Source organism: Chitinophaga filiformis, from assembly GCF_900102545.1.
GTDB lineage: Bacteria > Bacteroidota > Bacteroidia > Chitinophagales > Chitinophagaceae > Chitinophaga > Chitinophaga filiformis.
Map to the genome: position 1 here is coordinate 1,070,221 of NZ_FNBN01000001.1, position 57,671 is coordinate 1,127,891.

42 protein-coding genes (1 of these 42 running past the window's edge) are annotated in these 57,671 nt (G+C 45.8%); 14 read left to right on the plus strand and 28 right to left on the minus strand.

Translation table 11 applies throughout. The features are described 5' to 3' along the window. Positions 1–205 precede the first annotated feature (205 nt). Genes BLR32_RS04385 through BLR32_RS04400 form a run of 4 tightly spaced genes read right to left on the minus strand, consistent with a single transcriptional unit; the run spans position 206 to position 4,183 of the window. The gene (locus BLR32_RS04385) at positions 206–1,216 is read right to left on the minus strand and encodes a vWA domain-containing protein (protein ID WP_089829009.1); all 1,011 of its coding nucleotides are present in this window, start codon (positions 1,214–1,216) and stop codon (positions 206–208) included. Positions 1,217–1,258: 42 nt separating this feature from the next. Continuing rightward, the gene (locus tag BLR32_RS04390; protein ID WP_089829010.1) at positions 1,259–2,248 is read right to left on the minus strand and encodes a hypothetical protein; all 990 of its coding nucleotides are present in this window, start codon (positions 2,246–2,248) and stop codon (positions 1,259–1,261) included. 26 nt (positions 2,249–2,274) lie between these two features. Further along, positions 2,275–3,138, minus strand: a complete 864-nt coding sequence (locus BLR32_RS04395; RefSeq protein WP_089829011.1) for a DUF58 domain-containing protein — start codon at positions 3,136–3,138, stop codon at positions 2,275–2,277. 46 nt (positions 3,139–3,184) lie between these two features. Further along, the gene (locus BLR32_RS04400; protein ID WP_089829012.1) at positions 3,185–4,183 is read right to left on the minus strand and encodes an AAA family ATPase; all 999 of its coding nucleotides are present in this window, start codon (positions 4,181–4,183) and stop codon (positions 3,185–3,187) included. A gap of 312 nt (positions 4,184–4,495) precedes the next feature. Between BLR32_RS04400 and BLR32_RS04405 the strand changes: the two genes are divergently transcribed. The 4 genes from BLR32_RS04405 (at position 4,496) to BLR32_RS04420 (ending at position 6,529) form a co-directional block, all read left to right on the plus strand. Next, a complete protein-coding gene (locus BLR32_RS04405) occupies positions 4,496–4,837 on the plus strand; it encodes a hypothetical protein (RefSeq protein ID WP_089829013.1) in 342 nt (113 codons plus the stop codon). Between the two features lie 81 nt (positions 4,838–4,918). Further along, entirely contained in the window at positions 4,919–5,578 is a 660-nt protein-coding gene (locus tag BLR32_RS04410; protein ID WP_089829014.1) for a peptidylprolyl isomerase, read from the plus strand. A gap of 56 nt (positions 5,579–5,634) precedes the next feature. Continuing rightward, entirely contained in the window at positions 5,635–6,015 is a 381-nt protein-coding gene (gcvH, locus tag BLR32_RS04415) for a glycine cleavage system protein GcvH (RefSeq protein ID WP_089829015.1), read from the plus strand. Between the two features lie 124 nt (positions 6,016–6,139). Next, the gene (locus BLR32_RS04420) at positions 6,140–6,529 is read left to right on the plus strand and encodes a VanZ family protein (RefSeq protein WP_143011360.1); all 390 of its coding nucleotides are present in this window, start codon (positions 6,140–6,142) and stop codon (positions 6,527–6,529) included. A gap of 1 nt (position 6,530) precedes the next feature. Here the strand turns inward: BLR32_RS04420 and BLR32_RS04425 are convergent, their stop codons facing one another. From BLR32_RS04425 to prfA, 3 genes are all read right to left on the minus strand, one after another. Beyond that, complete coding sequence (locus BLR32_RS04425; RefSeq protein WP_089829017.1) at positions 6,531–7,436, minus strand: cation diffusion facilitator family transporter; 906 nt, start codon at positions 7,434–7,436, stop codon at positions 6,531–6,533. 93 nt (positions 7,437–7,529) lie between these two features. Then, positions 7,530–8,210: a YiaD family glycine zipper/OmpA-like lipoprotein gene (locus BLR32_RS04430; protein ID WP_089829018.1), complete on the minus strand. Its 681-nt coding sequence runs from the start codon at positions 8,208–8,210 to the stop codon at positions 7,530–7,532. A gap of 138 nt (positions 8,211–8,348) precedes the next feature. Further along, positions 8,349–9,413: a peptide chain release factor 1 gene (gene prfA / locus BLR32_RS04435; RefSeq protein WP_089829932.1), complete on the minus strand. Its 1,065-nt coding sequence runs from the start codon at positions 9,411–9,413 to the stop codon at positions 8,349–8,351. Positions 9,414–9,495: 82 nt separating this feature from the next. Between prfA and BLR32_RS04440 the strand changes: the two genes are divergently transcribed. Continuing rightward, a complete protein-coding gene (locus tag BLR32_RS04440) occupies positions 9,496–10,650 on the plus strand; it encodes an amidohydrolase family protein (RefSeq protein ID WP_089829019.1) in 1,155 nt (384 codons plus the stop codon). A gap of 31 nt (positions 10,651–10,681) precedes the next feature. Next, a complete protein-coding gene (locus tag BLR32_RS04445) occupies positions 10,682–11,773 on the plus strand; it encodes a mechanosensitive ion channel family protein (protein WP_089829020.1) in 1,092 nt (363 codons plus the stop codon). Between the two features lie 104 nt (positions 11,774–11,877). Here BLR32_RS04445 and BLR32_RS04450 read toward each other — a convergent pair whose 3' ends face one another. Genes BLR32_RS04450 through BLR32_RS04460 form a run of 3 tightly spaced genes read right to left on the minus strand, consistent with a single transcriptional unit; the run spans position 11,878 to position 14,041 of the window. Then, a complete protein-coding gene (locus tag BLR32_RS04450) occupies positions 11,878–12,390 on the minus strand; it encodes a thioredoxin family protein (protein WP_176842162.1) in 513 nt (170 codons plus the stop codon). A 15-nt stretch (positions 12,391–12,405) separates the two neighbouring features. Next, complete coding sequence (locus BLR32_RS34315) at positions 12,406–13,017, minus strand: MerR family transcriptional regulator (RefSeq protein ID WP_245705351.1); 612 nt, start codon at positions 13,015–13,017, stop codon at positions 12,406–12,408. A gap of 52 nt (positions 13,018–13,069) precedes the next feature. After that, positions 13,070–14,041, minus strand: a complete 972-nt coding sequence (locus tag BLR32_RS04460; RefSeq protein ID WP_089829022.1) for a M23 family metallopeptidase — start codon at positions 14,039–14,041, stop codon at positions 13,070–13,072. A 284-nt stretch (positions 14,042–14,325) separates the two neighbouring features. Here BLR32_RS04460 and alaS point away from each other — a divergent pair, with 284 nt between their 5' ends. Continuing rightward, on the plus strand, positions 14,326–16,941 hold the full coding sequence (gene alaS, locus BLR32_RS04465; protein ID WP_089829023.1) for an alanine--tRNA ligase: 2,616 nt from the start codon (positions 14,326–14,328) through the stop codon (positions 16,939–16,941). A gap of 80 nt (positions 16,942–17,021) precedes the next feature. On the opposite strand, the gene BLR32_RS04470 is transcribed toward alaS, so the two are convergent. Next, positions 17,022–17,681: a hypothetical protein gene (locus tag BLR32_RS04470; protein ID WP_143011361.1), complete on the minus strand. Its 660-nt coding sequence runs from the start codon at positions 17,679–17,681 to the stop codon at positions 17,022–17,024. A gap of 167 nt (positions 17,682–17,848) precedes the next feature. Here BLR32_RS04470 and BLR32_RS04475 point away from each other — a divergent pair, with 167 nt between their 5' ends. Next, a complete protein-coding gene (locus BLR32_RS04475; protein ID WP_089829025.1) occupies positions 17,849–18,877 on the plus strand; it encodes a PDZ domain-containing protein in 1,029 nt (342 codons plus the stop codon). A gap of 737 nt (positions 18,878–19,614) precedes the next feature. On the opposite strand, the gene BLR32_RS04480 is transcribed toward BLR32_RS04475, so the two are convergent. After that, positions 19,615–20,985 (minus strand): aldehyde dehydrogenase, encoded by a 1,371-nt coding sequence (locus BLR32_RS04480; RefSeq protein WP_089829026.1) that lies wholly within the window; start codon positions 20,983–20,985, stop codon positions 19,615–19,617. Positions 20,986–21,183: 198 nt separating this feature from the next. Between BLR32_RS04480 and gatB the strand changes: the two genes are divergently transcribed. After that, positions 21,184–22,638, plus strand: a complete 1,455-nt coding sequence (gene gatB / locus BLR32_RS04485) for an Asp-tRNA(Asn)/Glu-tRNA(Gln) amidotransferase subunit GatB (protein WP_089829027.1) — start codon at positions 21,184–21,186, stop codon at positions 22,636–22,638. 15 nt (positions 22,639–22,653) lie between these two features. After that, the gene (locus tag BLR32_RS04490) at positions 22,654–23,817 is read left to right on the plus strand and encodes a TlpA disulfide reductase family protein (RefSeq protein ID WP_089829028.1); all 1,164 of its coding nucleotides are present in this window, start codon (positions 22,654–22,656) and stop codon (positions 23,815–23,817) included. Positions 23,818–23,889: 72 nt separating this feature from the next. Here the strand turns inward: BLR32_RS04490 and BLR32_RS04495 are convergent, their stop codons facing one another. From BLR32_RS04495 to BLR32_RS04510, 4 genes are all read right to left on the minus strand, one after another. Next, on the minus strand, positions 23,890–25,299 hold the full coding sequence (locus tag BLR32_RS04495; protein ID WP_089829029.1) for a RagB/SusD family nutrient uptake outer membrane protein: 1,410 nt from the start codon (positions 25,297–25,299) through the stop codon (positions 23,890–23,892). Between the two features lie 18 nt (positions 25,300–25,317). Further along, entirely contained in the window at positions 25,318–28,326 is a 3,009-nt protein-coding gene (locus BLR32_RS04500) for a SusC/RagA family TonB-linked outer membrane protein (RefSeq protein WP_176842163.1), read from the minus strand. 539 nt (positions 28,327–28,865) lie between these two features. Next, positions 28,866–30,299 carry a RagB/SusD family nutrient uptake outer membrane protein gene (locus BLR32_RS04505; protein WP_089829031.1) on the minus strand — a complete coding sequence of 478 codons (1,434 nt, stop codon included), beginning with the start codon at positions 30,297–30,299 and terminating at the stop codon, positions 28,866–28,868. Positions 30,300–30,302: 3 nt separating this feature from the next. Then, complete coding sequence (locus BLR32_RS04510) at positions 30,303–33,317, minus strand: SusC/RagA family TonB-linked outer membrane protein (RefSeq protein WP_089829032.1); 3,015 nt, start codon at positions 33,315–33,317, stop codon at positions 30,303–30,305. 381 nt (positions 33,318–33,698) lie between these two features. On the opposite strand from BLR32_RS04510, the gene BLR32_RS04515 reads away from it, so the two are divergent. Beyond that, positions 33,699–35,183 (plus strand): T9SS type A sorting domain-containing protein, encoded by a 1,485-nt coding sequence (locus BLR32_RS04515; RefSeq protein WP_143011362.1) that lies wholly within the window; start codon positions 33,699–33,701, stop codon positions 35,181–35,183. A 119-nt stretch (positions 35,184–35,302) separates the two neighbouring features. Here the strand turns inward: BLR32_RS04515 and BLR32_RS04520 are convergent, their stop codons facing one another. The 6 genes from BLR32_RS04520 to BLR32_RS04545 form a co-directional block, all read right to left on the minus strand. Next, positions 35,303–36,748: a SusD/RagB family nutrient-binding outer membrane lipoprotein gene (locus BLR32_RS04520; protein WP_089829034.1), complete on the minus strand. Its 1,446-nt coding sequence runs from the start codon at positions 36,746–36,748 to the stop codon at positions 35,303–35,305. 21 nt (positions 36,749–36,769) lie between these two features. Then, positions 36,770–39,976 (minus strand): SusC/RagA family TonB-linked outer membrane protein, encoded by a 3,207-nt coding sequence (locus tag BLR32_RS04525; RefSeq protein ID WP_089829035.1) that lies wholly within the window; start codon positions 39,974–39,976, stop codon positions 36,770–36,772. A 312-nt stretch (positions 39,977–40,288) separates the two neighbouring features. Next, entirely contained in the window at positions 40,289–41,755 is a 1,467-nt protein-coding gene (locus BLR32_RS04530; RefSeq protein ID WP_089829036.1) for a SusD/RagB family nutrient-binding outer membrane lipoprotein, read from the minus strand. Between the two features lie 19 nt (positions 41,756–41,774). Continuing rightward, positions 41,775–44,993 (minus strand): SusC/RagA family TonB-linked outer membrane protein, encoded by a 3,219-nt coding sequence (locus BLR32_RS04535; RefSeq protein WP_089829037.1) that lies wholly within the window; start codon positions 44,991–44,993, stop codon positions 41,775–41,777. Between the two features lie 576 nt (positions 44,994–45,569). Then, on the minus strand, positions 45,570–46,265 hold the full coding sequence (locus tag BLR32_RS04540) for a LuxR C-terminal-related transcriptional regulator (protein WP_089829038.1): 696 nt from the start codon (positions 46,263–46,265) through the stop codon (positions 45,570–45,572). Between the two features lie 188 nt (positions 46,266–46,453). Further along, complete coding sequence (locus tag BLR32_RS04545) at positions 46,454–48,877, minus strand: efflux RND transporter permease subunit (RefSeq protein ID WP_089829039.1); 2,424 nt, start codon at positions 48,875–48,877, stop codon at positions 46,454–46,456. Positions 48,878–48,992: 115 nt separating this feature from the next. Here BLR32_RS04545 and porZ point away from each other — a divergent pair, with 115 nt between their 5' ends. Together porZ and recO are read left to right on the plus strand one after the other, a co-directional pair. Further along, positions 48,993–51,293, plus strand: a complete 2,301-nt coding sequence (gene porZ / locus BLR32_RS04550; RefSeq protein WP_089829040.1) for a type IX secretion system anionic LPS delivery protein PorZ — start codon at positions 48,993–48,995, stop codon at positions 51,291–51,293. A 42-nt stretch (positions 51,294–51,335) separates the two neighbouring features. Continuing rightward, positions 51,336–52,067, plus strand: coding sequence for a DNA repair protein RecO (recO, locus tag BLR32_RS04555; protein WP_089829041.1), 732 nt, complete (start codon positions 51,336–51,338; stop codon positions 52,065–52,067). A 4-nt stretch (positions 52,068–52,071) separates the two neighbouring features. Here the strand turns inward: recO and BLR32_RS04560 are convergent, their stop codons facing one another. The 5 genes from BLR32_RS04560 to rsfS all read right to left on the minus strand — a co-directional run bounded on the left by BLR32_RS04560 (position 52,072) and on the right by rsfS (position 56,579). Further along, complete coding sequence (locus BLR32_RS04560; RefSeq protein WP_089829042.1) at positions 52,072–52,860, minus strand: UDP-2,3-diacylglucosamine diphosphatase; 789 nt, start codon at positions 52,858–52,860, stop codon at positions 52,072–52,074. Between the two features lie 117 nt (positions 52,861–52,977). Beyond that, positions 52,978–53,424 carry a hypothetical protein gene (locus BLR32_RS04565; RefSeq protein WP_089829043.1) on the minus strand — a complete coding sequence of 149 codons (447 nt, stop codon included), beginning with the start codon at positions 53,422–53,424 and terminating at the stop codon, positions 52,978–52,980. Between the two features lie 85 nt (positions 53,425–53,509). After that, positions 53,510–54,145, minus strand: a complete 636-nt coding sequence (locus BLR32_RS04570; protein WP_089829044.1) for a LutC/YkgG family protein — start codon at positions 54,143–54,145, stop codon at positions 53,510–53,512. A gap of 6 nt (positions 54,146–54,151) precedes the next feature. Next, positions 54,152–56,173 (minus strand): ATP-dependent zinc metalloprotease FtsH, encoded by a 2,022-nt coding sequence (ftsH, locus tag BLR32_RS04575; protein ID WP_089829045.1) that lies wholly within the window; start codon positions 56,171–56,173, stop codon positions 54,152–54,154. A gap of 46 nt (positions 56,174–56,219) precedes the next feature. Further along, positions 56,220–56,579: a ribosome silencing factor gene (gene rsfS, locus BLR32_RS04580; protein ID WP_245705352.1), complete on the minus strand. Its 360-nt coding sequence runs from the start codon at positions 56,577–56,579 to the stop codon at positions 56,220–56,222. Positions 56,580–56,833: 254 nt separating this feature from the next. Between rsfS and BLR32_RS04585 the strand changes: the two genes are divergently transcribed. Further along, a complete protein-coding gene (locus BLR32_RS04585) occupies positions 56,834–57,613 on the plus strand; it encodes a biotin--[acetyl-CoA-carboxylase] ligase (protein WP_245705353.1) in 780 nt (259 codons plus the stop codon). 2 nt (positions 57,614–57,615) lie between these two features. Here BLR32_RS04585 and BLR32_RS04590 read toward each other — a convergent pair whose 3' ends face one another. Beyond that, on the minus strand, positions 57,616–57,671 hold the 3' portion of the coding sequence (locus tag BLR32_RS04590; protein ID WP_089829047.1) for a glycosyltransferase family 39 protein. Its footprint extends 1,483 nt past the window's final position; the window shows 56 of its 1,539 coding nt (coding positions 1,484–1,539); its start codon lies off the right edge, out of view — the gene reads right to left on this strand; the stop codon is at positions 57,616–57,618.

A 57,671-nucleotide genomic window follows, 5' to 3' on the forward strand; every position in this document is an offset into this window, starting at 1 on the left:
AGGACTCCGTCAGGAGTCCCAGTGTTTGTAGCGCGGGGTTTCAACCCCGGGTTGAATGTAATCCCCGATGGGGTGTACCCCCGGTTAAATGATAAATTCCATTCCGTGATAACCCGTTTTTCAATTTGAAATCACGAACAGGGCTAAAAAAATCGGGGCCGGAGAATAAAGTTCCCCGGCCCCGATTTATATGTAGTTATGTATGTTACGGTAAGCTTCTGAACGCAGTATACCTCAGCACTACCTCCAGCAGCATACATGCCAGTGCCAGCATAGCCAGCGGGAAGAAATGTTCTGCAAAACGTCTGTAAGAAGTGATCTCTACTTTTGTTTTCTCCATTTTATCAATCTCACCGTACACATTCTCCAGCTCTTTGTTGTTGGTAGCCCTGAAGTATTTACCACCTGTTTCGGCAGAGATCTTTTTCATCAGTGGTTCATCCAGCTGTACATCCTGCATTTGCATCTGTATAGAACCGTCAGGCATTGTCATAGGGAAAGGCGCTTTACCTACAGTACCCACACCGATCGTATATACGCGGATCTTGAATGCCTTGCTGATCTCCAGTGCTGTAAGCGGATCTATCAGGCCGGTATTGTTCACACCATCCGTCAGGAGGATGATCACTTTACTCTTCGCCTTGCTGGTGCGTAAGCGGTCTACAGAAGTAGCCAGTCCCATACCGATGGCAGTACCATCCTGCAGCATACCACTTTTTACCAGTGCGATCTGATTTTTCAGTACGCCATGATCTGTTGTGATAGGGCATTGTGTAAAGCTCTCTCCTGAGAAGATCACAAGACCGATACGGTCACTGATACGGCTGTCCACAAAGTTCGTTGCCACTTTCTTGGCTGCTTCCAACCTGTCTGGCTGCAGGTCCTGCGCCAGCATACTACCTGAAATGTCGATTGCCAGCACGATGTCTATACCTTCACTATCGATGCTTTCGGAGGTATTGCTTGTTTGCGGTCTGGCCAACGCTACTACCAGTGCGGTAAAAGCCAGGATACGCAGTACCAGTAATACGGGACGCATGGTCACCTTCCAGGAAACAGGCAATCCTTTCAATCCCTGCAGGGAAGACATTTCCATGGCTGCCTGCCGCTTCTGCTGCCGGGCAATATACCAGTAGATCATCACCGGTATCAGTGCCAGCAAGCCAAAGAAGGCGGGGTGGGCAAATTCAATACTTTTCCAGATCGAAAAATCCATTTATTAATAATAATTTCTCTTTTTGAAGGAGGAGCGACCTGCTTACGCAGGATGCTTTGTTTCTTCTTTTCCGGCTTCGGCTGCTGCCGCTTTTTCTGCTGCAGGCTTCGTCCATTCCACTATTTCCTGCGCATGCTGCATAGCGCCTTCATGCTCTTCCGGAGACGGTGTCAGTTTTGCAAACTTCGCCAGATCGGCCAGACTTAACAGGCTGCGCAATTTATCACGCTGCTGGTTCAGAATAGTGACAGGCTTGATATGTTGCAGCAACTCTTCTGATGTCTGTTCGAGCGCCGGGATATTAAACTGCTGCTCAAAATACGTACGCAGAATATCTGTAAGCCGGGTATAATACTGTTTGATATCTCCCGACTGCCAAACCTTTTCTGATTTCAGCTGCTCGAGTTGTTTCAGTGCTACTTCGTAAGGTGGCACCACTGCTACTACAGGAGGAGGAACTACCTTTTTCGGTCTGCTGCGGAAATACACGAACAATCCTACGCCCACCAGCGCTACTGTGATACCAATGGCGAAATACAGCCAGTAATCCCAGAAGCTCCAACCGACAGTACGTACACCTTTGATAGGTTTAAAGGCTTTTGTGGTATCTACCTGAATGGTATTCACATCGATACTGAGTGGTCCGGAGAAAGCAGAATCCGTAATATTTCCACCGCTCACCAGGTCGAAACGCAGCGCCGGAATATCCCAGCGGCCGGAGTCAAAACTGGTCAGCACAATGGTCTGGCCCAACAGCTTCGTGTTACCCTGCGCGGTGGTATCCAGCGGGGAACGGCGTACTACTTCAAAATGTCCGAAGGAATCAGGGATCTGTGGGAACACCACATTCATACCTTGTGGAGGCATGCTGGCAGACAGGCGCAATTTTACCTGTTCCCCGAGACGAATCCTGTCAGTATCTGCCTGTGCGCTTACCTCCACCTGCTGTTGTGCAGAAGAGATGAAAGGCGCCAGTACGAACCCAAGCAGGAAAAAGAAAATAAGACGTTTAACTATAATCGGTTTAACCATGTTAGTACTTGCTCAGCTTTAAACTATCACCTGTTTACGAAAAAGGATTGTAAGGCTTTTACATAATCTTCATCCGTACGTATGCTGATAAGCTCTGCTCCACTTTTCTTGAAAGAGTTACGGCAATATTGCACATGCTGATGGAACTGCTGTGTATAATACTGCTGCACTTTCTTATCAGAAGAATCCACCCACTGACGCTCACCTGTTTCCAGGTCATTCATCTGGATCAGGCCAACGGAAGGCAATTCCTTATCACGCTGATCGTAGATATGAAGGCCTACCATATCATGCCGTTTGGAAGCAATGTTCAGTGCATCCTGGTAACTACCGGTCAGGAAGTCACTCATCAGGAACACAATGCTCCTCTTCTTGGCGGCATTATTGAAGAAACGAAGTGTTTCCTTAAGATTAGTGCCCTTACGTTTAGGTTCGAAAGAGATCAGTTCACGGATGATGAACAGGATATGTGATTTACCTTTCTTAGGCGGGATGTATTTTTCTACGCCATCACTGAAGAAGATAACACCTACTTTATCGTTGTTGTTAATAGCGGAAAACGCCAGTACGGCACACAATTCCGTCATCATGTTCCGCTTGTTCTGCTTGGAGGTACCAAACACGGAACTTTCACTCACATCTACCATTAACATCACGGTGAGCTCACGTTCCTCTTCGAATACTTTTACGAACGGGTGATTGAAGCGTGCAGTCACGTTCCAGTCGATAGACCGGATATCATCCCCGAACTGGTATTCCCTTACTTCACTGAAAGACATACCACGGCCTTTGAAAGCACTGTGATATTCCCCTGAGAATATATGATTGGAGAGGCCCCTGGTCTTTATTTCCAGTCGCCTTACCCTTTTTAGTATTTCTGCAGTATCCACCGGTAATGATTAAAATGAATAATGATTCGCTACTCTACAGCACCTATCAAGGCACTTCTACTGCATTCAGGATCTCGCTGAGGATGTTCTCGCTGGTTACATTTTCAGCTTCTGCTTCGTAGGTCAGACCCACACGGTGACGCATTACATCAAAGCAGATGCTGCGTACATCCTCAGGGATGACATAACCTCTGCGTTTAGTGAATGCATAGGCTTTAGCGGCCATCGCGAGACTGATACTTGCCCTTGGTGAACCACCATAAGAGATCAGTGGTTTCAGTTTCTGCAGTTTGTAGTCTTCAGGATTACGGGTAGCAAAAACGATATCGATAATATAGCGTTCTATCTTCTCATCCATGTATACTTCACGTACCAGTTTACGTGCTGCAATGATATCTGAAGGCTGTACTACCGGATTGATAGGAGCAGTAGCCGTAGGATTCAGGTTCTGACGGATGATGTGACGCTCTTCTTCTTTTGTAGGATAACCGATCGTTACTTTCAGCATAAAACGGTCTACCTGCGCTTCAGGCAACATGTAGGTACCTTCCTGCTCGATCGGGTTCTGGGTAGCCAGTACAAGGAACGGATCATCCAGTTTGAAGGTAGTATCACCGATGGTGATCTGTCTTTCCTGCATTGCTTCCAGCAGGGCACTCTGTACTTTTGCCGGGGCACGGTTGATCTCATCCGCCAGGATAAAGTTGGCGAAGATCGGACCACGACGTACTACAAACTCGTTCTTTTGCTGATTATATATCATCGTACCGATCACGTCGGCCGGTAACAGGTCCGGCGTAAACTGGATACGGCTGAATTTCGCGTTGATAGCAGATGACAGGGATTTAATGGACAATGTTTTTGCCAGACCGGGCACCCCTTCCAGCAATACGTGGCCACCTGCCAGCAGGCCGATAAGCAACCTTTCTACCATGTAACGCTGACCAACGATCACCTTACCGAGTTCCAGGTTCAACAGGTCCACAAATGCGCTGGCCTGATGGATCTTTTCGTTCAATTGACGGATATCCGATGTATTCTCCATGCTTATATATTATTTACAAGTTTGCTAAAGTAAACATTCCGGCGGTAAAACCTTACGCCCAGCGCTGGATCTGCCCGTTAAAATGCTGTTAATAATAACATTATAAATGACAAATTACGAATTACGTTCATGATTATCAGGGAACTGCGGTTTTTCAGGTTTTCCTTATATCAAGAAATGGTCATTCATAAGTCTCACTAACTCATGCGACCAAATTAATAAAGCCTGGGCATATTTATATCATCTTTTTTTATAACGTACATTTGCAAACGTAACTTCTCCATACGGAGCTCATAATTAAATATTTAGAAGATGCAGGACGAATTCGCGCAGCAATGGAAACGAGTGGAGGATATGCTGACTGAACGTTTCGGAAAGAAGCCGAACATGGAAGCAATCCTCTTTTTAATAGGAATCCAGGAACTGGGCCATATAAAAAAGAAATTCACCAAAGAGCAGAAACAGGACCTCATGCATGTGGCCACCTGTACACTGCTCAGTCAAAGCGGTTATTATGAACTGGAAGGCTACGATAAAGATGGCTGGCCCCATTTTAAAGAAGCCCAACCCGTTCCTAAAATGAGTATGATAGAGCAGGAACGATTCCTGCAGGAACACATTATCGCTTATTTTGACGATCTTGAGGGGCGCTGACAACGCTCCTCTTTTCTTCAATACCGGAAACCAGGCTGATACTGCCCGGCTCATGAAAAAATAATCATAAACCCACCCCACATGAAAAAACAGCTACTCCTACTGCTATTATTACTCTCATTTGGTACTGTCATGGCGAAAAACCGTAAAGTAAAGATCATCACACCTTATGGCACCATGATCATCAGACTGTATGATCAGACGCCCCTGCACAGGGACAACTTCATCAAACTGGTGAAAGCGCATTTCTACGACAGCACGCTCTTTCATCGTGTTATCAACACCTTTATGATACAGGGTGGAGATCCTGATTCAAAACATGCCCAGCCAGGCGCGATGCTTGGCAATGGTGATGTGAGTTATACCATTCCCGCTGAATTCGAGCTGGATCTCTATCATATAAAAGGCGCGCTGGCGGCTGCACGTGATAATAATCCCATGAAAGCAAGTTCCGGCTGTCAGTTCTACATCGTACAGGGCAAGAAGTGGACAGATGAACAACTGGATAAACTGGAACAGACACGCCTCGGTGGGCGTAAGATACCGGTAGATCAAAGGGAACGTTATAAGCGCATTGGTGGTACGCCGCAGCTGGATCAGAGTTATACTATATTCGGGCAGGTAGTGAAAGGAATGGACGTGATCGATAAGATCGCAACACAGAAAACAGATGCAAATGATCGCCCCTTAACGGATGTACCCATGAAAATAAGATTGATACATAAATTCCTTTTCTTTTAGTAGGCCTATTCTCAATTGGAATTTCCTTAATTTTACCGCTTAAAATCAAACTTGCCATGAATTTTCCATCAAACCTGCGTTACACCAAAGACCACGAATGGGTTCTCCTGGAAGGTAATACAGCAACCATTGGTATTACTGAATTTGCACAGCGTGAATTAGGCGATATCGTTTTTGTTGATATCAACACTGTCGGTAAAACCCTTGGTGCAGAAGAGGTATTCGGTACCGTAGAAGCTGTAAAAACCGTATCTGACCTGTTCCTGCCTGTTGCCGGTACTATCAATGAAATCAATCCGGAACTGGACGCATCTCCGGAACTGGTGAACCAGGAGCCTTACGGCCAGGGTTGGATGATCAAAATGACCGTTAGCAATCCTGCCGATGTGGAAGGTCTGCTGGACGCAGCTGCTTACCAGGCGCTCGTTGGCGAATAATCCACTCACTCCTCTACGATATTTTAATAAAAGGTTAAAAAGGATATAACCCTGCAAAGTTTAAGGTTATAAGGTTGGTAACAACTTTATAACCTTATAACTTTACGGACAAAAAATTACTACAGTGCCAGCAATAAGAATGATCCGATATTATCTGCCAGCCATTATATGGATATTAATGGTACTGTACGTGTGTACGATACCAGGTGAGAAGATTCCGTCTTCTCCCTTTTTCGAAAAGATCCATATGGATAAGATCGTACATTTCGGATTATTCGGAGGAACTGTATTCCTCCTGTGTCTGGGTGTATATCTGCAAAAAAGGGTGCTCACTAAGTTCACCCTGACGCTCATTGCCCTTTCAGCGTCCTTTTATGGTCTCGCTATTGAATATATTCAAAAATATATCGCCATCCACCGCAGCTTTGATATGAGCGATGTAGCTGCAGATACTGTCGGCGCCATTGCAGGTATTATCGCATTTAATCTTGTAAGAAAGTGGTGGCTGAAATAAGTCACGTAACCGCTTTTTCCGGCTGTATAATGATAAAATGAATCAACGGATAGGCCTCCCTGATTGTCTTCCTGATACGGCTAATGGACTCATTGATGTCCTCCGTTTCTAACTCATCTCTGAAAGTAACCATCAGTAACAACATCACTTCTTCCGGTGACTGATACGTAGAAAATATATGCTGTATTTTCAAAATGGCCGGATCTTTTTCCACAATACTTCTGATATGCTTTTGCGTAGCCGGCGCTATTCCTTCCCCCATTAACAGGCTGCGGCTCTCACGCGCAAGTAATACAGATACAACAGTGAGAATAACGCCCACAATCAGTGAAGCCACACCATCCAGGTACGGTGTGTTATAATGATGCCCCAGGTACACCATAATACCCACTATTATCAACCCTGCCACAGCAGCACTGTCTTCAAACAACACTATAAAACTTGCCGGATCCTTGCTACGGCGAATGGCAGTCCACCAGGACATTTCTCCACGTACTTTATCAAATTCCCTGATGGCCACTATCAGTGATGTACCTTCAAACAGGAGTGAGCAGGCCAGCACGATATAGTTCCAGGTAGGATCTTCCAGGGCCGGCGGATGTTTGATATGAATAACGCCCTGATAAAATGAAATACAGCCACCCACACCAAAGATCAGGATGGACACTATAAACGACCAGAAGTAAACTTCCTTCCCATATCCGAAAGGCCTCCGTTCATCAGGTGAACGTTTACTGCGCCTGATCCCAAACAGTAATAAGAACTGATTGGTAGTATCCACCACAGAATGGACACCCTCAGAGATCATGGCAGAACTATTGGTTGCTGCGCCGGAAATAAATTTGATGACTGCAATCAGCAGGTTGGCTGCCAATGCAGTATAGATTGTTTTATTATTAGCCGCCATACTTTGAGTGGCCTCAAAATCGTGCCAATGGGGGAAACAAAAAATGCCCCCGCATGAGCGGAGGCACTATATGATCATTATATCAGTTTAATATTACTGCTGACCAGATTCTTTCTTCGCATCAGATTTCATCTTGTCATTTGCGAAGATGGAGAATTCTACACGACGGTTCTTAGCCTTGTTTTCATCTGTAGTATTAGGTACTTTGGGCTGTGTTGCACCGTACCAGTAAGGCTGAACACGGTTTGCAGCAACGCCCTGTGCTTTCAGGAAGTTACTTACTGCAATCGCACGTCTTTCAGAGAGCTTCATATTGTAGTCATATGTACCGGTAGTATCTGTATGTCCTTCCACACGTACGTAAGTGTCAGGATACTTATTCAGAATGGTAGCCAGTTCCTTAATGTTTGTCTGTGCCTGTGCAGTCAGATCTGATTTATCAAAACCAAACAGTACACCGGAAGCAAATGTAACGTTGATACCTTCACCTACACGCTCAACGGTCGCATTTGGCACCTGGTTCTTGATTTCCTGCGCCTGCTTATCCATTTTCTTACCAATCAACACACCTGCACCGCCACCAACAGCCGCACCAATGATTGCACCTAAGGCAGTATTACCTGCAGCCTTACCGATAATAGCACCGGTTGCAGCACCGCCACCAACGCCAATTACAGCGCCTTTCTTGGTGTTATCCATGCCTTGCCAGGTCTTACAACCAAATAACATCGATGCGGACAGTACAATAGCTACGATAGGATTTATTCTTTTCATCTTAAATTTAATTTAAACGTTCTTTTAATATGCTAGTTGTTCTTATGCGTTTTCTATAGACAAATATGCTGCCAGATTTTCAAAGTGGCAGCATACCAGGTCACTAAATATTATTATACGTGCAAATGTAACAGATAATTAACTACCCACTTTCAATTTCTCTGCATTCTCAGCAAATTGCAGCGCCTGTACCATCTCCTGGATCTCGCCATTCATAAAAGCATCCAGGTTGTATATGGTCATACCAATACGGTGGTCGGTTACACGGCCTTGTGGATAGTTGTACGTCCTGATCTTGGCAGAACGGTCGCCGGTAGATACCAGACTTTTACGCTGTGAGGCAATAGCCTCTTCATGCTTACGTACCGCTGCTTCATAAATACGGCTACGCAGCATTTTCATGGCAATATCCCTGTTGGAGTGCTGGCTACGTCCTTCCTGACACTCAACTACCACACCGGTAGGAATGTGTGTAAGGCGCACGGCAGATTCCGTTTTGTTTACGTGCTGACCACCTGCACCAGAGGAACGGAAGGTATCCATCTTGATATCAGCCTCCCTGACATCTACGTCCACCTCTTCTGCTTCGGGCAGGATAGCCACAGTAGCGGCAGATGTATGTACACGGCCCTGTGTTTCAGTAGCCGGTACACGCTGTACACGGTGTACGCCCGATTCAAATTTCAAGGTACCATATACATCATCGCCCGTCACTTCTACTACCACTTCTTTATAACCACCCACGGCGCCTGGGGTTTCACTCATAATAGTGGTGCTCCAGCCTTTCATCTCACAATAACGCAGGTACATACGCAGCAGGTCCCCGGCAAAGAGGCTGGCCTCATCACCACCGGTACCACCACGGATCTCCAGCATGGCGTTCTTTTCATCCTGTGGATCTTTCGGGATCAGCAGGTTGCGGATCGTATCTTCCAGCTCCAGCTTCTGGTTCTGGAGGGATTCGGTTTCTTCCTTGGCCAGGTCCCTCATCTCCTCGTCACCGCTTTCCAGTACTTCTTTATTAAAAGCGATGCTGTCAAGTAGTTTCAGGTAGGCATCGTGAGCCTTTACGATCTTCTCCAGCTGGCGGTATTCCTTACTCAGCTTACTGAATTGTTTATTATCACTAACTATCTCAGGGTTAGTCAGCGCCAGCGATACCTGCTCAAAACGGCCCTTTATCGCATCAAGTTTATCTATCATAATTATCTTTGTTGGGAGGATATGAATGGCCCCAAGGGCATTCACCTCCTCTGACTGGCCGCAAAATTAATATAATTACTACATGTCTCAACAGCTGAAATTTAAGGGTACGGCATTATTTAACGGGCGTCAGTTATTGCCCGGCAGTATGGTACTGGTATTATCTAAGGAAGGGATTGTCCAGGATATCGTGCACGAAAGCGTGGCGGGCGACGATGTACAGCAACTGAATGGCGTACTGAGCCCTGGTTTTGTTAATACTCACTGTCACCTGGAATTGTCCCATATGGGCGGAGTAGTACCCGAAGGGACCGGCCTTCCGGCCTTCCTGACCAGTGTCATGGAAAAAAGAGGGCAGCAGGATACCCTTGCCCAGGAAGCTGCTATGCAACAGGCGGCCACAGCGATGTGGGAGAGTGGGATCAGTGCTGTAGGCGACATTTGTAATGGTACGGCCTCCCTGGCATTCAAGAAAGATTCTCTTTTATATTATCACTCCTTTATAGAATGTATGGGCTTTGTACCCGGCTTTGCTCAGCAACGCTATGAGTATAGCCTGGATGTGCTCAGGCAGTTCAGGGAATTAAATGGCCCGCGCCATTCCTGTTCTATTGTGCCGCATGCGCCCTATTCTGTGAGTGAAGCGCTTTTCTCCCTGTTGGCTGCTACGCCAGACAATACGCCCATCAGCATTCATAACCAGGAATGTGAAGCGGAGAACTCCCTGTATCAGGACAAAACAGGCGCCTTCCTCGACTTTTACAGGCATTTTAACATGGATGCTTCAGGTTTTACAGCCCCCGGTACAAACAGCTTGCCGGCATGGTTACCCTGGTTCAGGCAATTGCCGGTATTACTGGTACACAATACCTATACTACTGAACAGGATATTGCTTTTACAAGAGAGCAGGCGCCCCGGGCATACTGGTGCCTCTGCCCACAGGCCAATCTATATATAGAGAAGCGTATACCCGATATTGGCCTGCTCCGTAGTCAGGGTTGCACTATTACACTGGGCACTGATAGTCTGGCATCCAATCACAACTTATCTATCTGGCAGGAAATTCAGACTATACGCAAACATTACTCAAATATTGCGCTGGAAGAAATATTACAATGGGCTACGCTGAATGGAGCCATGGCACTGGGGATTGAAGGTAAATATGGCAGCTTCGAAAAGGGTAGGCAACCCGGCGTAACATTAATAGATGAGAAGGAAAGTCGCAGGATTCTCTAATTTCGCCCCCAGAAGAATGCAAACGTAAACTATGAACAATTTACTCGACCAGGTTATACTTGGTAACCCTATCCAAAACTATTTTATACTGGCAATTATATTGCTGTTTGTATCCATGATCAAACGCTACCTCTCAAGAGGACTGGCAACCATGCTATATAAAGAGGTACGGCGTTGGGCGCCCGACATTGGCCAGCATGAATTTTCGCACCTGCTGCTGGTGCCACTGGAGTACTTCCTGCTGCTGATCACCTTCATGCTCACGGTAGATCACCTGAACTTCCCGCCCGAGCTGGATGTGCATGTGTACAATGGTCTTACGGTGAAGCCGGTGCTCCATACCATTATGGAACTGGCGCTGACGGTATCCATTATATGGATCATCCTGCGTGTGATCGATTTTATCTCACTCATGATAAGTAAGAGCGCTGATCTGTCGCACGATATTACTGACAACCAGTTTATCGTATTTTTCAGGGACTTCTTTAAAGCAATCGTTTTCATCTTTGGCGCTATCGCTTTCATACGTATTCTCTTCGGAGCGGTGCTGGTGAACAAGATTATCGCGGGTCTCGGTATCGGTGCTGCGGCCCTCGCACTCGCTGCCAAGGAAAGCATTGAGAACCTGATCTGTTCCTTTATCATCTTCTTCGACAAACCTTTCCGTGTAGGCGATTCTGTGAGAGTGGATTCCTTCCAGGGTAATGTTGAAAAGATCGGCCTGCGCAGCACGCGTATCCGCACACAGGAAAAAACATATGTGACCGTACCTAACAAAAAGATGGTGGATAGTGTGCTGGACAATCTTTCCCTGCGTACACACCAGCGTACCGTATTAAGGCTGGAAGTAGCAGGCGATACTCCTGCTGACAATTTGATGAAGGTATTGCAGGATATCAAACAATTGCTGACCGCCAATGAAAAAGTGCAGGAAGGTTTTATTGTGAACCTGAATGAATTCACCAAAGACACTTATGTTATCCAGATCATTTACCTGACACCCGTTATTGAGGGAGTACAATACAATGCCCTTCGCAACGAGATCAACCTGGCGGTAGTTGCCATTATGGAAAAGAGAGACGTGAAGCTATCAAGTACAAAAGTGGAAATCCACGAAAAATGAATTGCATAAAAGGCTACCTGGCTCCATCAGGTACCCGGATGAAAAGAGCCTGTATCTACTTTTTTGGACACAGGCTCTTTTTATTATATACCGGATAATTAAACTCAGTCTTTATCTTTTCTGTTTGCTTTCAGCAGGATCTTCGCCATATCGCTTTCCAGTGATTCACCCACTTCTCCGCTTACACGACCAATCTCTTTTCCTTCGCGGAACAGGATGAAAGTAGGCAGTTTCTTTACTTTATAATCCTGTGGTGCATCGCTGTTCAGCTTTTCATCAGCGCCATAGGTCAGCACCTGTTCTTCAGGGCTTCCGCCGAGGATCATAATCTTATATAATGCAGGCAGCAATTGGCGGCTCTGATCTTCCCATGTACCTACTACAGCCACTACATTGAATTTACCGCGATTGTCCTTGATGTAATTCAGCATATTATCATTAGGCTGATATCCGTTCACACCAGTATAGAACCACGCAAAAGCGCTGTCATTCATTAATGTCTTCATTTCTATTTTTCCTTTCAGCGCCTTCTTACCGTTGGATGCACGGCTAGCTGTGGTTTGCGCCCATGTCAGGGTTGACAGTAACAGACCGCCAACCAGGAGTAGTGATTTCAATCGCATGATGTTTATTTATAATTGTTCCTTGAGTTCAGTTAGAAAACCCTTTACCTTTAGCAAAGCTTGTACCATTTCGAAACTGCGGGCTGCCAGTTTCCGGTCTTCCTTTAATTTTTGCTTCGCGCCTTCAATGGTGTATTTTCTTTCTCTTAGTAAATGATAGATCAGTTTCAGATGCTGAATGTCCTCCTGGCGGAATAATCTGTCTCCTTTGCGATTCTTTTTCGGCTGCAAAATATCAAACTCATTTTCCCAGTAACGGATCAATGATGTATTCACACGGAACATCGTTGCCACTTCACTGATTGAGTAGTATTGCTTATCCAGCGGAATAGCATCCAGTGCCTTCATCAGATCCGGGTCGTCTGCCACTTCCTTCAATGATTTTCTACCGCGTTTTTTCTGCGGTGGCTGTATGGCAGTAACGGATGTGCCTGTGCCGGTAAAAGGAACGGGAGGGAGATTATCAGGCGGCATCTGCACCTGTATCTTCACTGGGATTTCCACCTCCGGTAAGGGTTTCGGAGGCGGCTTCTGAACAGTAACCTGCTCCGGTACCGGTTCAGGTACTGGCGGTTTCGGTTTCGGATCCGGTGAAGAAAAAAGGTCCAGTTGTTGCATCATGGCACCAAATTACAAAATTCTCCACTGTTATTGCAGGTTCAGCTTTAACAAGTTAGTCGAACGACTGGTTGCCGGAGGCAGCAATTTTCAACATACGGTCAAACTCTTCGGGTGAAAGGTCGTTAAAGAAGAAGTATACAGGATCAACTTTTTCTCCGTTTTTCACTACCTCATAGTGACAGTGAGGTCCTGTGGATTTACCCGTGCTACCTACCCAACCCAGTACTTCACCACGTTTTACGCTTTCACCGTTTTTCACCTTTATACGCAGCATGTGGCCATATAATGTCTTATAGCCATAACCGTGGTTGACCAGTACGTGATTGCCATAACCCGTGGCGCTGGAGCTGGCATCTTCCACAACGCCATCGCCGGTAGCATAAATAGGAGTGCCTGCAGGAGCGGCAAAATCCAGTCCGGAGTGATATTTTACAGTTTTATAAATGGGGTCAATACGATAACCGAAACCGGAGGCGATACGTTTCAGGTCTTTGTTGGCCACCGGTTGAATAGCCGGAATAGAAGCCAGCATCTTCTGTTTATTCTTCACCAGGTCGTCAATCTTTTCATAAGATTTTGCCTGGATGGTTATGCGGTGCAATAATTCCTGCAGCAGGGCGCCGGTACTGGCAATGATCTCGCTGCTGGAGAATGACTGTAACTGGGTCAGCTCTTCCTCTTTTTCCTTACTTCCCGCCCGGGTACTGTCAGGAATAGGAGATGCTTCGAAGATAACACGGTAGATCTCATTATCGCGGTGCTCGAGTTCAGCCAATTTGGACTTTACATCATTCATGCGGTCTTCCATAGCTTCATAGCGCTCATTCATCACCTCTATCTCCCGCCGTAGCCTTTTTTCTTTGGGGGAATCCAGTACACGATAGGATATTGACAGAAATATAAACCCTGTTACGATGGCAGCAGAGACAAATCCCAGTATCCTCAATAGTTTCACCCGCATCGATACTACGAGCTTCTCATATTTCAGCGTCTGTGTATTATAAAAGTATTTTACCTTCTTCATGTACCGGCCTTAAGCATTTAAGCAGAACCTACATTCCCAATGGAAGTCCTTGTTTTACTTTTAAATAGGGTTATACAGATATGGATGAGAGGGTATATAGACTTTTTCAATATTTTTGCACTCCTTCCGCCCAGGCGGCAGGGTGTGCAAACCTAATGGAAATAGCGTAAAAGGGCAATCTTTTGAATGTCAATTTTCTAAACACCACTAGTTGGCCTAAAATACAAATTAAAGCCATTTAGGTGACACAAAATTATAATACATACCAATTATTTCAAATACTTATGACAGCTCCTGAGATTCGTCAGCAATTCCTGGACTTTTTTGCGTCCAAAGGCCATCACATCGTGCCTTCTGCTCCTATCGTAGTAAAAAACGATCCTACCCTGCTGTTTACCAACGCGGGCATGAACCAGTTTAAAGACTACTTCCTGGGCAATAGGGCGGCGGCCTGGAAGAGAGTGGCGGATACCCAGAAATGCCTTCGCGTAAGCGGTAAGCACAACGACCTGGAAGAAGTGGGCATCGATACCTACCACCATACCATGTTCGAAATGCTGGGTAACTGGAGCTTCGGCGACTATTTTAAGAAAGAAGCGATCGACTGGAGCTGGGAACTGCTCACAGATATCTATAAAATACCGAAAGACCGTCTCTATGTAACTGTTTTTGAAGGAGATGCGAAAGAAAACCTGGAAAAAGACCAGGAAGCTTACGAGTTCTGGAAAAAACACGTTCCGGAAGACCGTATCCTCATGGGTAATAAGAAAGACAACTTCTGGGAAATGGGAGATACCGGTCCTTGTGGCCCCTGCTCCGAGATCCATGTGGACTGTCGCCCGGATAGCGAAAGAGCCCTGGTAGATGGTAAAACACGTGTAAATGCCGATGATCCGCAGGTGATCGAGATCTGGAACAACGTATTCATGCAATTCAACCGCCTGAAAGACAAATCCCTGGAACCGCTTCCGGCTAAACACGTGGATACCGGTATGGGCTTTGAACGCCTGGTAAGAGTGCTGCAGGGTAAGAACTCCAACTACGATACAGACGTATTCTCCGGCACTATCGAGCATACTGAAAAACTGACCGGACTGAAATACGGCCGTACCGACAGCAAACAGGATGTGGCTTTCCGCGTGATCGCAGACCATATCCGTGCTATCTGTTTCGCTATCGCCGATGGTCAGCTGCCTTCCAACAATGGCGCCGGCTATGTGATACGCCGTATCCTCCGCCGTGCGGTAAGATATTACTACTCCTTCCTGAACCGGAAAACACCACTCCTCCATGAGCTGGTGCCGGTACTGGCGCAGCAGTTTGCTAATGTGTTCCCTGAGCTCCAGCAGCAGGTAGACTTCGTTGCCAAAGTAGTTTTCGAAGAAGAAAATAACTTCCTCCGTACCCTGGAAAGTGGTATCCGCAGGATAGAAGACTTCATGGGCGGCGCTAAACAGAAAGCTGTTGACGGCAGAACTGCCTTTGAATTATATGATACTTACGGCTTCCCATATGACCTTACCAGCCTGATAGCCAGTGAAAAAGGATTTTCTGTAGACGAGAAAGGTTTTGAGGTGGCTATGAAAGAGCAAAAAGACCGTTCCCGTGCTGCTACTGAACTGGATATGGGCGACTGGACCGTACTGGATGAGAACCCGGTATCTGTTTTTGTTGGCTACGAGCTGTCAGAAGCAGAGACTTCCGTTACCAAATACCGTAAGATCAAGGCAAAGGGTAAAGAACAATACCAGCTGGTATTGTCCCAGACACCTTTCTACGCAGAAAGCGGCGGACAGGTAGGAGACACCGGTACCCTGACCTTCAATGGTGAGTCCATCAACGTAACAGATACCAAGAAAGAAAATAACCTGATCGTTCACTTTGTAGATAAACTGCCTGCAGATATTACCACTACTGCAAAAGCCCTTATCAACAAACAAAACCGTCAGGCTACCACGCTGAACCACTCTGCTACCCACCTGTTACACGCGGCGCTCCGCCAGGTACTGGGTACACACGTAGCACAGAAAGGTTCACTGGTAAATCCGGAATACCTGCGCTTTGACTTCTCTCACTTCGCTAAAGTGACGGATGAAGAGCTGGAGCAGATCGAAAATATCGTTAACGAAAAAATCCGTGCCAATATACCGGTAGTGATCCAGGAACTGCCGAAAGATGAAGCCATGAAACTGGGTGCTATGGCGCTCTTTGGTGAGAAATACGGCGATATCGTACGTGTGGTGATTATGGATCCTGCTTACTCTGTAGAGCTTTGTGGTGGTACACATATCGGCGCTACCGGCGAACTGGGTCTGTTCAAATTCACGTCTGAAGGCGCTGTAGCTGCAGGTGTACGTCGTATTGAAGCATTAACCGGCAGCAATGCACTGGCATTTGTAGATGCACAGCTGAAGCAGCTGAAGGATATCAAGACAGCGCTCAAGAATCCAAAAGATCCTATTACGGCTGTTGAGACCTTGCTGCAGGACAAAGCATCTTTAGAAAAACAACTGGAAGTGCTGGAACAGGAAAAGGTACGCCAGTTATCTGCCGGCCTGCAGAAACAGGTAGAGCAGATCAATGGTATCAACTTCCTCGGTAAGATCGTGGATGTAAGTAATGCAGATGCGCTGAAGCAGCTGTGTTTTACCTTGAAGAATGAAATAGAGAACCATGTATTTGTCTTTGCTGCAAATATTGGCGGTAAAGCGAATGTGGCGCTGATGATATCTGACAACCTCGTAGCTGAGAAAGGCCTGGAAGCACCAAAGATCATCAAGGAGAAGATTGCTCCAATTATCAAAGGCGGTGGTGGCGGACAGAAGTCATTCGCAACTGCTGGTGGACAGGAAGCGGGTCAGCTGGATCAGGTGATTACGCAGGTGAAGGCGATATTGTAACAGATTAGACGAAAGTTAAGATAGGGAGGTTGTATCAATTTGATATAACCTCTTTTTATTTCACAAAATTGATCATCGTATCATTTCTTCGCCTCATCTGCCGGAAGCTGTGTTTTTATGTGAACAGGCTTTGAACGGACGGCCTTGGAGAATGCCTTCCTATGTCTCCGTTCTGCCTTTCTGATCCCGCGCTTTGTTCGGGGTAAGGTTGTAACTGTGTAGCCCGTAAAAACTATCGGATGCTCAAATTTTATATGCAAATTCGTCACTACTACATCCTGATCATTTTCTGAAAGATCTGGCCGCTGGATCCGGCTTTCTGCAGCAGGCATTCCGGTCGTATCACTGTTACTAACTTTCGATCCGGCCGGCACGCCGGTAGTATCTCTTTGTTCTACTTGCGGAGTAATATCTACCTGATGTTGATTGGCCACGGCATTTGATGCAATGCCTGCCGCCAGCGCTGTACTCACCAGCAACGCCGGTACAATGGCATTCGCCCGTTCTTTCTCCATGAATAAAAGGTCCCTGTTAAGTTGGCTTTCACTGAAACGCCCACATACAGGCCCTCTGCTATCAAGGAACATCCTTGCTACTTCATGATCAGCGAGTTTTGTAAAGTCGATTATTTTCTTTGAGCATTGCCCGCAATACCTCCCTTTATCCATGGGAGTCATATCGTCCCATGACTCTGTACATGGCACCGGGATATCTACTTTAAACGGAACTTTTCTTTTCATAAATCAGATAACAACAGGGATTTCATCAAAAGTAATTTTATTTACCATGTATTGATTGATTATGTCTCCATACTTTCGCACTTCGCCTATTTTAACTTTTCCTTTATTATCACCCCTCCTAAATTTGCCTTGTTAACTACAATTCACTACATAAAAAGGAGGAAATTATGAGCAAGCTATTGCAAACCCTCACACTGGCAAGCATTACCTGCTTTGCTTTTAGCTCTGCCACTATCGCTCAGGATAAGAGGGGCGATAAACTGGGAGAGTATGATGAGATCGTTATTAAACGCAACAGTAACAAGGATGGGAAAGTGACCATCGAGATCAAGGATGGCAATGTACTGGTAGATGGGGAGAAAATGGATGCTTATAAGGACGGAGATCTTTCAGTTTACAGACGCCGTATCAGGCCTGTAGATGGCAATAACTTCAATTTCGCCCCCCGTGGAGGAGTACAGCTTTTCAACGACGATGAAAGCGACGATACTGCCGGAGGTATGATGGATATCAAGCCTGGTAAGGCTGTGCTGGGTGTATTTACTGAAAAGAAAGAAGCTGCAGGCGCTACCGTACGTGAGGTGGCGAAAGAAAGTCCTGCGGAAAAAGCAGGCATCAAAGCCGGCGATGTTATCACCCGGGTGGATGCGGATAAGATCAATGAACCACAGGACCTGTTTGAAAAGATCGGTGCGCACGATCCTGGCGATAAGGTAACCATCACTTACCTGCGCGACAAAAAAGAGAATACAGCTACAGTTACCCTGGATGAAAGAAAAGACGTTGGCACACTGCAACTCTTCCCCCGTGGCGGAACGCAGGGCTTCCGTCGTGCTCCCCGCGGAGAATTTAACTTCGGAGATAATTTCCCTGGATTTGGCGGCCCTAACCGCCTTCATGGTTTCAATGAAGATAATGACGTGAAACTGGGATTGTCTGTACAGGATACTGAAGAGGGCAACGGTGCAGAGGTATTGAGTGTAGCACCAGGCTCCGCTGCTGAGAAAGCCGGATTTAAAGCTAAAGACATCATCACTTCACTGGCAGGTGACGACGTTAATTCTACCCGTGATGTGGCGAATGCTTATCGTTCTAATAAGGATAAAGGCACTATTACCGCCCAGGTGAAAAGGGCTGGTCAGCAGAAGACTTTAGAAATTAAAGTCCCTAAGAAACTGCATAAGGCTGATTTATAATCAGATAAGTGACCGGCAACGGAATATCTAACCAGGTTCCAGCATCGTTTTTGCAACATTAAAGGCAGCCCTTTGAAATTATAAAGGCTGCCTTTGTTTTTGCAAGCATCTTCGAAAAGAGGCTGACCAAAAGCAAAAAAGAGCTTTTTGGTCAGCCTCTTCTCATTAACCCCTGCGACATTACAAATCCTATGCAAACACAGATATAACACATTTATCTACTACAGAAATCTCTCTTTTATAACCCAGTACACAATCCAATTTTTATATCGTCCTGGCAAAGCTGCTACCATAGCTTATTCGGTGAGATAACCCATATATAACCCATATATAAGCCATATATGACCCATATATAACCCATATTTATAGAGATATGGGTTATATATGGATTATCTATGGGTAAATGAAGGGTTATATATGGGTTACTATAAAGAATGCACAGGTATAACATTAGCTTGGGAGTACAACTAAGTCGTACTTCCAGGCGGGTATTGAACTGTATAATCCTGCTTATTGGAAATTTCAGTGAATGCTGGTACTGATATTATATTATCGTCTGTTCTATGCTTTACCGTCGCTTATTCGACGCGTCTTCGACGCTTGTTCGACGCTTGTTCGACGCTTGTTCTCTCAGGCAAAAGAGGGCTGAAAAACATAATCAATTAACAAACAATGAGTTAGTGTTTTTTCAGCTATATTATTAGCTCAAAACATCATATCAAAATTGTATCAGTCGCTTACTTCATCAGCCAGCGGACTATTTTAAGCTTATTCCTGAAGGGCGGATACTTCATCGCCACATCTATCCAGGTACCGGTTTTCATGATGCTTTTGGGATGTGTAAACGTGATAAAACTGTATTTCCCATGATATTGTCCCATGCCGCTTTGCCCAATACCACCGAAGGGCAGTTCAGGGTTCGTAAAGTGCCCGAGGGTGTTGTTGATACATCCTCCGCCAAAACTAAGCTGCTCGGTAACAACCTTTTCGGTGTCGCTCCTTTTGGTAAACAGGTACAGCGATAATGGCCTGGGCTGTTGCCGGACCAGCCGGACAGCTTCATCGAGGGTGTTGAAAGTAAGCACCGGCAATACAGGACCGAATATCTCCTCCTGCATAACGGGACTATCCCAGCTCACATCTTCTAGCAGCGTGGGCGCTATAAACAACGCATTTTCATCCGCAGCGCCTCCATGCAGGACCTTCCCCTGTTGCAAATAAGCGTTCAGTACCCCAAACCGCTTATTGTTGATGATCCGGGCATAGTCCGGACTAACAGCAGGATCTTTCCCGAAAAATTTAATGATCGCCTTCTTCATAGCCGCAACCAGTTCATCCTTCACACTGCTGTGTACCAGCACATAATCCGGTGCAATGCAGGTCTGCCCGGCATTCCAGAATTTCCCCCACACGATGCGTTTAGCGGCCACCCGGATATTGACCTTATCATCCACAATAACAGGCGATTTCCCTCCCAGCTCCAGCGTAACCGGTGTCAGGTGAGGGATAGCCAGTTCCATGACCTTACGGCCAATAGCAGCGCTTCCGGTGAAGAATACATGGTCAAAACGGTGCTGCATCAGGTCGGGGATGACCACACTGCCATCTCCTTCGACGGCGGTAATATAAGCCGGGTCAAAAGTCTCTTTGATAAGGGAAGTAATCACCGCGGATGTTTTGGGCGCCAGTTCAGACGGTTTTACAATGGCGCAGTTCCCACCAGCAATAGCGCCTGCCAACGGTGCCATAATCAGCTGAAAAGGATAATTCCAGGGGCCTATCAGCAAAGTTACACCCAGGGGCACCCGGTGTATCCTGCTCTTGCTGGGATACATGATGAAGGGGCTGGTCACATCTTCCGGTTTCATCCACCGTTTAAGATTACTGAGCAGATAGTCTATTTCCACGTAAAGGAAGCCTATTTCGCTGCTGTAAGCCTCAACGGGGTGTTTGTGCAGGTCGGCATGTAAAGCGTCTAAAATATCCTTTTCCCGCTTTTTTATGGCCATTTTCAGCAGCTTAAGCTGATGACGGCGAAATTTATAGGGCAGGGTCTTACCTGACGCAAAAAAGGCTTGTTGTACGTTATAAACATCCTGGGTATTCATACACCCTGAAGGTACTGAAAATGATAAAAGTGGAGATTGTTCGCTTGTTCCGTAGAAGAGGTATAGGAAAACAGAATATAGGTTGAATGGTTCTGCACCACAAGAATACTAAAATTTTGTTAAATTCCAATAATATTCCCGGGATTCCCCTTTCTACCCTTCATTATCTATATTTGCGCTAATAGTTAGAAGATCATCATGAGCGCAGCCATCGATTTTGACAAATATGAGGTAGTAATTGGCCTGGAAGTACACGCCCAGTTACTGACAGAAAGCAAATTATTTTGTGGAGACAGTGCAGCTTTCGGAGGCGCGCCCAATACCCATATCAGTCCTATTACACTGGGTCATCCCGGCACCCTTCCCATGCTGAACCGCAAGGCGGTGGAATACGCCATCCGGCTGGGACTGGCCTGCCAGAGCAGGATTGAAAGGGACAACTATTTTGCCCGTAAAAACTATTTTTACCCTGATCTCCCGAAAGGATACCAGATCTCGCAGCATACTGCCCCCATCTGTGATGGCGGGATTGTCACTATCCCCGTTGCAGGTGGAGAAAGACAGATCAAACTGAACCGCATCCACCTGGAAGAAGATGCCGGAAAATCCATGCACGACCAGGATCCATCTTTTACCATGGTGGATTACAACCGTGCCGGTGTTCCCCTGGTGGAAATCGTGACAGAACCCGACCTGCATAGCAGTGACGAAGTATATTCCTTCCTGACCACCCTCCGCAGGCTGGTACGCTGGCTGGATGTGTGTGACGGTAACATGGAGGAAGGAAGTATGCGCTGTGACGCCAATATTTCCATCCGCCTGAAAGGAGAGACCAAACTGGGTACCAAGGTAGAAGTAAAGAACCTCAACTCCATCCGTAACGTAAAACGTGCAGTAGAGGGAGAAATAAAACGCCAGATCACTATTGTGGAAAACGGTGGCACTATCATGCAGGAAACAAGAAGTTTTGATGCCGGCAACGGAACATCCTTCTCTCTGCGTTCCAAGGAAGAAGCGAACGACTACCGTTATTTCCCTGAACCGGACCTGGCGCCCTTCCATCTGACAGACGAATACCTGGACAATATCCTGAAAGCACTGCCCGAACTGCCGGAAGCAATGGTACAACGGTTTGTGAGTCAGTACGGACTGCCAGAATACGATGCCCGCGTGATCTGTGATGACAAGGCTACGGCCGACTATTATTCTCAGGTAGCAACGATCATTCCTGCATATAAAGCAGTGGCCAACTGGTTACTGGGCCCTGTGAAATCTACCCTCAATGAACAGGGTGGATCTATGGCAGAATTCCCATTGGCACCAGCTGCATTGGCCGGCCTGATACAACTTGTTGAAGATGGAAAGGTCAGCTTCTCCATCGCTTCTTCACGCATCTTCCCGGAACTGTTACAACACCCTGCAGAGCAGCCATTGGATATTGCTACGCGCCTTAACCTCCTTCAGGATAACAATGCAAACAACATTGCACCGATTATTGATGAAGTCCTTGCTAAGTATCCGGACAAAGTAGCCGAATTCCGCGGTGGTAAAAAAGGATTGATGGGACTCTTTGTAGGAGAGGTAATGAAACTCTCCAAAGGCAAAGCGGATCCTAAACTGACCAACCAGCTGCTGGCTGAAAAACTGAAATAATTATAACTGATCAATATGAAGAAATTTGCTTTATGGGCAGTGGCCGGACTATTCCTGGCCAGCTGTTCGCAACAGACAGAGAAGGGAGATTTTGTTATCAATGCACATATAGACAATGCTCCTTTAGGTAAAATATACCTGGAGGAACTGACACTTGAGGAAGCCAAAGTGGTGGATACTGCTGTGATAAAAGATGCCAGCGGTAAATTCACCCTGAAAGGTATGCTGCCAGAACAGGCGCTGTACCGCATCCGTTTTGCTGATAATAACCGCTTTATCCTGCTTGGACTCGATGCAGGTACCATGAGCATCGAAGGTGATTATAACCACCTGGAACAGGTTAAAATTGAAAACTCCGAAGCGTCTACAGAAATACAGCAACTGCTGAACGAAGCCAGCACAAAGAATCTGGCGCTGACTGCAGAAATGAAAACCCTGGACAGTCTCTATCAGGCAAAAACGCCGGATAGCGTCATGAAACCACGGGTAGCTGCTTTTGAAACCAGGAAAAATGAACTTGAACAGTTCATCATGAAAGCGGCTACAGATACAAAATCTCCTGCCGTAGCTGCGTTTGCATTAAGCATGGTGAGCACTCCAACCTTACTGCAGGATCAGAAAGTGATCAACGAGATCAAGACACGTTTTCCTGAAAATACACTGATAACCAGCTTCACCAACAAGCTGAATGAAATATCTCAGAAGAACGCTTCTCCGGGAACAGACGCTATGGCAGCAGAAGACGAGAATATGACAGCTGTGAAAATCGGACAGGTAGCGCCTGACTTTACCCTGCCTGACCTGTCGGGAAAGGCCACCAGCCTCAGTTCCTTCAAAGGAAAATATGTGCTGGTAGATTTCTGGGCCAGCTGGTGTAAACCCTGCCGCATGGAAAATCCGAACGTGGTACAGGCTTACAACACCTACAAGAATAAGAACTTCACGATCGTTGGTGTATCTCTCGACAGAACAAAAGAAGCATGGGCGAAGGCAATACAGGCAGATGGCCTTACCTGGAGCCATGTGAGTGATCTGAAATTCTGGGAATCTGCAGTGGTGCCCTTATATGGACTAAATTCCATTCCATCCAACATGCTGCTCGATCCGGAAGGAAAGATCATTGCTATCGGGCTGAGAGGCCCTGAGTTACAGGCTAAACTCCAGGAAGTATTGAAATAAAATTGTTCACAGTAATAGAAAGAGCGTCCGCTATATGGCAGACGCTCTTTTTTATTTACGGATTGGCCACTGTTATTTTTTGTATCCCGGGTTCTGTTCTATGTTACGGTTCACATCTGTCTCTCTTTGCGGGATAGGAAAGATGGCTGTGTTTGAAGTAGCTTCTACAGTACATCTGCCCGGATTCACCTGACCTGGAGTAGTACAATTTCTCACAATATCCAGCTTATTTCTTAAGAGGTCGAAATAGCGCTGTCCTTCAAACATAAACTCCACACGTTTCTCTTTGAGCACAGCTGTCAATACCGCATTATCTGCCACATTTTCGAGTGCAGCCAGGTTCCTGTGTGTACGGATTGCGTTTACATCTGCCAGTGCAGCAACATAATTACCTGACTTTGCGTATGCCTCTGCACGCGCCAGGTACATTTCTGAAATGCGCAGTATTTTAGGACTATGTAGTCCTGATATACCTTGCTGACCGGTAAACTTGTTATTCTGAAATTCGGAAGCACTGCCGGTAAATGCCGAAATGAAAACTCTTCTGGCATCACCCGGCTCTAATGAATTCACCAGGTCAGGAGATACACGGATATCCCCATAACCAGGTTTCCTGTACATCTGCCCCAGGTTGTCAGAACCAGCGGTTTGTATATCCAGTATCTTCAGCGTAAAAATATCTTCTCCGGCACCTGGTGTATTATAAAACTCAGCCAGGCTATTTGCGGGCTGAATAGTATATCCTGCATTGATCACTCTTGTTGCCTCCGCAATAGCAGCTGCGTTATCACCTTTATACAGGTACACCCTTGCCAGCAGCGCAGATGCTGCATAGGAGCTGGCATTGAAAGGATCGCTGGTATTCTCGTCCAGTAATGATTTGGCTTCGGTCAGGTCGGCAATGATCTGTGCATATACCTGGTCTACTGTACTTCTTGCCGGTGAGCCTACTTCGAATTTTGTTATCACAGGTACTCCCAGAGAAGTACCACCCCCAACGATATATGGCTCAGCGAAGAAACGCAGGAGATCAAAATGTGCCAATGCACGAACGAACAGTGCCTGTCCTTTGGCCAGATCTTTCTCTTCAGCAGTACCATCACTAATGACAGGTACGCTGTTGATAATATTGTTAGCCCTTAAAATAACGGAATATGCCGTGTTCCAGACACCGCTTACATCCCCGTCTGAAACAACCCAGCTTAACTTCCAGCTGGACAGGAAACGGTTACCATTACTGGTGGAAATATAGACGTTATCCGCTGTGACTTCCCCGAGTATCAGGTAATTTCTGCCATAATAATTTACAGCTCTCATCCCTGCATACATACCGTTTACAGCGGCATTCACGCCTTTGATATTTGATAAAGCCTCATCCGTTGGTAATTTGTCCGCCGGCGAAAGCTCCAGCTCCTTATTACAGCCCTGACCGACAAACAACAACAGGACTAACATAACAGTGTATACGAGTAATCTTTTCATATAAGATCGTTGCTTAAATTAGAAATTAACGTTTAGGCCAAAGGTGATACTCTTGGCAGGTGGATATCTGAAGGCCTCAAACGCGCTGATATCCTGCTCCGGATCCCATCCTGTATATCCCGTCCAGGTAGCAATATTCGCTGCCTGTGCATAGACTTTAACATCACTCACGTTAATAGCCCGCATCCATTTTTTGGGAAGGCTGTAACTCAGGTTGATGTTCTTAAGACGGAGGAAGGAACCATTCTCCAGGTACCTGGTGGATTGTGAGCTATTAGAGTTCCTGTTACCACCCGGAATCGGTTTGGGACGCTCTGCCACATCACCTGGCTTCCGCCAGTAGTTTTGTCCAGCCACTTTATCATAGCCATATCCAAAATAAAGACCGTCAGAATCGCCTAATCCCCTTGTTCTGTTAAGGATCTTATTGCCGGTCACGCCATAGAAGAATATGCTTAAAGAAATACCTTTATAGGTAACTGTGTTTGTTAATCCTCCGATAAACTTCGGCTGACTATTACCTACTATTCTTCTCTCTGCCTGATTGATACTGTTTGTTGTTTTACCATCTGCTGTATACCATAAGGGATCACCATTATCTTTATCAACGCCGGCCCATTCATTCAGGTACCAGCTCTGTACGGCCTGACCTACTCTGTGCAATTGTGTGGTAGAAGCAGATACATCTTGTCCGCCATACAGTGAGAGTATCTTATTCTTATTCGTAGATACATTCAACTCAGTAGTCCATGTCAAGCCGGAAGGAGCGTCTATATTCTTACTGGTAATAAGTGCTTCGATACCTTTGTTCTCCAGCGAACCAACATTCACTGGCTGCGTCAGGAATCCGCTGGTAGAGCTCACCGGAGTGTTCATCAGCAAACCATCCGTCTGACGTCTGTAAACATCAATTACAGCAGTCAGCCTGTTATCGAAGAACCCGAGGTCCAGACCAATGTTCAGCGATTTATTGCGCTCCCAGGTCAGGTTCCTGTTACCGATAGTGGAAGGAGCGTTACCTGGTTCACCATTATAAGCAGTAGCATAGTCATACAGGGCTGTAGCCACAAAGTTGTCAAAGTCGGCATTACCGGTCACACCATAACTAGCTCTCAGGCGGAGATCTGAAAAGGCTTTCTGCGATTTCATAAATGCTTCATCTATTACTTTCCAGGAAGCGCCGAAAGAATAGAATGTACCGAAACGATTATTTACACCAAACCTGGAAGATCCATCTGTTCTGATACTACCGCTCAGGTTATACCTGTTTTTAAAAGAATAGTTCAGCTGTCCGAGATAGGACAGAAATGTATATTCAGTACCATTACCTCCAACGTTCTGAGGAAGGGCCGTAACATCGAGTACTTTCAGTTTACCGGTTACAAGACCGATACCATCTGCGCTGAAGGACTTTGACTTGTACCTGTTATATTCAGTGAGTACGAGGTAATCCAGGTGATGATCTTCACTGATCTTAATATCACCGCTGATGGATAACTGATTCGTCAGTGTAGTGTTCTTCACATTCGTGTTAATGATCTCACCGCTCTTCGCAGGCTCCTGCGTATTGATACCGTCGCCCGTAGTAGGATCATAGAAGAGACCAGCCTCACCATATACGAGGTCCATATTCACTTTTTCCTGTATTTTCAGCCAGTCAAACACGCGATATCCTACAGTAAGTCCGCCTAAGCCTCTGAAGTTGGCCAGACGTTTATCATTCAGATATACAGAGTAAAGGAAGTTGTCGCCATTAGCGCTGACATATCCGTCTTCCAGTCCCGTATACAAAGAACCATCCGGCTTATAGGGGCTTTGAAAAGGAGATGAAAAATAAGCGCCCAGGATCGGGCTGGAGTAATAGCTGCCTCCCATTGCATTATTGGCGTTACTATGTGAAAGGTTCAGGTTCAATGCAATGTCCATGCGGTCATTCACCTGTTGGGAAACATTGGAGATGACAGTATATTTTTTAAACCACGAGTTGATCACAGTTCCTTCCTGGTTCTGATATCCACCTGAGATATAAAACTTTGTTTTTTCTGTCCCGCCGGAAGCAGCAATACCGTAATCCTGTGTAGTTGCTCTCCGGAAACCGGCATCATGCCAGTCAAACGCTGTCTGCAACAATGATGTAGGGAATTCCTCATCTATTTCTGCAGGAGTAGCACCATTGATCGCTAACACATCGCGGTTGTACGCCAGTGCTTCTGCAGGCGACATCATACTGGATTTGCCAAAGCTGGCTTTTGCAGTACCATATTGCGCTCTTGCACTGAGAGTAGCGACGCCGGCTTTGCCTTTTTTAGTCGTGATCACGATCACACCATTGGCGCCACGTGAACCATACAATGCAGTAGCCGCAGCATCTTTCAATACGTTCACACTTTCAACATCATTAGCGTTCAGGTTTGCCAGCAGGTCATTCGACTGTAAAGCCAGACCGGAAGTATTGTTAATATCTCTCCCATCTACGATAATCCCATCTATCACATACAATGGCGCAGCCCCGGCACTGATAGAACCTACTCCACGGATCCTTACGTTCTGAACAGCACCTGGCTGTCCGGAAGCACCTCCGATAAATACACCTGCTGCTCTACCCTGCAATGCCTGGTTAAGATCAACAAATGGTGTATTGGCAACTTTATCCCCTGATACTTCAGACACAGAACTTACTTTTCTTTGTCGGTTCGTATTGCCATAACCGGTAGCAATGTATTCACTCAGCGTATTGTCTGCTATGAGAGATACATTTAATGTCCCACTGCTACCGGGTGTCACTGTCTTTGCAGCAAACCCGATGGAAGAAACAATCAGCGACTGGTTGGCGTCAATTTCAATACTGAAGTTTCCATTCTGGTCTGTTGTTGTCCCTTTGTTAGCGCCCTGGATCCTGACAGTGGCGTAGGGTACGCCGGCGCCATCTTTGGCGTCTGTGATCTTTCCTTTGATCGTTCGTGTTTGGGCAAGCGCGGGCATCACGCTAATGGCCACGAATAGCCATAGGAGTAAAGTGTGTTTCATAAGCGATTTTGATTGATGAAAAAACGTCCGGTTATTTTCTGCTACATAGAAAGAATGTTTAGGATAATACAACGCATCAGCAATCATGTGCAGCGATTATGCACATGTACTACTGCTTTACGGATTTAACTGTGTGGAATGGGTTACGGGTTACTCCTCAGGTAATAGGAATACAGCCCCATGTCAGTCAGTACAGAGAAAAACCGGGTTGTCAGTTCACTTGTTAAACAATAATTACAATTCCTTTCGTCGGGCTATTAAAGTGGTAATCGGGTTCACTCTAAGGAATTCGGATTCAGATTTTGGTTCTATATACTCTCAATAAGTACTAATGCAATATACTGAAATCACGTGAAATTTTTCTGCACATTTTTTTCAATATAATGTAAGAAAAATGTTTCCGTATAACCCCTGCATATCCATCTCTATGCGTGATAGTACCTGTTACAATATATGAGTATAGGGGTAAGTTGAACACAAAAAAAGAGCGGCTGTTCATTGAGTGAACAGCCGCTCTTTTTATAATATCCGATATCAAATCAGTAGCCTGGGTTCTGATGACCTTTCAATGAAGGACTCAGATCTATTTCGCGTTGAGGGATGGGTAATATCACTCTGTCAGCACCTGCTTTCTTCTCGGGATCATTGGCACGCAATGATTGTCCTCTTCTTAACACATCCATTCTACGGTGACCTTCGAAGCAGAGTTCTTTACGTCTTTCATTCAGGATAGCGGTAATTAATTCATCCCCGGTGGCAAAGGTGTTGATGCTCCATGTTGTAAGTCCGGCACGTACTCTCAGCGCATTCATCAGGTCTATGGATTCCTGGTTCACGCCAGCTGTGGCAGCCAGTGCCTCAGCCCTGTTGAGGTACATTTCAGTCACCCTGATCATAGGTACGTTATCCTTTGCAGGAGTTACATCCGGGAACTTTAGTGTAAATCTTCTCTTTTCGAGATTAGCGGCTGTACCTTCATCACTCATGGCAAATCTTTTGTCGTTTGCTTCTGCAGAAAATGCCTGTATCAACTCAGGAGAAAAAGGACATGAACCATTGCCGCCTACGCCCGTTGGACGATAATATGCAGCCAGGCCGTTGTTACCAGGATCAGTATCAGTATTCTGAATGGAAAACACATCTTCTCTTGTATTACCGTCATAGAAAGCATAATCGCCAGCCAGTTTATAGTAAGGTGCGTCCAGTACTGCTTTTGCATACTGTGCGGCTTTGTCCCATTGCTCGCGGTACAGGTACAGTCTTGACAACAGTGCATTTGCTGCTCCTTTGGTAGCACGGCCTCTTGCCAGCATAGGATCGCTGAAAGTATCGCTCAGGTCAGGCAATGCGTCCAGCAGATCTTTTTCTATCTGAGCCTGTACATCATTTACAGTACCTCTGGCAGGATACGTAATGGTACCATCAAAGGATGCGGTTACCACCGGAATACCGGGTGCTCCACCCTGTGATACCTGATAAGGTTGAGAAAAGAGATTCAGCAGGTCAAAATAGAGGATAGCCCTCATGAATTTCGCTTCTGCCACATACATTTTCCGGTCAGTCGCTGTAAAGGAAGCGTCCTTTATACCCGGCACTTTGTCTACCACCGCGTTAGCGCCCATAATAGCATCAAAGTGAATACGCCACATGTCGCTTATGATCGAACTGGTAGGGGAAGCGATGAAATTGTTGATGTCACTCATAGAGGAACCTACATAAGTGCTATTATCTGCCATAAAATCGGCGATAACCTGCGTCTGACCTCCAAATACCTCTGGACGCTGAGAGCGGCTATAAACGCCGTATAATGCGCTTAAAGCGGTAGGCCCGGAAGTAAATACCTCGTCAGTAGGAATCTGCTGCTCAGGATTCTGGTCCAGGTCTTTGCTGCAGGAAAACAGGCTGGTACAGGTAAGACCTGCCAGCAGCCATATCAATATCTTTTTTTGCCCGTTCATTTTGGCTGTTTTCATATTTTAGAATAACAGGTTCACACCCACAGTGATAGTCTTAGGTTGAGGCAGGGAAAAGTATGATTCTCCAGCCACCTGGCCATTCGAGCCATACAGGGATACCTCAGGATCAGCCCCACGGAATTCTTTCTTCGTTACCGTCCAGAGATTCTGTCCCAGCACATATAACCTTGCACCACTCAATATATGTGTATTGCTCAGCAGATTTGATGGCAGATTATATCCCAATGTCAAGGTCTTCAATCTGAGGAAAGAACCATCAAACAGCTGCCTGGTAGATAACTGGTAAAACGGCATGGTCTTCCAGGACGCACTGGTAGCTGCCGGCGCAAATGCATTATCTCCCGGTTTCTGCCAGTAGTTCAGCATGTCTTTGCTCAGGTTAGACGTAGTCAATGTTGCATTATCCAGGGTCTGGAATTCATTCAGCATGACTTTATTACCATAAGAGAAGTAGAAATTAACACCAAGGTCAAACTGTTTATATCGTACTGTGTTATTGAATCCACCTGTTAATTTCGGCATGGCATTGCCGGCTATTATCTGGTCCTGGGCGGTAGGGGCAGTAGTGGCCTTTCCATCTTTGGTATACCATTCAGGATCTCCTGTTTGCGGATTGATACCCTTATAGTTGAGCACATAGAACGAGTTCAGTGCATACCCCTGTATTACGCGCTGACCACCCAATGAACTGAGTATATAGTTTCTGCCTGCTTCATCTCTGTTATCTGAAGACAGCTGTAATACTTTATTCTTCACAAAACCCAGGTTAAGGGTAGTTGTCCATTGAAGGTCTTTTGTACGTACGGGGATACCTGTTATCTGCAGGTCAACACCGCGGTTACGCATCTTTCCTGCATTGCGGGTGGCATACCCAAAGCCTGTGGTAGAAGGTACTGCTAAGTACAGCAGCAGGTTCTCTGATTTTTTGCTGTAGTAATCCACTGTCAGTTGTATCCTGTTGTCCAGCGCATTTACTGCCAGCCCCAGATCGAACTGTTTGGTATCTTCCCAGCTCAGGTTAGGGTTTTTGATCTGGGTAGGTCTTAATCCCGGCTGTCCTGCATAACTAGCATCAGTACCGGCAGAATAGAGTCCCAGGTAATCATAGTAGTTAATACGGTCATTACCTGTTAAGCCATAGCTGGCTGTCAGTTTCATGTAGTCAATAAAACGTACCTCCTTCATGAACTGTTCTTCTGAAAGGATCCAGCCACCGGATACCGCCCAGAAGTTACCATATTTCTTATTAGGTCCAAAGCGGGAAGAGCCGTCCCGGCGCAATGATCCTTCAAACAGGTATTTATCCTGGAAACGGTAATTACCACGGAAGATATAAGATTCCATCGCCCAACGCTTACCGGTTGCAGAACCTGTAGTCACTGCAGCAGATCCGACATTTGGCAACTGGTCATTTGTGAAGCCTGTACCTGTTACTTTGATATCATCATACCTTGATGTCTCATAGCTATAAGCGGCTAATAATGTTACCTGGTGATTATCTCCGATCTTTTTATCATAGTTCAGGCTATTAGTGCTCAACCATTTGTAATCCTGCCAGATGGTACGGCTGGCAGAGCCGGGCGTTGTAGTGGCGCCTGTTAGTTTAGCAGACCTGCGGATACGTTCTTCTGTTTCCAGGAGATCAATGCCCCAGTCAGTTTTTGCCCAGAGATCTTTTGTGAAATTGACCTTTGCATAGGCATTGCCTGTGTTGCGGCGGGTATAATATTTATTGGTGCTTAATAGAATATTGGCGAGTGTATTGGTGGTCGGATTGGCAAACTGGCCATCATCCGTATAGGCAGGAGTGAATGGCGTATTGAGGAATGCGGCCGTATATGGCGGCAGGTTGTTGTTGTTGCTGGCATTTCCTTCCTGATATATACGGTCCATGTTCGTATAAGCCGTACTGAAATTAACGCCCAGCTGCAGATACTTGCTGGCAGTATGTTCCAGGTTCAGTCTTCCGGATAACCTTTGCAGGTTGTTACCGATCACGAAGTTCTCATCGTCCATATAGTTACCGCCTACATAGAAACGGGTCTTCTCGTTACCTCCGCTGGCAGACAGTGCATAGTTGTTGGTACGACCGGTCCTGGTTACCAGAGAAGGCCAGTCAGTACTTTTTGCCGGGAAATCAACAGCAGGCTTTCCTGTTACCTTGGTGATATAGTTGTTGTAGAAACTACGGTATTCATCCCCGTTCATCACCTGCAGTTTATCTGTCGGACTTACCCAACCGGTATAGTAATCCAGTTTAAGCTGTGTTTTATGGTTCAGGGCACCTTTCTTTGTTTCTATGAGTATGACCCCGTTTGAGCCCCTTGAACCGTAGATGGCTGCAGCGGCTGCATCTTTCAGGACGGTCATGGAAGCGATATCCTCCGGATTAATTTCCAGCAGGGGATTCAGCGTTGCGCCCCCGCCATAAGAGGTGTTGTAGGCGCCATCATTCAGAGGCACCCCATCTACAACAAATAAAGGCTGACTACCGGCTGTAATGGAGGCAGTACCCCTTACCCGCAGGAGGGAGGAATTGCCCAGTAAACCGGAGGAATTGGTCATGTTTACGCCTGCTACTTGTCCCTGCAGCAGTTGCTGGGGCGAGACAGCGGGTACGTTCGTTATCTGACCAGCTTTCACAACGGATACAGCTTCAGTTGTATAGCGCTGCGCCTGTTCTCCATATCCTACCACGACTACTTCGGACAGCCGGGAAGATGCGGGGCGCAGTTTTATATCCAACCAGGTAATATTTTCCGCAACTTTTACCTGGTGGCTTTCATAGCCTACCATGGAAAATTGCAGTTCAGGCGTTCCCCCGACGCTCAGGGAAAAGGAGCCGTCAGGGTTGGTGGCTACACGATAGGTAGAGCCTTTAATGTGGACAGTAACACCGGACAGCGGTTCTCCGCTACTCTCGGCTTTGACAGTGCCTGTAAGTGTCCTCATCTGTGCAAGAGCGGGCAGCACAGCCAATAATGAAAACAGATACAGGAATACTCCTTTTTTCATCAAACAGATTTTAAATTAATGCAGGAAGCAGCATTAGTGATAGTACCAAGATTAAAATACCCACATCTGTGGTTAAATGTGGTCAATTGTCCCCGTGTCTTTATTATTTTGAAAAATAGCCAGTCGAGCTAAAAGTATCACAAGATATAAAAATTCTTAAAAAGATATAGGGATGTGTGGTTTAACATACAGTTATTCGAAAAAGATAGTTCTGGTATCAATACTCTGAGTTTATAATCAACGTATATCAGGAATGATAAAATAACCGGTCTTCTATATTTAATAGTTTAATATTTTTTATATTTGAACACTCAATATTTTTAACCCGGAAACCCAATTTCAATTTTTCCCTAACCATTTACCAAATTCAACCCACTTTTTATGCAACTCATTGTTACTATGCGATGGCTAATTGCCATATTTTTCATTTGTCTTCAATTACCATTATTAGCGCAAACTACACCTTATATAGATGGGCCATCATCTGTATGCCCTAATACCACTGTACGATTTGAGTTCAAACCCGCCGGCTGTTCGAGTGTAATATTCGGGGATGTACAAGGACCGCTACCGGTAACGGTTGTATCCAGAACCAACAGTTATATCGACGTAATATTTCCACAGGTCACCGGCAGCGCCCCGTTCCGTGTTCTGGCCAGTTATAGCTGTCAGAATGCAACACCTGCTGTCGGCAATCTCGTAAAGGAGGTAACGGTTAAAATGACAAGTGCCTCTTCTTCTTCTCTAAGCATTCCTTGTGAGTTTAGTGGCAACTATACTTTCAAGTATGGCATGGCCCCTGCTGAAGCTACGAATATCAGCTGGCGCAATACTGCCGGATGGCCACAGGTGGGACAAATAACACCACCTTATGATGGGCAGGCAGGTATTAAAATGTCGGACGTAACCTACAATATCAACAACACGAGCTCAGGTACGGTAACAATTTCGTTTGGTAATTCGGGTTGTCCAAATCTTGCGGCATCAAGTCAGACATTTAACATCACAAGGCCTACGAGCAACAGCCTTGCTGCCCCGGTTTTTACCACAAAGCCGACGCAGATGTGCCGTAATGCCACTACGACCTTTACGGTACAACCTTATGCCAATGCCATCAACTACACATGGAATTCCAGTCAACCGGGTATAAAGATCAATAACCAGACGCCTCCTGTCACCATTCCAGCCAACGGCAACGGCAACAGCGTTACAGTAACATCCGGCAGCACCGATGTAAATACGAATATTACTGTGACAGTTAATTCTGCTTGTGGTCAGACATTGGCAGCTAGTGGTTCATTAACTGTAGGTCAGATCCAATTGAGAGTTACCGGCCCAACAATGGTGGCTGCAGGCGACATTTCCGATTATATATGTAGTCCTGTTTTGACAGGTGCAACCTATGAATGGCAGCCCGGGGGTGCTATCATCAGAAGTGGTGACGGCTCTTATAAAATAAGGGCAGAATGGCCACAAGGGGTAGGAGGTGTTCCAACAACAGTGGGCGTAGTTGTATCAAATCATCCTGCTACCTGTGGTAGCTTTATTGTTGCCTACCTGGATGTATTTGTTGCAGACCCGGGCGTTTTCCTCATCTCTCCAAATCCAGCCAGCACTAATATCACTGTCAGTCTCCAAAACAGGATTGTTGCTAAAACCAACACTAAGGTGGCAGCGAAACCCGTCCAGATCAATGAGATCATGATCGTTGATAAGTTCAATAATATAAAAAAGGTCGTGAAATATCCATCAGGAACCAGCAATATATCCGTTGACGTAAGCAACTTGCCGGCAGACATGTATATACTACGTATTCGTAGTAACGATACCTGGGTCAGCAGACAAATTATTGTAAGTGAGCATTAATCCAGCTACAGATATGAGATGAAGAATAAAATTGCGGTACACCAGTTAAAAATATATAAAGGGCTCATTTTTAATGAGCCCTTTATATATTATACATCTACTTACATTCCCGTTATTATTTAGTTAGTGTCCCACCAAACTTTGTCGTAAACCCGTTTAGCGCCGGGGAATTTAGGGTTCCTGGTGATCTCTGAGCCCGGATACAGGAAACGCTGTGGCATCTGGCCTGCTGGCAGTATAGAAGCCTGGGAACGAACCAGAAAGGAGGGGTAGCCGGTACGACGCCATTCTGTCCATGCTTCGAAGTTCTGGTTTCCGCACATTGCGAAGTATTTCTGCGTAATGATTGCTTTTACCTGAGTTTCAGTACCTGTGGCAGGGAATGCAGCAACTGCGTCAATGATATAGTTTCCCGGAACAATGTTATAAGCAGCAAAGCTGGCCGTGATACCCTGTCGATACAGAGCCCTGGCATCGCCTGGCAGGTAGCCGCGGGCAACAGCTTCTGCCTGCAGGAAATAGCTTTCAGCAGCAGAGATAAATTTCACAGGGGCCAGGGCAGAGGAGTCATTCTGTCCGTAAGCGCCGACAGCGACACCTGGTGCAGAGAAACGATAGTTCCACTGTGTTTTGTAACTACCCTGAGGAATACCTGCTATACCAAAGGTATCAGGAGTAGTTCTGTAGAAAGTGAATACACGTGGATCGTTCAGGGCATTCATCTGGTCAACGGCGGTGCTGCTCGCGATCAGGTTCTGTGTTCTTCCGAGTCCAAGTACTTCAGCAAACAAGGGATTATTGTTTCCATTAGTATTTATATAGCTGATTTTCGCGTCTGATGTCAGGAATGTTGCGCCGGCAAGAGTCGCTATACCCTGAGCCACAAATGCAGAATCAATTTTTGCCAACCGCATATATGTACGAAGTTTCAGGGTATTACCGAAAGCCTTCCAGTTGGCCATATTACCGCCAAAGATCAGGTCATCATTTCCCGGCCTGACAGTATTCACCGCATCTATCCGCTTCAAACCTCTGTCGATCATAGCCAAAATACTATCATATACCATTTTCTGCGGATCATAGGTTGTAGCCAGGATATTAGAGGTACCCACCCTGATAGCATCCCTTAGGGGAACATCCCCAAATCCGTCTGTCAGTAACTGGTAGCTGTAAGCCTTCAGCAGTTCAGCGATACCTGCATATTGATCCCATCTTTTGATGTACGCCTTATCAATGATTGTCTGCAGATTCTGTAAAGCACCTATATACAGGAATTGCCAGGGTCTGTCAAAGCCGGATGGATCCAGATTTACCTGTTCGATATTCCTATACTGGGAAGAGCTGATATCCTGTGTCCAGTACTGAGCCCAGATGCCTCCGTAAACCTGGAAGTGGTTACCTAAAACCATGGCAATATTTGCCTGACTGGTTGGCAACAGGTAGCCGGGATCCAGGTCAGCAGTTTTAGTAGGATTGTCATTTATATCGAGAAATTTACCACAGCCTGTTATTATGAGTGACAGCGCAGCAAAGATGCTTGTGGCTGAATTTATTATCTTCTTCATTATAAGCCTGCATTTAAACATTCAAAAGGTTGCTCTTATATTAAAACCAATGTTCTTCAAAGAAGGTAGTGCAATGAAGTCCAAACCCTGCTCGTTACTGGTACCACCGGAGTTCACTTCCGGATCGGCATACTTGTTTCTGGCCCATAAGGCAAGGTTATTACCAAACAATCCTACTGTGAGATCTCTGAATTGGCTCCTGTTCCTGACTCCCGGGATACGATATGTCAGGCTTGCTTCCCGAAGCCTGATATAAGATGCATCAAGCACATTCTGACCATCAGGCTTGTTTGTCCAGTATTGTTCCGGAAAATAAGGAGTCGTGTTAGGTACCAGTCTGCCAGTGCCATCATTAGCCACTGAGTTAGGCCAGATTGCACCTAAACGGCTTTGACCGGCAGTAACTTCAGACACTCCTGCAAGATCTGTGACATCTTTCGCATAAGAGAAAAACCTGTTACCCTGCTTGGAATCAAACAGGATACTGAAACTCCATCCTTTATAAAGTGCATTCAAGCCCCAGGAAGCCTGGTATTCAGGGTTGAAAGAACCGAGGTAAATGGCAGTTGAAGTACTCAACGGAAGACCTGTAGACCGGTCTACAATCACATGCCCCTGATTATCCCGTAAGATGTCCTGCGCATAGAATTCACCGTAAGATTTGCCTTTGGCAGCGACAATGCTCATGCCAGGGAACCCGCCGATCACAATTTGGTTGCCAACGCCTACATCCAATACAGTGTTTTTGTTTCTGGTATAAGTGCCCAACAATTCAACAGACAGGCCCGAAGCAGTAAGAACAGGTGTTCCTCTCACGCCAATCTCAAGCCCCCTGTTCTCAATCATACCAGTGTTCAGTATTTTGGTAGCAGCACCGATAGATGGCACTAATGGGGCAGGAATAATCTGGTCCTGCGATTTGTTTTTATATACTGAAAGGTCGAGAAGTAGCCTGTCATCCATGAAATTAAGCTCCATGCCGATTTCATTGGCAATAGTGATCTCAGGTTTAAGATTTGCATTACCACTGATGCCGGACGGACTATAACCATTTACACCCTTAAATGGGAATGTAGTACTACCAAATCCGCCATTAATGCTGGTGAGCTCGTAGTAAGTATGTAACAGATACGGATCAGCATCATTACCCGCCCGGGCCCAGCTTACTCTCAACTTACCCTGGGTTAGGACATGGTTGAAATAACTGTCCCTGAACAGTTCCGAGAATACAAATGAACAGTTTACACCTGGATAAAAGAAGGAATTGTTTCCCTTAGGTAATGTAGATGACCAGTCATTTCGTCCGTTTGCATTGATATAGATTACGTTTTTATAAGCCAGGTTCAACTCACTATATATCCCAATTGAACGACGTTTTACTAATGCGTCATTAGTGGTGACGGGGCCATTGCTGTTGTCAAATCCATACCATCCAGGCACTATGAGGCCGGCAGCGTTTGTCTGCAGCGCTGTAGTATTTAATCCGCGCTGACGAACATTGTTGCCTATCATCAGGGAAGTATGAAAGTCAGGATTGAAGTTTTTCGTAACTGTAATTATTAAATCATGCGCTACTTCTGCGAAGTCATGTTGCTCCTTACTGTAATGACCACTTGCTGTTTGTATGTTCCTGGTCTGGCTGTAATTCCCGGCATCGTCTGCGGGAATGAATGAATATTTAGGCTGCTTATGGATGCGCCGGTCAGCATATATGTCAACACCAACCCTTTCCATTACAGTTAGCCCTTTTAAAGGTTTGTATTCTAACGTAAACGCACCGGTGATTCTGTCCACATTGTTCTCATTCCTGTAGTTTCGAAGAATGAAATAGGGGCTTCTGGTATAAGCACCATAGTACCCATAATAAGGCAATCCATTTGCATTAAGCAGATTACCGAAGCTATAGTAAGGGTTGTTCATGTCTCCCATTTTGTCGATAGGGATATCACGTGGTGTTTGTAGTAAGATGTTGTATACGGAACCTTTACCCTGACCACCTTGTACAATAGCGCTGTTGATTTTACTATAATTGAAATTAACAGAAGTGTAAATCTTATTATTCAGTTCAGCACTACCATTGAAACGGACACCATATTTATTGTACTTGTCGTAATCACCTGGCATAATTCCATTAGCGTTAAGGCTATTCAGCGACAGATAATAAGTGGTTTTATCACCGGCTCCCGATAATGACAGATGTGTATTCACCATTTTGCCCGGTTCAAAGAATTTTTTCACTGCATCCTTCTCAGCGCTGTAAACCTTCTTTAATCTTACACCGTTGATGGATTGTCCCCATTCTTCTTCAGCACCAGTAAATGGGCGCCCCCAGCTTAGGTTTTCTTTTGGATCGATATCAAAGCCATCACCGTTCTGATTCAGATAGCCCTGACCGTATTGGTTCTGAAAATCAGGCAATTTAGCAATATTGGAGAGCGTTAATGTTGAACTTAACATCACTTCGTTTTCCTTTCTATTATTCTTCCCACCCTTCCTTGTTGTGATCATCAATGCACCGTTAGACGCCCGCGAACCATACAATGCGGCTGCCGCGGGGCCTTTCAGCACAGTTATGGATTCGACATCCTCAGGGTCCAGGTCATTACCACGGCTTCCGAAATCGGTATAGGCCAGATTGTTGTCACTAGTGCTAATACCGGAGTTATCAATCAGCACTCCATCGACAACCATTAAGGCCTGGTTGTCACCGATAATAGAAGAACCACCCCTCAATACGATCCTGGAAGAACCTCCGGGAGCATTTGAACCGGTAGTAACATTCGCACCCGCTACTTTACCTGCAAGCGCATTCAATAGACTAATACTATGGCCACGCATCAGTTCATCATGCATTAAAATCGGAGCTGCATAGCCCAGGGATATTTTGTTGCGGCGGATGGCGTTTGCTGTTACAACCGATTCATTAAGCTTGTTAACATCGGGATGTAATACTACATTTTGCTTTGTACCGGCGCCCAATTTTATTTCCTGGTCTTTCATGCCTATGAACTTAACGACCAGGGCAGAAGCTCCTGCCGGTACCTGAATGGTATACTCTCCATTTGCGTTGGTGACAGTGCCGGCTGTAATACCTTTAACTATGACTGTAGCGCCAACTACCAGACCTCCGTCAGCGAAAGTGATCTTTCCGGTAATGGAGCGATTTTGCGCAACCACCTGTCCTACCAGTAATGTGGCAGACAGGAAAAAAATAGGACTTTTCCTCATAAGATTAAATGATAAGGTTGAAATCTAGATCTGTATGAACAAATACGTTGAAGGGCGTATTCAACTCAAATTGATATACACGGAGTGTAAGGGGTATTCACGGTCCTTTTATAAGGGTTTATTAATTCCTTGTCCCTGCTTTCATTGTTTAACGGGGTATCGATATCCAAATACGGTAATTAACTAACATTCACTCAGACAATATTGATGGTCCGAAAAAGCAGGTAGAAGGTGGGCAAAAAAACTTCGGGGGCTGACAAAAAAGTCTTTTACTCTTTTGTCAGCCCCCGAAAACTATCTATCTGTTATTGCTTAGTCTTTGGTATCCCACCAAACCTTATCGGTGATGGTTTTTGCTCCCGGGAAGTTAGGGTTCCTGGTCAGCTCAGTGTTAGGATACAGGAAGCGCACAGGGTAAGTGCCTGCTGGCAATGTACCTGTAACAGGTTTTACAAAGAAATCTTTAGGATATCCTGTGCGACGCCATTCTGTCCACGCTTCGAAGTTCTGGTTGAGCGCCATTGCAAAGTATTTCTGTATCTGGATCGCCTCTACCTGTGCTTCAACACCTGTAGCAGGGAATGCTGCAACCTGGGTAGTGATATAGGTACCTGGTGTAGCATTATAAGCGTCAAAACTAGCCTGAATACCCTGCTGATACAAAGTTGCTGCATTGCCGGTCAGCCAGCCTCTTGCAGCTGCTTCTGCCTGCAGGAAGTAGCTTTCATAGCTGGAGATGAATTTAACAGGCGCTGTTGCTGCCGCTTCATTCAGCGGATCTGCACCAAAAATAGTCGCTGGAGTAGAACCGTTAGGACCAACATCGTAGCTGGCCTGATCCATACCTCTTCTGATCAGTGTGCCTCCCACGCTCAGTGTCTGGAAGTATACATTGATTCTCGGGTCATTCCTTGACTGCATTTGTTTGAACAAGGTGTTACTTGCTCTCAGCTGACGGTATTGTCCCAGTGCAAAGAGTTCAGCATAGAGCGGGTTGTTGTTGCTACCTGTAGTGATATAATCAATTTTTGCATCTTCTGTCAGGAATTCAGCGCCAGAGGTACCCAATGCCTTTATACCAGCTTCTGCTTTTCCGGCATTCACATACGATAAGCGCAGATAAGCCCTTAATTTCAGTGTGTTTGCGAATCGGGTCCACTGGTCCATGTCTCCACCGAAGATCAGGTCTTCTGAACCTGGCAGGAATGCTGACTCAGGGTCAATCCAGCCTTTTGCTCTGTCGATCATAGCAAAAATGCTGTCATATACCTCCGCCTGAGCATCATAGTGAGGCGCATAGTTCTCGTTACTTTCGCCCTGCAGTGCATCTTTTAACGGAATATCACCGAAAGCGTCTGTCAGCAACTGCAGATCATATGCTTTCATCAGCAGGGAAATAGCAGCATATTGTCTGTACCTCTCTTCTCCTGATTTGTTGATGATCAGCTGCAGGTCCGTCATAGCATCAGCATAAAGCGTTGACCATGGTCTGTCAAAGCTGGAACCCTGTATGAGGTACTGCTCGATAGATTTATACTGGGAGTTACCGAAGTTCTGTGTCCAGTACTGGTTCCAGATACCACCGTAAATCTGGAACTGGCAACCAACTACCATTGCGATCGCTGCCTGTGAAGACGGTAATATGAGCGCAGGTTCAGCGCTTTCTGCCAGGTTCGGATTATCATTTATATCCAGGAAGTTAGAACAACCTGTTATTGTGAGAGACAGTGCAGTGAGAAAACCTGCAGCTGACCTGATTAGAATATTCTTTTTTGTCATTTTCTTAGCTCTTTAATCGTTAAAATGTCACTCTTACATTGAAACCATAGTTCCTCAGAGATGGCTGAGCTGTGAAGTCAAAACCCTGTTCATTGGTAGCACCGCCAGAGTTAACTTCCGGATCAGCAAACTTGTTCTGTTTTGCAGTCCACAGTCCCAGGTTGTTACCGAACAGACCTACGGTGATGTCACCGAACGGACTTCTGCTCAGCAGATTCTTAGGCAGTCTGTAAGAGAGACTTGCTTCACGTAATCTGATATAAGATGCATCAATAACATGTTGTCCGGAAGGAATAACAGAAGAGAAGTAAGCTTGCTTAGAATAGTTTACTTCAGTGTTAGGCACCAGTTTACCAGTTCCATCATCTACTACAGAGTTAGGGAATGGAGCGTCTTCACGTCCGCCCTCAGCTGTTTCCCATGCAGCACCTGTGAAGTCCAGGATGTCTTTTGTACGGGAGTAAAACTGATTACCTTGTTTAGTATCAAACAGAATGCTGAAGGTGAAGCCTTTATAAGAGGCGTTAGCGCCCCAGGAAGCCTGGTATTTAGGATTGTAAGAACCCAGGTAAACGGCAGAAGGCGTCAGCAGCGGCATACCTGTTGAAGCGCTTACAATTACATGGCCCTGTGCATCGTGTTGAATATCCTGTGCATAGAAAGTACCATAAGGTTTGCCCTTTGCAGCAACGATACTCATACCACCAACACCACCAATTACTACCTGGTCTACACCATTTGCGATGTCAACTACAGTGTTCTTGTTGCGGGTATAGGTTCCGAACAGTTCCAGGCTGAAACCTGATGCAGTACGGATAGGAGTACCTCTCACGCCCAATTCCACACCTTTGTTTTCTACCTCACCGGTGTTCAGCACTTTGGCAGTGAAACCAGAAGATGTAGCGATCGGCACATTCAGGATCTGGTCTTTAGATTTGTTTTTATAATAAGAGAAATCTATAGAGAGCCTGTTATCCAGGAAGTTCAATTCAGTACCTACTTCAAACGCAGTTGTGATCTCAGGTTTCAGGGCATTGTTACCGATCAGGTTACCGTAAGTGAAGCCTGGAATAGAATTGAATGGGAAGGTGATGCTACCGAAACCACTGGTAAAGTCAGCTTTACCGTAGTAGGTACGCAACAGGTATGGATTAGCGTCGTTACCTACCTGCGCCCAGCTTGCACGGATCTTACCGTAGTTCAGGATGTGCGCCAGACCAGTTTCTTTGGTCAGTTCAGTGAATACGAATGAACCGTTTACACTTGGATAGAAGAAGGACCTGTTTGATTTAGGCAATGTAGAAGACCAGTCATTTCTGGCAGTAGCGCCTAAATAGATCATGTTCTTGTAAGACAGGTTCAGATCTGCATACAAAGCAACCAGACGACGGGTTGTACGCTCGTTGAAAGTGTATACAGGACCGTTACTGTTGTCCAGGTTGTACCATCCTGGAATAACCAGACCATTTAACTGGTTAGTCTGCGTTTCCAAGGTATTGAATGTACGCTGACGGATGTTGTTACCCACCATCAGGGACGTTTTGAAATCAGGACCGAAATCTTTCTTTGCAGTGATCATCAGGTCGTGAGTGATCTCGCTCAGGTTGTACTGATCTTCACCGTATTTACCGGTCTGGATCAGACGGTTATCTTCCGGATCGTACCATTCTCCCGCATCATCAGCAGGCAGGTAATCAAATTTAGGATACTTATACTGGCGACGGTCTGAATAAACGTCAGCGCCTAATCTTTCCAATACATCCAACCATTCTGTAGGTTTATAACCTATTGAGAAGTTACCACTCACCCTATCCACATCGTTCAGGTTTTGGTAGTTCTTCAGAATATAGTATGGGCTGATAGTATATACACCATAGAAACCGTAGGTTGGGTTACCAGCAGCATCGTGGGTTACACCATATCCATAGTAAGGATTATTCAGATCACCCATTTTGTCCAGAGGAATGTCGCGGGGAGTCTGTAACACGTTATCAAACACAGATGCATTACCCTGACCACCCTGGATCATGCGGCTGAAGATCTTGTTATAGTTAACGTTAACGGCAGTAGTGAATTTGTTGCTCAGCTGTGCGGTACCATTGAAACGAATACCATACTTATTGTATCTGTCATAATTGTCAGGCATTACTCCATCAGAGTTCAGACTGTTTACAGACAGGTAATAAGTGGTCTTTTCCCCGGCGCCTGATAAGGACAGGTTGTTATTCACTGTCTTCCCTGTTTCGAAGAAATTCTTCACGTTATCAGGCTGTGCTGAATAAGGTTTCATCTGTCTTACACCATTGATGGACTGTCCCCATGCCTGGTTAACGCCAGTGAATTTAGGACCCCATGTCCAGTTCTCACGTGGATCATTAGTTTCACCATCGTAACCCTGACCGTAATCGTTCTGGAATTCAGGCAGTTTTACTACGTTAGAGAAAGTAACTGCTGTATTGAAAGCAACTTCATTCTTTTTGTTGGATGCTTTCTTACCGCTCTTGGTGGTGATGATCAATGCACCGTTGGAAGCACGGGAACCATACAACGCAGCTGCTGCAGGTCCTTTCAGCACGGTAACAGACTCGATGTCTTCAGGGTTGATATCGTTACCACGGTTACCAAAGTCAACGGTGCTACGGCTGTCGCCACCACCGATGATGCTGGAGTTATCGATGGGTACACCATCTACAACCATCAGCGCCTGGTTATTACCGGTGATGGAAGAACCACCCCTTAATACGATCCTGGAAGAACTTCCCGGAGCATTGGAACCAGAAGAGATGTTCACACCGGCTACTTTACCTGCAAGTGCATTCAGTGGGCTTGTGCTCTGACCTCTGGTCAGTTCATCATTTTTCAAAGTTGGAGCTGCGTAACCCAGAGATGCTTTATCGCGGCGGATAGCGTTAGCTGTTACAACAGTCTCAGTAAGTTTGGTAACATCGGGATATAATACCACATTGTGTTTTGCGCCAGTGCCCAGTTTTATTTCCTGGTCTTTCATACCCACGAACTTAACGATCAGGGCTGTAGCGTTTTCTGGTACCTGAATGGTATACTCACCATTCATGTTGGTTACAGTACCGGTTGTGGTACCTTTAACAATGACTGTAGCGCCTATCACCGGACTACCATCATCAGCGGAAGTAATCTTCCCTGTAATGGGACGGTTTTGCGCAACCACCTGCCCTACCACTAATACAGTGGACAGGAGGAAAATTAGACTTTTCCTCATAAGCTTTGTTGTTTCTGGTTGTTTAGTTAAATATTCAAATGAAATAGAATATAGTTCTCAGGAAACCGACCACTGGATCTGAGCGCTTGTCCTACGTTGATAAAATACTAATTGAAAAAATACATTTTGGTTCCCCTAAACGCAATTAACAATACTTGTCCTAAATTCCTTAAATGAGTATACAGAGGGTGAGAAGCCGTTCCACGGCCATTTCTCATAAGCAATTAACCCTGTCTTTGTTGTTTAACTTAATTTTAACGTTCAAATATAAGTTTATTAACAATAATTCTGAACAAAAGTAGTTAACAAATTAGATGTTATAACATCCCTTTAACAGTTCTTTAACATAACTGGAATTTTTTTATTTGTAATAACTGAAATCTGTGATATATAAAAGAGTTTAACTAAAGAATTTCACAATATACTTAAATAAGTAAATACAATAAAATTTAAAGGCAGGCGGTAGGATTACCACCTGCGCGCTCATCAACCAAAATCTAAATCCGGGTTTTGTTCCAGATCTAAATAAAAGTGCGCTGCATCACTGCAGCAATATTGTAAGTGATAAACCTGTCATCAGGAAAGACTGAGCGGCTGGGTCTTTAACAACTCCAGCAACGTTTCATAGATGTCTTCATTCCTGTTGTTATACCGGAATTCACATTCCTTCAAATGCAGGTATACCGTACTACGGTTCAATCCCTTAAACTTTGCAAGCCTGTGCTTGGTAAGTCCCCAGAATGCATCTACATCGTCTGCAATACTGACGGCTCCTTCATTTTCGAGATTGTATAAACGGTACTGTCCGAGGTCAACTACATTGCTGAAACGGCGGATCTTCTCCGCAGCGCTCTGCATCTCCAGTATGGAACGGCTGCTTCTCACCACAGAATGGATCATAGACCTGCTTACGTCCGGCAATATCTCGGTATGCAACCTGTCTGAACAACGGTAGATACCAAATACAACCGGCTTCACATTACGGCCTACTTCTGTTTTAACGGAAACATCTCCTTCCTCGGCTGAGGATGCATGGTGTTGTACACTACGTACCGGCGCGGCAGGGCGGTAATGGCTCTCTGCCGGCAATAAGGACTCACAATGACGGGCGATCTGTTGGCGAATCTTTTTGAGATAACTGTTTACGGTAACCCGGCTTACTCCACTAATGTTGGCAATCTGCGTGGCTGTAAGATCTTCGGCGAATAGCCGTAGTATCTCCTTAAATTTACGCTCAGAAAGGTGAGCGCCCTTTAAGTATTTGTTTTTCATGAACTAAAAGAGGTTAGAATGGCATTATAAACCTCATACTTTTTAATGGGTATGTGGCATCCTTTTATACAAACGGCTAATATGGGGGGATGAATGTAGTCCACTAGATTATTTGGGCTTAACAAAAAACGCTCAATGCTGATAATCATGCATTGAGCGTTTTAATTATATGTGTATGATCTACTTATCTAGTCTTCATATTTCTCGCGCTCTTTTAATCCGAGCTCAGATATATCTATATCATTCTCCTCGTCTAACGTATTCCATAATTGTTTCTTCTGCGCTTTCTTCAGTAAGGCCTTTTCCATCCACAACAATAGCGCTGGTAAAATGGTCAGGTTCGTGACCATAGCCATTAACAATGTAAGAGACGTCAACCAGCCCAGCGCCTTGGTACCGCCGAATTCAGAGAAGCTAAAGATCATAAATCCGGCCAGCAGGATCAGAGAGGTATAAATGATACTTAATCCGGTTTCATGAATGGTCTGTTTTACCGTAGCCGAAATGTCCAGATTATGATGAGGTAACTCCTGCTTGAAGTTCACAAGGAAACGGATTGTCACATCTATTGCTATCCCCAGCGCCACACTGAATACCAGTACGGTAGATGGTTTTAATGGTATATTCAGCCAGCCCATCACACCGGCTGTTACCGCCAGCGGAATGATATTCGGGATCAGGGAGATCAGCAACATCCTCCAGGAACGGAAAAGGTACAGCATACAGAAAATGATCAGCACAAATGCCAGCAGGATACTTTCTGTCAGCCCGTTGATAATGAAACGGCTACCCTCCAGGAAAATAACACTGGTACCAGTGAAGGTCACTTTATACTTCGTACTGTCGAAGATCTGGTTCACCTGTGGCGTCAATGAATCCAGCAATACTGGCAATCTCGCAGAACCGACATCTGCCATATTCACGCTCACACGCGCTACCTGCCGGGTGCTGTCCATGAAGGAAGAAACCAGCTTGGTAAAAGCAGTAGCATTGCCACTGGCATTGGTTCCTCCCTTCATACGCAGGTAAGGCGCCAGGAAACCAATATCAAACGAGTTCGGTACAGAGTAGTTGGAACTATCGCCGTTATAATAAGCCTGTTTCGCAAACTTAATGCCTTCTGCTACAGACAAAGGCCTTGCGAAATCCGGCTGCGCTGCTATCAGTTTTGACAACTGATCCAGTTTCTCTAATGTCTGCAGACTTACTACACCATTCTTCTTCTTTGTATCCACCGCAATTTCCAATGGCATCACTCCTTTGAAGTTATGTTCAAAGAATTTGAGATCTGTATACAGCCTGTCGCTCTGAGGAATATCATCCAGCATGTGCGCTTCAGAATGCAGTTTCAGCATACCAATCACTGCCGCCAATACCATTACCACAGTCAAACCGTATACCCAGGGACGATACTTAAATACCAGGGCTGTCAATCCATCCAGCAGGGAACGGAAGAACCTGTTATTCATGTAATTGGTATGTTTCATCTTGGGTTTAGGCAGATAGCTCAACACGGAAGGCAGGAAAATAAATGAGATCAGGAAGATCAGCATGATATTTAATCCTGCTACCACGCCAAACTCCTTCAGGAGGGCGCTCTTGGTGAAACAGAACACTCCAAAACCGATCGCTGCGGTCAGGTTGGTAAAGAGAGTTACAATACCCATACGCTGGATCATATGTACCAGCGCCCGGGTTCTGTTACCGTCCTTCGCGAATTCAGTATGATATTTATTGAGGAAATATACACAGTTCGGAATACCGATCACCACAATTAATGGTGGGATCAAACCCGTCAGCAGGGTAATCTTATAATTCAGCAATACGATCGTACCTACAGACCATATTACCCCGATTGCCACTACGATCATAGACATCAGCACCGCTCCGAATGATCTGAAGAATAGCAAGAGTATGAGCGCTGTCAGCACGAATGATAATTTCAGGAACAGTCCCAGCTCCTTCGCCACCTTCTGCGCTACGATGGTACGGATCAGCGGTAATCCGCTCATACGCACTTCTGTATGATGCTTTTCACCGAAAGCAGTTCCGAGCTTCATTACATTGTTCACAACCTCAATACGGCGGGCAGTCCCCATTACTCCCTTATTGATGTTGATCATCATCATGTAAGCATGTGTATCAGGATTGTACAGCAGGCCTTTATAAAAAGGAAGATTATTTAAAGCCCCGGCAAGACTATCGAGCACCGCCTGCTGCTGCAGATCGCCACTGAATAAGGGTTCTGGGGTCAGCTTGTGGGTGCTGTCATTTTTAACAAGATTGATGGCAAATGGCACACTCAATACATTCTCCACAAACTCCACCTTCTTCATGTCCTCATTCAACTGCACATAATCGCGAAAGAAGTCCTTCTGAAAGAAGCTATCTGTCTGTACTCCGATCACAATCATATTACCATCTTCGCCAAATTGCCCTTTGAAGCGGAGATAGTCCTGGTATTTCAGGTTGTCAAGCGGTATAGATTTGTTAGGCTCATAGGACAATTCCACCTTGCTGGCAAAATAAGTCATCACTGCAGTGCTCAACAATAATATAACCAGGAGTGGTAGACGGAATTTCAATACGAATCCAGCTAAGCGTTGCCACATACGCGTCTTTGTAATTTAGTAGGGCGTAAAGGTAATCAAAGTTGTCTAAAAAAAGGGAGGTCAGGTATATGCGGGCAAGTGTCATAAAGTAACAACATATAACTATTTTTGATGCATGTACCGCTTCCTGACATCCCTTTATGTCCTTTTTAGCCTATCCTGCCTGACTTTCCATCAGGCGAACGCCCAGACTCCCGTGGGCCAGTGGAGTGATCATCTTCCCTGGCGTCCCGCTGTTGCAGTTACCATGAAAGAAGATAAAATATACTGTGCCACAGCCCAGGGTTTATTCTCTGTCACCACCGGTGCAGATGAAGAGATCAGCAGGTACAGCAAGATCAATGGTCTTCACGATATCGGGATCAGTGCTATAGCTGCAAACGATGATGAAATACTGATTGCTTATCGCAATAGTAACATCGATCTGCTGAGCGGCAACAACAGCTTCAATATCCCTGACCTGATGCGCAAGCAGGTAGCCGCAGACAAATCTGTTTTTCACATCTTCTACTATAACAATTACGCTTATCTCTGTACAGGCCTCGGGATTGTTGTTGTAAATACAGCGGTTCCTGAGATCGCAGCTACCTATGTAGTAGGCAGCACAGGTGATTATACACCGGTATATTCGCTTGCAGTCCTTAATGGTTCCCTGTACGCCGCCACTGCCGCAGGTGTCAGAACTGCGGCACTCAACAGCAACAACCTATCTGATTACCGACACTGGTCTTCTCTCAATCAAGGCCTGCAACACGACACCATACAGGAAATTATCTCTTTCAACAATCAGCTGATCTGCCGCCAGGGCAATCAGTTATTCCGGTTCGCCAACAATACCTGGACATCCTGGTATACAGATGGCTGGACGATTCATAACATGGATGTACATGGCAGTCAGTTGTTCCTCAGCGAGCAGCAACCCGGAAGCACTGCCCGTATCATCGTCCTCGATGCCAACGCCAATCCCATAAAAACATTACAGCATCCGCTGATAAATGCGCCCTTACAGACAGCTAATACCAACAATGAAACATGGATAGCTGATTCGCTGCAGGGGCTTATCCGCTACAGAACTGACGACAACAGCTTTACAGCTATTCATCCGGATGCACCAGCCAGTATCATTACCGGCGGTATGCTGTTCATTAACAATACACTCTGGGCTAGCGCTGGTGGCGTAAGCAGCGACTGGAAGGCTACAGGTAACAATAACGGCTATTATACCTTTTCAGAAGGCAGCTGGAACCAGTTCGCTCCCAGCACACAGCCTGCGCTGAGCACTGTCTCAGATCTGATCACCCTTTCTCCTGATCCCGGTGGTCAGGGATGTTATCTGGGCTCTTTTGGCGGAGGACTGGTATATGCGGCTTCCAATGGCGGCTATACCATCTTCAAACAAGGGGTTCTGCCACCTGCTGCCAACAATCCTGCTGCTTATAACGTCAGCGGATTAACCACAGACGCTGCAGGCAATCTATGGCTGTCTGCCTATGGTGCCTCGAATAACTTGCTGGTGAAAAAGCCTGACAATACCTGGCTATCCTTCCGCAGTCCTTATGTAATGACTGGTAATGCCATCAGTCAGTTGCTGACGGATGACTATGGCCTTGTGTATATAGTCTCTCCACAAAGCAATGGCCTGTTTGTATTGAATCACAACAACACCCTGGACAATAAGAACGACGATCAATGGCGGCAGTACCGCCTGGGAAGCAACCAGGGTAACCTGCCCTCCAATGATGTCTATTGCCTGGCAAAAGACAAAAATGGGAGTATCTGGGTCGGTACAGCCAGAGGTATCGCTGTTATCAACTGCCCCGGACAGGCAGCGTCTGATGGTTGCAACGCTATCCTTCCAATCATCCAGCAGGACAATTTCGCCGGCTACCTGTTTCAGGATGAGCAGGTGACCACCATCGCCGTAGATGGCGCCAACCGCAAATGGGTAGGCACGCTTAATGGCGCCTGGCTGGTAAGCGAGGATGGAGATCAGATCCTGCAGCAGTTCAACACCAACAACAGCCCACTTCCTGACAATCATATCTACACGATAGTCATAGATCCTCAGACCGGAGAAATATACTTTGCTACGGGAAAAGGCCTGATGTCATGGCATGGTACCGCTACCGAACCAGTTGCTACTATGACGCGGGATTCCGTATTGGTATTCCCTAACCCTGTGCCACACGACTACAGTGGTACTATCGCCATCCGTGGGCTGGTACAGAATACAAGAGTGAAGATCACCGACATTAGCGGGAAAATGGTGTTCCAGACAAGGGCTTCCGGTGGACAAGCAACCTGGAATGGATTAGATTATACCGGGCATCGGCCACAGTCTGGCGTATACCTGGTATTTGCGGCGAGCGAAACAGGAGGGGAGCACCTGGTCACAAAGATTGTATTCATCAATTAACGGCCGCTAATCGTACATTTGAATCCAGCTTCGCTGTCAGGTATGTTACACAAAACTCGCGGGATAGTATTAAGAACGGTCAAATATGGCGATACCAGCGCCATTGTCAATATATTCACGGAACTCTTCGGTGTGCAGTCTTATATGGTGAATGGAGTACGTTCTTCCAAACCTAAAGCGAAGGGTAATCTCTTCCAGCCTGGCAACATCCTGGAGCTGGTAGTGTATCATCACGAGCAAAAAAGCATTCAGCGTATCTCCGAGTTTAAACTGGGTTATATCTATACCTCCCTTCACTTCAACATCGTTAAGAATACGGTTGCCCTGTATATGATAGAGCTTTTGCAGAAAAGCCTGCGGGAACCGGAACAACAGCTGGAACTGTATTATTTTTCAGAACAGGCATTACAGGCACTAGATGTAGCACCATTGTCCATTGCAGCGAATATTCCTTTGTACTTCACGCTTAAACTTGCAGAACATCTGGGTTTCCGCTTAAACGGCCGGTATTCAGAGTACGCGCATTACCTTGACCTGCAGGAAGGTTCATTCACAGATCTGCCACCGCATCACAGCAACTACCTGGATGCTGCCAATAGTGAAATAACAGACCGTCTTTTTCAATGTACCAATTGGGAAAGTCTTGGGGAGATCAATATGAATAAGGACAAACGCAGGAAACTCCTGTATGCCTACCTGGACTTTTTCAAGCTGCATTTACCCGACTTCCAGGAATTAAACTCTCCTCCCATTCTGCATGAGATCCTGGAATAGAGCGTTATTTATCGTATAACAGGGATGTTGTTTTACCATCAAATACGGCATAACTGCAGTAGTACAACCAGTCGCCCAGGTTGATATAACGGCTGTCAGGCCCTACCTGCAGATCCAATGGCAGGTGACGATGCCCAAAAATGAAGTAGTCAAAATGGGATTGCTGCAAAATCTCTTTACTATAAATGGCCAGCCATTCGTTCTCTTCTCCGAGAAATTTCTCCAGCTCCATACCCGTAGCAGCGCGGCTTTTACGGCTGAAATAATTCGCCAGACCAATACCCCAGGAAGGATGGATCAATGAGAATAAAGCACGGCATATGGGGTTGCGGAACACTTTCTTCAACATCTTATAACCATGGTCGCCTGGCCCGAGACCATCACCATGACCAATGTAGAAGCGCTTGCCGCCTATATTGTAAGTTTTGGGTTCATAGTGAACGGGAATATCCAACTCGTCTTTAAAATAGCCATCCATCCACATATCATGGTTCCCTATAAAAACAGACATACCGATACCCCGGTCTCTCAGTTCTGCCAGTTTTCCCAACAGGCGGGTATATCCTTTAGGGATCACTTCCCTGTATTCAAACCAGAAATCAAAAATATCACCTACCAGGAAGATATGTTCCGCATCCTTAGCAGCAGCATCCAGCCATCTCACAATATGTCTTTCCCTCTCCCTGCTCGTAGCAGGATCAGGTACACCCAGGTGAAAATCTGATGCGAAATAAACACGTTTGCCCTCCGGAAGAGGAATGGAATAGTCCACAGCGGACAGTCCATGCTCCATAGATGATATATTTTCCTACCTGCATCACCCTCAGGTGACGACAGATGATTAAACGATTCGTTGCCACTGCGAAGTAATAAATAACTCTTCAACAAAACAACTAAACGGGAAAGCTACTCAGGGTTGCTTTATCCCTGATTCAAGGTAAGCAGCCTCAATATCTGTCAGATCGGCTTTGACAGGATCACTATAGCCATTGTAGATGAAGATCTCCCAGGTATATTTGGGATGAGCGAGATTGACATACAAGATCTCTCCATTCGCTCTTATAAATTGTAACTGAGTGGCGCTGGTGCTGATAACCTTCAAACCTTTACCCGCCAGGTAAACACTATCTTCCGCAAGGATACTGTTATTAGCTGTTTGTAAAGAAGGAAAACCCTTTTCGCCGATATCAGCTTTTATATATCGCAGTTTATTTCCTGCAGGCCTGAACAATACTGCAGTTGGTCCTTTTATGGTCAATGTATTAGTAGTATCAATGGCATTACGAGACTGCTCGGAAGCTTGTCCACATGACGCCAGTAAAACAGCGGTAAAAAGAAAGAGAAATAACCTGGTCATAGCGAGCCGGTATAAGATAATCATTTAAAAGAACAGCGCATGATGAGGATCACGCGCTGCTCGAATATGTTTAACAATTGATAATTCATTCATCTACCAGGAACACGTATACCTCGCGGGGTCCATGTATTCCTACTACCAGTGTTTTTTCGATATCTGCGGTACGACTGGGACCGGATGCAAAGTGGATCGATGATGGCAGCTCTCCCTGGTACTTATCTCTGAGGCGGGCTATCGCATCTTTCAGATCGAACACCAGCTGATGTGTATAGGCTATCACAATATGTACCGGCGTATATACCGGTAATGCCCTGCCGGAAGGTTGTGCTGCGCTCAGCACCATAGTGCCTGTACGCGCTACCAGCAGTTCGCAATCTGTGATGGCTGCCGCTGCTGTATGCATATCGCCCTTGTTGATAAAGGGGAATTGCGACAACTGGAACGCCTTCATTAAGGATGGCGTCTGGCAGTGTACATCTTCCCATTCCCGGGAAGCAACCAGTGCCAGCAGATTCTCCATTAGTTCCTCTTTGCTGGTGCAGAAAATGAATTTACCCTGTAAACGGGCGAATTCCTCTGCAAACTTCATCTCCAGGCCGTCATGCTCTTTTACAAAAACGGAACTGTTGCCCTCCGAATTGGGGAAGGGCAACTGCACCGATTGGCTCAATGCATTTCTTACTCTTTTGAGAATATTTTCCTTGGCAGGAGATATTTTCATATCAGCTTACGCATTAACAGGAGTAGGAGAAGGATTGATGATATCTGTCGGGTGAACACCATCAGTGGTCATACCTTCCTTGTTGGCGATATGCTCACGGTGTACATCCCATGGACGTTTACCGATCAGTCTTTCCAGGTCTGCCTGGTATAATACTTCTTTCTTCAGCAGTTCCTGCGCCAGCGCTTTCACATTATCAAGCCTCTCAGTCAGCAGGTTCTTGGTACGGATATAAGCCTTTTCGATCAACAGACGAACTTCCTCGTCGATCATTTTAGCTGTCTCCTCAGAGTAAGGTTTGGTAAACGCCTGATCGCTGTTTGGATCGTAGAAGGACACGTTACCAACTTTATCGTTCATACCATACACGGTTACCATTGCATAAGCCATACGGGTGATTACCTGCAGGTCATTCTGGGCGCCGGTGGATACTTTACCGAAAACGATGTCTTCCACTGCACGGCCACCAAGGGTCATACATATATCGTCCATCAGCTGTTCAGTATTGTAGAGGTATTGTTCTTTCGGCAGATATTGTGCATAACCTAAGGCAGCTACCCCACGGGGAACGATAGTTACTTTCACCAGCGGATTAGCATGCTCCAGGTACCAGCCACAGATAGCGTGACCAGCTTCATGGTATGCAATCACCTCTTTCTCTTCAGGAGAGATGATCTTGTTTTTCTTTTCCAGACCGCCAATTACCCTGTCAACTGCATCGTTGAAGTCTTCCATTTCCACTTCCGTTTTGCCTTTACGGGCAGCGATCAGTGCAGCCTCGTTACATACGTTGGCGATGTCAGCACCGGCAAAGCCAGGCGTCATGGAAGCCAGTTTCTTGATATCGAGGTTTGGAGAAGTCTTGATTGGTTTCAGGTGTACGTCGAAGATGGACTCACGACCTGACAGGTCTGGTTTGTCGATGGAGATCTGACGGTCGAAACGGCCTGGACGCAGTAACGCGCTATCCAGTACATCCGGACGGTTAGTGGCTGCCAGGATGATGATACCGCTGTCGGTACCGAAACCATCCATTTCCACCAGCAACTGGTTCAGGGTGTTTTCCCGCTCGTCATTGCTCATCATTACATTCTTACCTCTCGCACGGCCGATCGCGTCTATTTCATCGATGAAGATGATACAAGGCGCTTTTTCACGGGCCTGCTTGAACAGATCGCGCACACGGCTTGCACCCACACCTACGAATAATTCAACGAAATCAGAACCGGACATTGAGAAGAATGGTACCTGGGCTTCGCCTGCCATTGCTTTCGCCAGCAGGGTTTTACCGGTGCCCGGAGGGCCTACCAGCAGAGCGCCCTTAGGGATCTTACCACCCAGCGCAGTATATTTCTTTGGATTTTTCAGGAAATCAACGATTTCCATCACTTCCACTTTCGCCTCATCCAGACCAGCCACATCACTGAAAGTGATATTTACGCGGGTACCTTTATCGAACAGGGTTGCTTTGGATTTACCAATGTTGAAGATGCCACCGGGACCGCCACTGCCACCGGCAGGACCGCCCATTTTACGCATCAGCAATACCCACAGTCCAATCAGTAACACCAATGGTAACAGTAACTGGATAAATGGTTCGAACCAGCCTTGTCTGTCCTCATAGATCACTTTCACCTGATCTTCCAGTGGTGTATTTGCCTGAGCCTTGTCCATGTCAGCCTTGAAGCTTTCTTCGCTACCTATGCTGAAACGGAAATGAGGTCCCTGGTTAGCAGCGCCGAAACGGCCTTTGGATACTTTATCGAATTTAGACTCATTCAGTCTTTCCTTCTTGATGTAAACCTCTACCGCTTTCTTATTCACCACTACCAGCTTGTCCACATCACCCGGTTTCAGGTAATTTACCAGGAACTCCTGGAAACTTAGTTCTTTAGGCTGGGCACCGAAATTAAAAAAGTTCATTGCCAGCAAGGCTACCCCGATAAAGGCATAAACCCAGTATATGTTGAACTTTGGTCCTTTCTTTGGCGATTTGTCTCCCTTGTTGAAGTTGTTGCCTCTTTCCATAATCTTACGATCCTTTTTTAAGGATGTCGGTAATAGTTAAAAGTTATTAGTTTGTATCATTATGCTCCATTCGTTCTGCATCACTCCACATGTCTTCCAGACCATAGAACTGTCTGGTTTCAGGTTGGAATACATGCACCACAACATTCACATAATCTACCAGTATCCATTGTTGTGCGGTAAATCCCTCGTGCTTGTAAGGCTGTTCGCCGATGTGCTGCGACACTTGGTCTTCCACGAAGTCGGCTATAGCCCTCACCTGTGTATTGGAGTTAGCCTCACATATAACAAAGAAATCAGCCACAGCTTCAGGAATCTGGCGCAAATCCAGGGAAACAATATTCTCTCCCTTTTTCTCCTGGATGGCCTTGATGATGGTGGAAAAAATCTCGCTTTCTCTACTCAAGCGTGTTAACGCTTTCTTTCTCGTACTCAGAACGGTTAAGGGTGCCAATAAAATCTCTTTTGGTTAAAAATAATCTTTAATTGTCAAAATTACTAAAGAAGGAGCAAATAAACGCCGGAAGATGATATTGTTACAATATGTAATAATCCATGATGTACGGAACTCTAACGCCTATAAATCATACACTTGTCTAATACCCTTGCTCTCCTGCCGGCGTGTGTCCGAATGTTAAGAAAAAGATAAAATGATTTACTTTGCTGCGTCAATGCAAATCAGAAAAGAATTTTCCCGTGATCGGACAACCATTATACATTTTAGACACTGTAGACAGCACCAATAACTATGCCATGGAGCAGGTAAATACAGGGCAGGTGACACCCGGTACAGCCTGGTTTGCCATGGAGCAAACAGCAGGAAAAGGACAACGTGGTAAGCAGTGGTTATCGCCTCCGGGAGAGAATATCATACTGACTATTGCCCTGCAACCCGGCATGCTCCCGCTTTCCAGGCAGTTTATGCTTAGCACAGCAGTAGCCCTCGGCGTCTACGACTGGTTCAGCAAATACGCAGGTGATGAAACTGCTATCAAGTGGAGTAATGATATTTACTGGCGTGACAGAAAGGCAGGGGGTATCCTGATCGAGAATGTGTTACGTGGTAATACATGGCAATATGCCATTACCGGTATGGGCATTAACATCAACCAGACAGCCTTTCCCGGGCATCTGCCCAATCCGGTATCCCTGAAACAGATCACAGGCAAGACATGGGATGCTATTGACCTGACCCGCGACCTCTGCGCCTGCCTGGATACAAGGCTGAAACTGCTCCATCCTGCGCACTATGACAGTCTGCTGGAAGACTATAAAAGTAAGCTCTTCCGCTTTGGACAATCTGGCACTTACCGCATGAATGGAGCGTATTTCGAAGGTATTATCCGGGATGTACTTCCTGATGGCAGATTATGCCTGGAAAAGGATGGAGAAGTGCTACAGCTGGGCTTCGGAGAGGTAGAGTTCATTATTGTAAAATAGGCTTATTTCCATGCCCGGAAGGAAGCCTGTTCCTCCAGCTGCCATTGTCTTAACTTTT

Coding starts and splice junctions, on each gene's coding strand:
- BLR32_RS04470 (WP_143011361.1), bottom strand. CDS start 17,681: ATGAAAAGAAAAGTTCCGTTTAAAGTAGATATCCCGGTGCCATGTACA.
- BLR32_RS04495 (WP_089829029.1), bottom strand. CDS start 25,299: ATGAAAAGATTACTCGTATACACTGTTATGTTAGTCCTGTTGTTGTTT.
- gcvH (WP_089829015.1), top strand. CDS start 5,635: ATGAATTTTCCATCAAACCTGCGTTACACCAAAGACCACGAATGGGTT.
- BLR32_RS04475 (WP_089829025.1), top strand. CDS start 17,849: ATGAGCAAGCTATTGCAAACCCTCACACTGGCAAGCATTACCTGCTTT.
- BLR32_RS04405 (WP_089829013.1), top strand. CDS start 4,496: ATGCAGGACGAATTCGCGCAGCAATGGAAACGAGTGGAGGATATGCTG.
- BLR32_RS04385 (WP_089829009.1), bottom strand. CDS start 1,216: ATGGATTTTTCGATCTGGAAAAGTATTGAATTTGCCCACCCCGCCTTC.
- BLR32_RS04540 (WP_089829038.1), bottom strand. CDS start 46,265: ATGAAAAACAAATACTTAAAGGGCGCTCACCTTTCTGAGCGTAAATTT.
- porZ (WP_089829040.1), top strand. CDS start 48,993: ATGTACCGCTTCCTGACATCCCTTTATGTCCTTTTTAGCCTATCCTGC.
- recO (WP_089829041.1), top strand. CDS start 51,336: ATGTTACACAAAACTCGCGGGATAGTATTAAGAACGGTCAAATATGGC.
- BLR32_RS04525 (WP_089829035.1), bottom strand. CDS start 39,976: ATGAGGAAAAGTCCTATTTTTTTCCTGTCTGCCACATTACTGGTAGGA.
- BLR32_RS04515 (WP_143011362.1), top strand. CDS start 33,699: ATGCAACTCATTGTTACTATGCGATGGCTAATTGCCATATTTTTCATT.
- BLR32_RS04460 (WP_089829022.1), bottom strand. CDS start 14,041: ATGAAGAAGGTAAAATACTTTTATAATACACAGACGCTGAAATATGAG.
- BLR32_RS04400 (WP_089829012.1), bottom strand. CDS start 4,183: ATGGAGAATACATCGGATATCCGTCAATTGAACGAAAAGATCCATCAG.
- BLR32_RS04500 (WP_176842163.1), bottom strand. CDS start 28,326: ATGAAACACACTTTACTCCTATGGCTATTCGTGGCCATTAGCGTGATG.
- BLR32_RS04490 (WP_089829028.1), top strand. CDS start 22,654: ATGAAGAAATTTGCTTTATGGGCAGTGGCCGGACTATTCCTGGCCAGC.
- BLR32_RS04410 (WP_089829014.1), top strand. CDS start 4,919: ATGAAAAAACAGCTACTCCTACTGCTATTATTACTCTCATTTGGTACT.
- BLR32_RS04390 (WP_089829010.1), bottom strand. CDS start 2,248: ATGGTTAAACCGATTATAGTTAAACGTCTTATTTTCTTTTTCCTGCTT.
- BLR32_RS04425 (WP_089829017.1), bottom strand. CDS start 7,436: ATGGCGGCTAATAATAAAACAATCTATACTGCATTGGCAGCCAACCTG.
- BLR32_RS34315 (WP_245705351.1), bottom strand. CDS start 13,017: ATGATGCAACAACTGGACCTTTTTTCTTCACCGGATCCGAAACCGAAA.
- BLR32_RS04430 (WP_089829018.1), bottom strand. CDS start 8,210: ATGAAAAGAATAAATCCTATCGTAGCTATTGTACTGTCCGCATCGATG.
- BLR32_RS04505 (WP_089829031.1), bottom strand. CDS start 30,299: ATGAAAACAGCCAAAATGAACGGGCAAAAAAAGATATTGATATGGCTG.
- BLR32_RS04535 (WP_089829037.1), bottom strand. CDS start 44,993: ATGAGGAAAAGTCTAATTTTCCTCCTGTCCACTGTATTAGTGGTAGGG.
- BLR32_RS04480 (WP_089829026.1), bottom strand. CDS start 20,985: ATGAATACCCAGGATGTTTATAACGTACAACAAGCCTTTTTTGCGTCA.
- gatB (WP_089829027.1), top strand. CDS start 21,184: ATGAGCGCAGCCATCGATTTTGACAAATATGAGGTAGTAATTGGCCTG.
- BLR32_RS04545 (WP_089829039.1), bottom strand. CDS start 48,877: ATGTGGCAACGCTTAGCTGGATTCGTATTGAAATTCCGTCTACCACTC.
- BLR32_RS04560 (WP_089829042.1), bottom strand. CDS start 52,860: ATGGAGCATGGACTGTCCGCTGTGGACTATTCCATTCCTCTTCCGGAG.
- alaS (WP_089829023.1), top strand. CDS start 14,326: ATGACAGCTCCTGAGATTCGTCAGCAATTCCTGGACTTTTTTGCGTCC.
- BLR32_RS04520 (WP_089829034.1), bottom strand. CDS start 36,748: ATGAAGAAGATAATAAATTCAGCCACAAGCATCTTTGCTGCGCTGTCA.
- prfA (WP_089829932.1), bottom strand. CDS start 9,413: ATGATAGATAAACTTGATGCGATAAAGGGCCGTTTTGAGCAGGTATCG.
- BLR32_RS04570 (WP_089829044.1), bottom strand. CDS start 54,145: ATGAAAATATCTCCTGCCAAGGAAAATATTCTCAAAAGAGTAAGAAAT.
- BLR32_RS04530 (WP_089829036.1), bottom strand. CDS start 41,755: ATGACAAAAAAGAATATTCTAATCAGGTCAGCTGCAGGTTTTCTCACT.
- ftsH (WP_089829045.1), bottom strand. CDS start 56,173: ATGGAAAGAGGCAACAACTTCAACAAGGGAGACAAATCGCCAAAGAAA.
- BLR32_RS04510 (WP_089829032.1), bottom strand. CDS start 33,317: ATGAAAAAAGGAGTATTCCTGTATCTGTTTTCATTATTGGCTGTGCTG.
- BLR32_RS04440 (WP_089829019.1), top strand. CDS start 9,496: ATGTCTCAACAGCTGAAATTTAAGGGTACGGCATTATTTAACGGGCGT.
- BLR32_RS04565 (WP_089829043.1), bottom strand. CDS start 53,424: ATGACCAGGTTATTTCTCTTTCTTTTTACCGCTGTTTTACTGGCGTCA.
- BLR32_RS04445 (WP_089829020.1), top strand. CDS start 10,682: ATGAACAATTTACTCGACCAGGTTATACTTGGTAACCCTATCCAAAAC.